This window comes from Microbacterium sp. H37-C3 (assembly GCF_027157935.1).
GTDB classification, from domain to species: Bacteria; Actinomycetota; Actinomycetes; order Actinomycetales; family Microbacteriaceae; genus Microbacterium; species Microbacterium plantarum.
Map to the genome: position 1 here is coordinate 282,949 of NZ_JAPVLR010000003.1, position 56,093 is coordinate 339,041.

The following is a 56,093-nucleotide window of genomic DNA, read 5'->3' on the forward strand; positions in this document are numbered from 1 at the left end:
CAGCGACGCATTGCCACTCATCCGGCGGGACGCGGGAGCGGCGGCACGGGGTACCGGCCCGCGATCGTCAGGCGATTGAACGCGTTGATCGAGATGAAGAGCCAGCTCAGCGCGACGTACTCCGCCTCGGAGAAGACCCCGCCCACTCGGTCGTACAGCTCGTCCGAGACGCCCTCGTCGGCGATGTGCACATACGCCTCGGCGAGCTCGAGAGCCGTACGCTCGCGTTCGTCGAAGACCCCCGACTCGCGCCAGGTGGCGAGCTGGGCGATCTCGTCGGCCGTCACACCGGCGGCCACCGCCCGACCCACATGCACACGCACGCAGTAGGCGCAGCCGTTGAGCTGCGAGCTGTGGACGAGCGCGAGCTCTTTCAGACGCTCATCGATGCCGGCATCCTGCGCGATGGTCCCGACCGTGCGGGCGAACGCGTCGAGCGCGTCGTAGGCCGGACGAGCCGCCTTGGCGAGATGGATGCGCCGCTCCGGATTCATGCGTCAACCCTATCCACGGCCCTCCCCCGTCGCGCGAGAATGGTCCCTCCCCGATGCGAAGGATCACCGTGCACGACGACACGTTCGACGAGTTCTCGTTCCTGCCCGTCCAGGCCGCTGAGGCCGGCGTTCCGACACCCGCGGCCGAGCGGCTGTTCACCTTCGCCCCTGACGGGCGACCGGTCAGCGCGCTCCGACTCGGCGACGGCGAGCCCGAGGTCACCCTTCTCCACGGGGCCGGCCTCAACGCCCATACGTGGGATCGCACCGTCCTCGCGCTCGGGCGGCCGGCGCTGGCGATCGACCTGCCGGGACACGGTGACTCCGCGTGGCGCGACGACGCAGACTACACGGGACGGACGCTCGCGGCCGACATCGCTCCGGCGCTCGCGCAGTGGACGACGACTCCGCAGGTCGTGGTCGGGCAGTCGCTCGGCGGCCTCACGGCCGCGGCCCTCGCCGCAGCGCACCCCGAGCTCGTGCGTGCCCTCGTGATCGTCGACATCGCGCCCGGGCTCGACCCCGCCGGAGCCGCGTCGCAGATCCGGCGATTCTTCGCCGGACCGACGAGCTGGGCCTCTCGCGCGGAGATGGTCGAGCGTGCACTGTCGTTCGGACTCGGCGGAGACCGCACCGCGGCCGAGCGCGGCGTCTTCCTCAACTCGCGCGTGCGCGACGACGGCCGCGTGGAGTGGAAGCACCACTTCGCACGCATCGCCAACGGGCTCGCCGCCGACCCCGGCGCCGCGGCCGCGGCATCCGAGCGCCAGGATGCGCTGGCGCCCGCCCTCGCGGCATCCGGCTGGGATGACTTCGACGCCGTCGCGGCGCCCGTCACGCTCGTGCGCGGCACACGGGGCTATCTGACCGACGCCGACGTCGATCGGTTCGGCGAGCGCCTTCCCGCAGCGCGCATCGTCACGGTGGAATCGGGCCACAACGTGCAGGAGGAGCTCCCGACCGAGCTCGCTCGCATCATCCGCGACGCCGCCACCGCCTGACCCCGCCGAGCCTGCGCACGGCACGCTCCCGAGCAAATAGGGCGACGCCGTGCGACGCTGGACGTCGGTGAATGCGTCTCGCGGTCGTGGCGGACCCTAGGCTGTATGCCGCACTGAGTTCGCGGACGCGCATCGGACAGCAACGATGCCACCGCCCTTGCGAAAGGAACCCTCCTCCACATGCTCCGCCGCACCACCGTGACCGCCACCGCGCTGCTGGCCGCAAGCACGCTCCTCCTCGCCGGCTGCACCGGGACCACCGATCCCGCACCGTCCGTCACCATGGGCGCCCCTGACCCGGAGGCCAGCGTCAACATCCGCCTGGTGCTCGAGCCCTCGAACCTCGACATCCGGCAGACCGCGGGCATCTCGCTCGATCAGACGCTCATCGACAACGTCTATCAGGGCCTCGTCGCCCGTACCGCGGAGGGCGAGATCGTCGACGCGCTCGCCAGCACCCACGAGGTTTCCGCAGACGGCTTGACCTACACGTTCACGTTGCGTGAGGGAGTCACCTTCCACGACGGCCAACCCCTCACGCCTCAGGATGTCGTGTCGTCGCTGACCACCCGGCAGGCCACCGCCGAATGGGCGGACAGCGAACGACTCGCCAACGTCACGTCGGTCACCGCCGACGGGCAGAAGATCGTGCTGACGCTGTCGCAGCCCGACTCGTCGCTGCTGTGGAACCTCACGGGCCGCGCGGGGATCATCCTCAAAGAGGGCGACACCGTCGACTACAACACCGCCGCCAACGGCACCGGGCCCTTCCGGCTGGCGAACTGGCGCCAGGGCGCCAGCCTGACGCTCGAGCGGAACGAGGCGTACTGGGGGGATGCGGCTCAGGTAGCCGACGTCACGTTCGACTTCATCCCCGACAACCAAGCAGCAATCAACGCCGCTCTCGCCGGCGAGATCGACGTCGTCGTCGGCTTCGACGCGAACCTTGCCGATCAGGTCGAGGGCGGCGGCGACTTCGTCGTCGAGACCGGCAGCGCGACCGATAAGAGCGTGCTCGCGATGAACTCCACGTCGGGGCCCCTGGCTGATGTCCGGGTGCGCGAGGCGATCCGAACCGCCATCGACCACGACGCCATCGTCGAGGCCGTCGGTGCAGGGCAGACGCTCTACGGTCCGATCCCCGAGGCCGACCCCGGATACGAGGACCTCTCGGATGTCGTCTCCTACGACCCCGAGGCAGCCCGGGCGCTGCTGAGTGAGGCCGGCGTCAGCGATCTCGCGCTGACCCTGACCATCCCGTCGGCCTACGGCACGACGCTCCCGCAGATCCTGGTCTCCAACTTCAACGACGTCGGGATCGACCTCAAGGTCAACCCCGTCGACTTCGGCACCTGGCTCAGCGACGTGTACACCAATAAGGACTACGAGCTCAGCGTCGTCAACCACGCCGAGCCGCGCGACTTCGAGAACTGGGCGAATCCCGACTACTACTTCACCTACGACAACGCCGAGGTGCAGGATCTCTACGCTCAGTCGCTGCTCGCAACGGACGAGCAGTCCGCCGATGACCTCCTGAAGAAGGCCGCGCGGATCGTGTCCGAGGACCACGCCGCCGATTGGCTCTACAACTGGGCTTCAGTGGTCGCGGTCGCCACGAACGTCTCGGGTATGCCCGTCGACAACGTGAACGCGCGCATCAACCTCGCCGAGATCGCCAAGAGCGACGGGTGATCCGTTACGCGCTGACGCGACTGGCCCTGCTATTGCTGGGTCTGGTCGTCGCCAGCGTGCTGATCTTCGTGACGCTGCGGGTTCTGCCCGGCGATGTCGCGCAGCAGATCGCCGGAACCAACTCCACGCCGGAGCAGGTCGCGGCGCTGCGTGAGCGCCTCGGCCTCGACGTGCCGTTGCCGGCGCAGTATCTCGAGTGGATGTCGGGGCTGCTGCGCGGCGACCTCGGCACGTCGCTGGTGACGGGCTCGTCCGTCGCGGCGGAGCTCGCCGCCAAGGCTCAGGTCACCGTCCCCCTCGGGCTGATGTCGATGGTGGTGGCGCTGATCATCGCACTCCCGTTCGGTGTGATGGCAGCCATCCGTCGCGGCCGCGCCGACGGCACGGCGCTCTCGTTCGGCGCGCAGGCGATCGCCGCCGTACCCGTGGTCTGGGCGGGCATGATGCTGGTCGTCGTGTTCGCGATCTGGCTCGGCTGGCTGCCCGCGCAGGGCTTCCCGCGCGGCGGGTGGGGCGACCCGGCGCGGGCCTTCGCCGCGCTGATCCTTCCCGCGGTCACCATCGGCGTCGTCGAGGGCGCGATGCTGATGCGGTTCGTCCGCAGCGCCACGCTCTCGGCGATGGGGCAGGATTTCGTCCGCACCGCAGCTGCCAAGGGACTCACGCGCCGTGCCGCGCTGCTTCGCCACGGCCTGCCGACGGTCGGCCTGTCGATCATCAGCGTCCTGGGCCTGCAGGTCGCGGGCATCGTCGTGGGAGCGGTCGTGATCGAGCAGCTGTTCACCCTGCCGGGTATCGGCCGGATGCTGGTCTCGGATGTCGGCCTGCGCGATCTGCCGAAGGTCCAGGGCGAGCTCCTCGCGCTCACGGCGGTCGTTCTCGTCGTCGGTTTCATCGTCGACCTCGTGCATCGCGGTCTGGATCCGAGACAGCGGGAGGCCTCATGAACGACCGGATGCCGTGGCTGCGGCGACTGTGGTCGCTTCCTGCCGGCCGTTTCGGGCTCATCGTGGCCGTCACCATCGGGGTCGTGGCCGCGGTCTCGCTCGTCTGGACCCCGTTCGACCCGCAGCGGGTGGACATCCCGGCTCGGTGGAGCCCGCCGGGCTGGCCGCATCTGCTGGGCACCGACGCGTCGGGTCGCGACATCCTCTCGCTGCTGATCGCGGGGGCGCGCACGACGGTCCTCGTCGCCGCAGGCGCGGGCGTCGTCGCCACGCTGATCGGCATCGCGCTCGCCTGCCTCGGCGCGCTCACCCGCCGCTGGACCCGCGAGATCGTCGCCGTGCTCGTCGACATCCTGATCGCTTTTCCCGTGCTGCTGATCGCGATGATGATCTCGGCGGTGTGGGGCGGCTCGCTGTGGGTGGTCGTCATCTCCGTCGGCATCGGATTCGGCGTCAACATCGCGCGCGTCACCCGGCCGGAGCTGCGCCGCACGCTGCACAGCGATTTCGTGCTCGCGGCGCGCGCCAACGGCCTGACACCGCCGCAGATCGCCCTGCGCCACCTGCTCCCGAACGTCGCGCCCGTCTTCATCGTGCAGCTGTCGTGGGGCATGGCGGTCGCGGTCCTCGCCGAGGCGGGCCTGAGCTACCTCGGCTTCGGCGCTCCCCCCACGCAGCCCTCGTGGGGGCTGCTGCTGAGCGAGCTGCAGACGTACCTGACGGCGCATCCGCTGAGCGTCGTGTGGCCGGGGCTCGCGATCACGATCACCGTGCTGGGACTCAACCTCCTCGGCGACGGTCTGCGCGAGGCGACCGACCCGACGCTCGCCCGGCGCCGCTCCCCCGCCGCATCGCACACGCCGGCGGTGGTCGCATGAGTCTCGAGGTCGAGGGCCTGTCTATCGTGCTCGACGGCCGCCGCGTGGTCGACGACGTGTCGTTCGGCGTCGCCGACGGCGCGCGGGTCGGGCTCATCGGAGAGTCGGGGTCGGGCAAGTCGCTGACCGCCCTGGCTATGCTCGGGCTGCTTCCCGACGGCGCCGAGGTCGAGGGCAGCATCCGGTGGAACGGGCGGGAGCTGATCGGCCTGCCGGACCGCGAGCTGGCCGCTCTCCGCGGCGAGCAGATCGGCATCGTCTTCCAGGAGCCTCAGACCGCCCTGAACCCGCTGCGGACGGTGGGCCGGCAGGTCGCGGAGCCCCTGCGCATCCACGGCCGCGCCGGCCGGCGTGAGGCTCTCGCACGGGCTCAGGCCGATGCTGATCGGGTGAGGCTCCCCGAGGGCGCGCTGCGCCGCTACCCGCATCAGCTCTCGGGAGGCCAGCGCCAGCGCGTGGCGATCGCCATGGCGCTGGCCGCTCGGCCGCGCCTGCTCATCGCCGACGAGCCGACGACCGCGCTCGACGTGACGATCCAGGCCGAGATCCTGTCGCTTCTGGGAGAGCTGGTCGAGAACGACGGAATGTCGCTGCTGTTCATCACCCACGACCTCGCCGTGCTGTCTCAGGTCGCGTCGGAGGCGGTCGTGCTCGAGCATGGTCGCGTCGTCGAGGCCGGCACGGTCGCCGACCTGCTCACCGCTCCGCAGTCGGAGGTCACCCGTGGCCTGCTCCGCGACGCGACGGCCACGGTCTGGCGGCCGGAGGGAGACGCATGACAGGCGAGGTGCTCATCTCGGCGCGGGGTCTGAGCAAGCGCTATCGGGTGCGCGCCGGCGGTGCGGGTGCGCCACGACGCGAGACCGTCGCGCTCGACGACGTGGACGTCGATGTCCGCTCGGGCTCGGCGCTGGGGATCATCGGCGAATCGGGGTCGGGCAAGTCGACGCTCGTGCGGCTCCTCCTGGGCCTCGACACGCCCTCGACGGGAACGGTGACGATCGACGGGCGTCCCGTGGATGCCCGCGCGTCGGCTCGCAGCCTGCACTGGCTCCGCCGACGCACCGGCATCGTCTTCCAGGACCCGTACGCCTCGCTCGATCCCCGCATGAGCGTCGGCCGCATCATCGCTGAGCCTCTGTGGGCGCTCGACATTCCCGGCGACCGCCGCGCGCGCGTCCACGAGGTGCTGTCGGACGTCGGATTGGATGCCGACGCGGCGGAGCGCTACCCGCACGAGTTCTCGGGGGGTCAGCGCCAGCGCATCGCGCTCGCCCGCGCGATCGCGCACCGCCCGGCGATCCTCGTCGGCGACGAGCCGCTGTCGGCGCTCGATGTGACGGTGCGGGCGCAGATCCTCGAGGTCTTGCGCCGTCTGCGTGCGGAACAGGGGATGACGCTGCTGCTGGTCTCGCATGACATCGGCGTGGTCCAGAACCTCTGCGACGAGGTCATCGTGATGACCGAGGGGCGCATCGTCGAGGAGGGCCCCACCGAGAAGGTGCTGCTCCAGCCGCAGGCGGCCTACACGCGTCGCCTCCTCGCCTCGGTGCCCGTGATCGACCCGCATCGCACGCAGGACTAGACGTCCCCTTCCGCACTCGATGTCGGTGACCGCCGCTACCGTAAGGCCATGCGCGCGATCATCCCCCCGTACCTCCTCGCCCGCGTCGCCTCCGCTCGCGAGCCCCACCTCGCGCGGGCCGCGGTCGCCGCGCGGACCACCCTCGCCGCGCGTCCGTCCGATCTGGCCGGACGTTCGCAGCTGCGTCTCTCCGTCGAACCGGGCGGCACTCTCGTCGCCGAGCGCATCGCCGCAGCCGACCGGGCCGTATCCGACGCGCAGGGCCGCGAAGAGCTTCCGGGCGTCCTCGTCCGCCGCGAAGACGACCCGCGCACCGGCGATCGCGCGGTCGACGAGGCCTTCGACGGGCTCGGCGCGACGTTCTCGTTCTTCCGCGACGCCTACGGCCGCGATTCGCTCGACGGGCGAGGCGGCGTGCTCGCCGCCACCGTCCACTACGGCGAGGCGTACGACAACGCGTTCTGGAACGGCGAGCGCATGGTCTTCGGCGACGGCGACGGCGAGGTGTTCACCGGGTTCACCGGGTCGCTGACCGTCATCGCGCACGAGCTGGCCCACGGCATCACCGAGTTCTCGGGAGGCCTGACGTACGCGGGTCAGTCCGGCGCTCTCAACGAGTCGCTGTCCGATGTGTTCGGCGCGCTCACCGAGCAGCACCGACTCGGCCAGAGCGCCGAGCAGGCGTCGTGGCTCATCGGCGCGGGCATATTCACGGATGCCGTCCAGGGGCGCGCCCTCCGGTCGCTGGCCGAACCCGGGTCGGCCTACGACGACGATGTTCTCGGACGCGACCCGCAGCCCGGGCACATGCGCGACTACGTCGTGACGACCAGCGACAACGGCGGGGTTCACATCAACTCGGGCATTCCCAACAGAGCGTTCCACCTCGTCGCAGCGCGGCTGGGCGGCTACGCCTGGGAACGCGCGGGACTCATCTGGTATCGCACACTCACCTCGGGAGCGCTCTCCCCCGATTCCGACTTCGCTGCCTTCGCCGCGGCCACCATCGCCCAGGCCGTCGACGAGTACGGTGAGGAGACGGAGGAGGTCGCCGCCGTGCGTGCCGGATGGCAGGGCGTCGGCGTGCTGGAGGATGCCTGACACCCGTGACGACGGTTCCGCGGCGCAGCTGCGGATCGTCGTGGAGCGCACCGGCGGTTTCGCCGGCCTGACCAGGACGTGGCGCGTCGAGCCGGCGCCGGCTGACCGCGACGGGTGGCGCGAGCTGGTAGGGCGGTGCCCCTGGGACCGAGTGACCGAGACAGCCCCGCCGACCGGCGCCGACCGCTTCCGCTGGCGAGTCGAAGTCATCGACAGCGAGAGAACGCGACGCGCCGAGCTGGGCGACGACCTCGATGCCCCGTGGCGATCGCTCGTCGAGGCGGTGCGAACCGGTCACCCGGCCGAACCCGACCCGAATGCCGACGACGCGGGGTGAGGCCTCAGCCGGACTTCTGAGTGAAAAGCCCGCGCAGCCCCTTCTTCGGCTGCTCCAGCGACTTCTGCAGGTAGATCGTGCCCAGCCACCGGCCGAACTTGTGACCCACGCGCCCCATCCGGCCGACCTCGACGAACCCGAAACGCTCGTGCAGGGCGATCGACGCCTCGGCGCCCTTGTCGCTCACGACCGCGACGATCTCGCGCAGTCCCAGCTGCTGGCATGCGTCGATGAGTGCCTCGAGCAGCGCACGCCCGAGGCCCTTCCCGGTGGCCGCCTGACCGAGGTAGATGGACGTTTCGGCGGTGTAGCGGAATCCGGTCTTGCCGTTCCACGGCGACGCGAGGGCGTATCCCAGGATCTGCCCCGTCGGCGATACCGCGACGAGGAACGGCAGCTTGAGCTTCGTCAGATAGTCGTACTTCTCGCGCCACTGCGCGAGCGACCACTTCTTCTCGTCGAAGGTCACGACCGAGTTGGTGACGTAGTAGTTGTAGATCTCACGGATGTCGGGAAGGTCGCCGGGCTGCGCCGGTCGGATCTCGTACGAGAAGGGCCGTTCGGCTTCGGCCGGACGGCGCAGGTGCCGCGGCAGGCGTCGGCGGTCGCGGTTGGAGTCCTCCTCGAGCATGCAGCAACTCTACGGCGCAGACGTTTCGCGCCGATGACGACGGCGGTTCAGGCCTCCGGAATGCGCCAGTCGATCGGCTCGCCACCCCGCTCGGCGAGCAGTTCGTTGGTGCGCGAGAAGGGGCGCGACCCGAAGAAGCCACGGTTCGCCGAGAGCGGTGAGGGATGCGGCGACGCCACGATCGCCGTGTCGCCGAGCAGCGGCCGCAGGGTCGCGGCATCCTTCCCCCAGAGAACCGCCACGAGGGGGCGCTCCCGCGCTACCAGCGCGCGGATGGCGTGCTCCGTCACGCGTTCCCAGCCCCACCCCCGGTGGGATGCCGCTGCCCCGGGGGCGACCGTCAGCACTCGGTTCAGCAGCAGCACGCCCTGATCACTCCAGGCGGAGAGGTCGCCGTGCGGCGCGGGGGCGATGCCGAGGTCCGATTCGAGCTCCCGATAGATGTTCCCGAGGCTCCGGGGCAATGGCCGCACGTGGGCGTCGACCGCGAAGGAGAGTCCGATCGGATGCCCCGGGGTCGGGTAGGGATCCTGACCAACGATCAGGACGCGGACGTCGGCCATCGGCCGTTGGAAGGCGCGCAGCACGCGGTCGCCCGCCGGCAGGTACCCGCGACCGGCGGCGGTCTCGGCGCGCAGCCGGTCACCCAGCGACGCGATGTCACCGGCGACGGGTTGCAGCGCCTCGGCCCAATCGGGGGCCATCAGACCGGCGGCGGCGAGGTCGGTGAGGGAGCGCGGCGTCACTCTCCCAGGGTAGGCCGGTCGTGCCGGTATGCTCGCCCCGTGTCGACGACGCTGCGCACCTCCGCTCTGGGCGTCACCGCGGGTCTGATCGGGTGGTTCATCCTGGTCGAGATCGTCAGCGGCATCCTGCAGGGCTATTACGTTCCACTCTTCAGCGACATCGTCGCCGAGCTCGGGATCCACGACTCGGACGTGAACTGGTTCGAGGCCGCGCAACTGCTGCTGTCGGCGCTCGTCGTACCGGTGCTGGCCAAGCTCGGCGACATGTACGGGCACAAGAAGATCCTGCTGGTCGCAGCCGTCCTGACCGCCGCGGCGACCTGGTGGCTCGCGTTCGCGGCATCCTTCTGGACCTTCCTCATCGCCTGGGCGCTGCAGGGCTTCTACGTCGTCTGGCTCCCCCTCGAGATCGCGCTCATCTTCGAACGGGGCAGGCGGCAGAGCCGGGGCGTCTCGCTCACCCGGCGCGCAGCGGGGCTCCTGGTTGTCGGGCTTCAGGCCGGCGCAATCATGGGCGCCTTGGCCGCGGGCCGGATCTACGCCGCCACAGCCGGCGACATGACGTTGACGCTGATCGTGCCGGCGGTGGCGGTGACCCTCGTCGCGATCGTCATCTGGCTCTGGGTGCCCGAGTCGAAGCCGGAGCCGGGCCGGCGGCAGCTGGACTCGCGTGGCTTCGTGCTCCTCGCGGTCTCGTTGCTGTTCGTCACCAGCGCCCTGACGTTCCTCCGCTTGAACGGCCCCGCGGCCTTCTGGGTGTGGGCGCTGCTCCTCGCGGGAATCGTGGGTTTCGTCGTCTTCGGACGCTTCGAACTGCGCCAGCCCGACCCCGCGGTCGATATTCGGATGCTCGCCCGCCCGGAGATGTGGCCGGTGCAGGCCACCGCGTTCCTCGTCGGCATCAGTCTGCTCGGAGCCCAGGGCCCGTTGTCGACCTACGCGGGCACGGACCCCGCGCTCGGTTATGGTCTCGGGCTCGACGCCACCGACCGCTCGAACATCATCGGGGTCTACCTCGTGTCGCTCATCGTCGGCGCCGTGCTGTTCGCCGTCACGTCTCGCCGCGCGAGCCCCCGGGTCGTCCTCATCGGCGCGGCGCTGCTCGTCGGCATCGGGTACGCGCTCTTCCTGCCGTTCCACCAGGAACTCTGGCAGGTTCTGCTCAACCTCTGCATCGCGGGCCTGGGCTGTGGCGCGCTCGTCGGCGCGATGCCGGCTGCGGCGGCAGCGGCCGCCCCGCGCGGGCAGACCGGTGTGGCATCGGCCATGACCAACACGACCAAGACCATCGGCGGAACGTTCTCATCGGCGATCTTCGGCGTCGTGCTGGCCGCCGGTGCGGGTGTCGTGGCGAGCGAGACCGCCGCCTCCCTCGGCGGCTACTTCACCGTGTGGGCCATCTGCGCCGCCGGCGGTTTCGTCGCGGCGGTCCTGCTGTTCGTCGTGCCTCGCGTGGCGTTCGCCGACGCCGAGGATGCCGCTCCGCAGCCCGCGAGCGGCACGGATGGGACCATCGCCCAGCCCCGCGGCTGAGGAGGCTGATCGCCCGACTGTCAGGCTCCGGTCGACCGCGGACGCAGCGGACCGCGCGCCAGCAGGTGCTGCGCGGACTGCGCGACGGGACGCATCGTCACGAGGTCGAGGTTGACGTGCCCCGGCGCGTTCAGCGCGTACGCGACGACATCCGCCACGTCTTCGGCGACGAGAGGCTGCTCGACGCCCTCGTACAGGCGGTCCGCCGCTTCCTGGTCGCCGCCGAGACGGTTCAGCGTGAACTCCTCGGTGCGCACCATGCCGGGCGCGATCTCGACCACGCGGATCGGCTCGCCGTTCAGCTCCAGCCGCAGCGCGTGGACGAGCATCGACTCCCCCGCCTTCGCCGCGTTGTAGCCGGCGCCTCCCGGGTAGGCCGTCTGAGCGGCGGTCGAGGTGACGTAGACGGTGTCGGCATGGCCGGAGCCCGCCGCGACGGCGCGTCGCAGCAGCGGGAGGAGAGCCGCGGTCAGCCGCTGCGCCGACAGGACGTTCGCCTCGAACATCCACTGCCAGTCCTCGGCCACGCCGTCTTCGACGCGGTCGGTGCCACGGGCACCGCCGGCGACGTGGACCAGGGCGTGGACATCGCCGGAGACGGCGAGGTGCTCGGTGAGGGCGGCGACATCCCCCTCGCGGGTCAGATCCGCGGCGAATGAGGCGGAGCCGACCTCGACGTCGAGCGCCTCGAGGCGCTCCGCCCGCCGGGCGACGCCGACGACCTCCCACCCCGACGCCCGCAGCGCGCGGACGACCGCCTCGCCGATTCCCGAACTCGCACCGGTGACCACTGCACGTCGCGTCATGCTCCCACCGTAGCCGTCAGGTTACGCAGCGTGTCCCGCGCGTTGTCGGGCATACGCGGTTTCCGTACGCTCGACCCAGGCCGGCGACCGTCGCCGCTTTCCGACCCGATGGAGCCACGCATGTCCGCATCCGAGAACTGGCGCTTCGAGACGAAGCAGATCCACACCGGAGCCGCACCGGACCCGGTCACCAAGGCACGGGCGACGCCGATCTACCAGACGACCTCGTACGTGTTCGACAACTCCGACCACGCCGCGAACCTGTTCTCGCTGGCGGAGTTCGGCAACATCTACACGCGCATCCAGAACCCCACGCAGGATGTCGTCGAGCAGCGCCTCGCCGCACTCGAGGGTGGCACCGGCGCCCTCCTCGTCGCGTCGGGTCAGGCCGCCGAGACGTTCGCGATCCTCAACATCGCCGAAGCCGGAGACCACTTCGTCGCCTCGAGCTCGATCTACGGCGGCACCTACAACCTGTTCAAGTACACGCTCGCCAAGCTCGGCATCGAGGTCACCTTCGTGGAGAACCAGGACGATCTCGAGGAGTGGCGCCGCGCAGTGCGGCCCAACACCAAGCTCTTCTTCGCCGAGACGATCGGCAACCCGCAGATCAACGTGCTCGACATCCGCGGTGTCTCCGACGTCGCCCACGAGGCCGGCGTGCCGCTCATCGTCGACAACACGATCGCCACGCCCTACCTCATCCGCCCCTTCGAGCACGGCGCCGACATCGTCGTGCACTCCGCCACGAAGTTCCTCGGCGGCCACGGCACGGTCATCGGTGGCGTCATCGTCGACGGCGGCAGCTTCCCCTGGACGGAGCACTCCGAGCGTTTCCCGGGGCTCACGACGCCCGACCCCTCGTACCACGGCGCCGTCTACACGCAGGCTGTCGGCGACGGCCTCGCCTACGTCATCAAGGCCCGCGTCCAGCTGCTGCGCGACCTCGGCGCGGCGATCTCACCCCAGAGCGCGTGGCTGCTCATCCAGGGCATCGAGACGCTCTCCCTGCGCATCGAGCGCCACGTGCAGAACGCACAGGAGATCGCCGAGTGGCTCGAGAACCACGACGACATCGCCTCGGTCAACTACTCGGGCCTGCCGACCTCGCCCTGGTACGCCGCCGCCAACCGCTACGCGCCGAAGGGCGTCGGGGCGGTGCTGTCGTTCGAGCTGAAGGGCGGCGTCGCCGCCGGCCGCGCGTTCGTGGACTCGCTGCAGCTGTTCAGCCACCTCGCGAACATCGGTGACGTGCGGTCGCTCGTCATCCACCCCGCGTCGACGACGCACTCGCAGCTGACCCCGGAGCAGCAGCTCACGACGGGCGTCACCCCCGGCCTCGTCCGCCTGTCGGTGGGGCTGGAGAACATCGACGACCTCAAGGCCGACCTCGAGCAGGCCCTCGCGGCCGCGCGCAACGTCGCCGAAGCGGCGCGCGCCTGATCGTTCCTCCTCAGAACGACCGGATGCCCCGGACCACCGTGAGCGGTGGGGCCGGGGCATCCGTCGTTCGCGGCGCCGTCAGTCGGCGTCGGTGGCCGTCGTGATCTGCTCGCCCTGAACCTGCTCGCGGTCGTTCTTTGCCTTGTCCCCGCGCGTCTTGGCGAGGCTCGCGACGGTGGCGACCGCGACGGTAGCGGCGATGAACAGCAGCGAGAACCAGATCGGGATCTCGGGAACCCACAGCAGCGGCTCGCCGCCGTTGATGAAGGGCAGCTCGTTGACGTGGAGCGCGTGGAACACGAGCTTCACGCCGATGAAGGCGAGGATGACCGCCAGGCCCTGCGCGAGGTAGACCAGACGCTCCAGCAGACCGCCGATGAGGAAGAACAGCTGCCGCAGGCCCATCAGGGCGAAGGCGTTCGCCGTGAAGACGATGTAGGCCTCGTTGGTCAGACCGTAGATCGCCGGGATCGAGTCGACCGCGAAGACGAGGTCGATGAAGCCGATCGCGATGATGACGAGGAGCATCGGCGTGACGAAGCGCTTGCCGTCCTTCTGCACCGTCAGCTTGTCGCTGTTGTACTCGTCGGTCACGGGAAGGTGGCGGCGGACGAACGTCATGAACTTGCCGTTGGCCGGGTCGGAGTCACCGTGCGAGAAGGCCTGACGGTAGGCGAGGAAGAGCAGCAGCGCACCGAAGATGTAGAAGATCCATGAGAAGTTGTCGATGAGCGCCGCGCCGATGGCGATGAACGCGCCGCGCATGATGAGCGCGATCACGATGCCGATCATCAGCACCTTCTGCTGGTACTTCTTCGGCACCGCGAAGCCGGTCATGATGATCAGGAAGACGAAGAGGTTGTCGATCGACAGGGCCTTCTCGGTCAGGTAACCGGCGAAGTACTCGCCCGCGAACACCCAGCCCCAGCCCGGCACGAAGCCGATGACCACGCCGAAGATGAGCGCGAGGCCGATGTAGAACGCCGACCAGCGCGCCGATTCGGCGATCGTCGGCTCGTGCGGAGTGCGCACGTGCGCGAAGAACTCGTACACGAAGAAGGCGATGGTCACCGCGATGGTGATGATCCACACGAGCGGAGTGATGTCCACGAAGGCTCCAAGGGGTCGACAGTAGCGAACGGCCAGGTCTCCTTCATCCCCGGAGGGACCGGCGTCCCGGAATCCGACGTCGGATCCGTAATGACGAGAGCGCCGCAGGCGGAAGTACTCCCCTTGCTTCGCGGTATCTTACGCGACGATCGTGACGCTCAGCGCATCTACCCTGAAGCGATGGACGCCGACACCTCCCGCCGCTACCATGCGTTCGCCGACTGGGCCCGGGGCAGCTCGCCGCTCTACGCCGAATGGGCCGAGGGCATCGCCGGCGACGACGATCTCACCGAGCGGATCGCGCTCCTGGGCGAGCGGCGCGGCCAGCCGAATCTCGTCTTCGCCGCGGCGCGATGGGCCGGCTGCGGACTCGGGCCGTTCGCCGCGTGGCGCGAGCGGCTGATCTCGGAGTGGGACCGGGTCGCCGCCATCACCGCGGAGCGCCGCACGCAGACCAACGAGGTCGGACGCTGCGCCACCCTCCTACCTCCCCTTTCGCGCATCGACGGCCCGATCGCCCTGCTCGAGACCGGCACCGCCGCCGGCCTCTGCCTCTATCCCGATCGGTACGCGTACGAGTACTCGTCTCCCGGCTGCGAGCACCCCCGGACCATCGTGCCCGCGGGACCCGATGCCGCTCCGCGCCCGCTCCTGCGCTGCCGCATCGACGAACCCGGCGCCGTGCCCGACTCCCTCCCCGACGTCGTCTGGCGCGCCGGCATCGACCTCGCCCCGATCGACGTGCGCGATACGGACGCGGTCTCCTGGCTCGAGACGCTCGTCTGGCCGGGCTCCGTTCACGACGAGCGCGTCGGTCGGCTGCGGGCAGCGGTCGAGGTGGCCCGGGCCGACCCGCCGCGCATCGTCGCCGGCGACATCCTCGACCGCCTCCCCGCGGTCGCGGCCGAAAGCCCTCCCGACGCGACGCTCGTCGTGTTCCACAGCGCGGTGCTCCTGTACCTCGACGCCGACGAACGGCGCCGCTTCGCCGACCTCGTGAGCACCCTCGGGAAACGGGTGAACCGCCGCGTCGTCTGGATCTCGAACGAGACGGTAGGCACCCTGCCGGAGATCGACGGACGGATGCCGCACGGCGTCGACCCCACCGGCAGCTTCGTCCAGACGATCGACGGGATTCCCGTCGCACTCGCGGGCCAGCACGGCGCGACCTACGAGGTGTCTCCGTTCCGGTCGTGACGTAACACGCGAGCAGCGCGCGCCCGCACCCGGGAGAATGGCGACATGGACTGGCAGACCTCCGAGGACACGGTGCCGAGCGCGCCGATCACGGAGGCCGATGCGCGCCTGCTGCGCGGACGCCCGCCCGCCACGGGCGCCTGGCGCGACGGCGACCCCGTCGGCCACCGGAGCTTCGGCGCGTTCGGTCCGCTCATCACCGAGAGCGGCGAGCAGCTGCCGAGCTTCCGCCTCGCCTACGAGACGTGGGGCGAGCTCTCACCCGAACGCGACAACGCGGTGCTCGTGCTGCACGCCCTCACCGGCGACAGCCACCTGCGCGGCGAGGCAGGCCCGGGGCACCCGACGGCCGGCTGGTGGGAGGACATCGTCGGTCCCGGCCTGGCGATCGACACCGACCGCTGGTTCGTGGTCGCCCCGAACATGCTGGGCGGCTGCCAGGGGTCGACGGGCCCCTCGTCGATCTCGTCCGACGGCTACGAATGGGCGGCTCGGTTCCCGTACCTCACGATCCGCGATCAGGTCGCCGCGCAGGTCCGGCTGGCCGACGCCCTCGGGATCGAGGTGTGGGCCGCGGTCGTGGGCGGATCGATGGGCGGCATGCACGCGCTCGAGTGGGGTATCGGGCACCCCGACCGCCTGGAGCGGCTCGCGATCCTCGCCGCCCCGCCCGTCAACACCGCCGACCAGATCGCGCTGAACTCGGTCCAGCTCGAAGCCATCCGCATCGACCCCAGGTTCCAGGACGGCGAGTACTACGACGCGGCAGACGGCGACGGCCCGCACCGCGGCCTCGCGCTCGCGCGCCGCATGGCTCTGCTCAACTACCGCAGCCCGACCGAGCTGAACCTGCGCTTCCAGCGCACGTGGCAGTCAGGCAAGAGCCCGCTCGGTCTCGGCGGACGCTTCGCGGTGGAGAGCTACCTCGACTTCCACGGCAACAAGTTCACGCGACGCTTCGACGCGAACAGCTACATCACGCTCGTCGAGGCGATGAACTCGCACGACGTCGGCCGCGACCGCGGCGGGATCGACGACGCCCTGGCACGCGTCACCGCGCGCACCCTCGTGCTGGGCATCGACTCCGACCGGCTGTTCCCGGTCGAGGGGCAGCACCGCATCGCCCGCGGCATCCGATCGACGATCGACGAGGCGGCGGTGGTGATCTCAAGCGATTTCGGGCACGACGCCTTCTTGATCGAGACGCCCATCGTCGGCGCTCACCTGCGACGGCTGCTCGAAAGCTGACGTCTCAGCGCGTCCGTGCCGGCGCGTCGAAGGGCTGTGCGCGGGACGACGTCCGTCGCCGCGCACGAGCCTCGACGGCGAAGCTCGCACACGCGACCCCGAACCCAGCGAGGGCGAGGACGACCCCCACCCAGACCGGCGCGACGAACCCGAGTCCGGCGGCGATGACGACTCCGCCGAGTGCCGCACCCAACGCGTTGCCCATGTTGAGCGCCGAGTGGTTCAGCGCCGCCGCGATCGACTGGTTGTCGCCCGCGACATCCATCAGCCTCGTCTGGATGGTCGGGCTCAACGCCGACGAGAAGAACCCGACCAGGAAGACGAACAGGCCGACCGCCACGATCCAGCCGGCCGTCAGTGCGAGCAGCGCTTGAACCGCCGCAAGAGCGAGCAGGCCGCCCAGAAGGCTGCGCCGCAGATCGTGGTCGGCGAGCCTGCCTCCGACGAGGTTCCCGACGGTCATGCCGAGACCGGCGACGACGAGCACGATCGGCACCGCCCACTGCGGTGAGCCGGCCGCCTCGGTGACGAGGGTCGCGACGTAGCTGTAGACCGCGAAGAAGCCGCCGAAGCCGATCGCCCCGATGCCGAGCGCGAACCACACCTGGCCGATGCCGAAGACCCGCAGTTCGGCGCGCAGGGTGCGCGACGGCTCCCCTGCGTGATGCGGGACGGTCAGTGCGATCGCCACGGTGGCCAGCGCGAAGATCGCCGCGACGACGAGGAACGCGGCCCGCCAACCGAACTGCTGGCCGAGGAAGGTGCCGAGCGGAACACCCACGACGTTGGCGATCGTGAGGCCGGTCAGCACGAACGCGACGCCCTGCGCACGCTTGCCCGGACCCAGGACGTCGGCGGCGACGAGAGCACCGATGCCGAAGTAGGCACCGTGTGGCAGGGCCGCGAGGAACCGGGATGCCGCGACGAGCTCGAACGTCGGCAGCACGAGCGTCAGCGCGTTGCCGAGGGTCAGGGCGAGGGCGAGGAAGACCATGACCCGGTGCCGCGGGTACTTCGCCACGACTCCTGCGATGGTCGGCGCCCCCACGACGACGCCGGCGGCGTAGAGCGTGATGAGCCACCCCGCCTGGGCGATCGCGGCTTCCGGATCGCTCGCGTAGACGGAGGGCAGCAGCTCGCCGGCGATCTCCGGCAGAAGGCCCATGACGACGAACTCCGTCATCCCGATGCCGAAGCTGCCGATCGCGAGCGAGAGCAGGGCCCGGCGGGCGGTCGGGCGAGGAATGGCGGGCGTCGTCACTCCGGGAGCGTAGCGCCGCGCTCCCCCTCGTGTCGAATCGATTCGAGCGCGCCCTCGAGGCGCTCGATCTTGCCGTCGAGCTCGCCGCTGTAGCCCGGCCGGATGTCGGCCTTGAGCACGAGCGATACGCGCGACCCGAACGGCATGACCGCCTCGGTCGCGTGCTTGACGACGGCCATCACCTCGTCCCACTCCCCCTCGACCTCGGTGAACATCGACGTAGTGCGGTGCGGCAGGCCGGATGCCCGCACGACGGCCACGGCTGCGGCGACGGCATCGTGCACTGAGCCGTCGGGATTGCTGCCGGTGCCGCTGGGAGCGACGGAGAAGGCGATGAGCATGATGGACCTCCGGATCAGGCGGGGATGGATGACGGCGTCCGGACCGGCACCCGGACGAGGCGCGCCACCATCCAGACACCGAGGACGATGAGCAGGGCGTTGCGCACGGTGAGGATGCCGACGCCGAGGGGATGCGCCGCGAGCACCTCTCCGTAGAACACCGGGTAGACGAGCTGCGTGAGCGCGCTGAGGACGAGCACCAGGATCGCCGGTCGCGCCCAATCGCGGCGCGCGACGACCAGTCCGAGCACGACGGGCGGGACGAGCCAGCACAGGTACTGCGGCGAGCCGACCTTGTTCAGCACGATGAACACGGTGACGATCGCGAGCGCCGCGACGGGAAGGAGGTCGCGCACCGCAGCGCCGCGGCGCACCTTGAGGGCGGCGACGACCGCTACGGCGCCCACCCCGATCATGAGGATCGGAGTCATCGACGCGATGACCGGATCGATCTCGGTGCCGGTCACCTGGAACGTCAGGATCTCGGTCGAGTAGTAGACGAAGAACCCCGGGACGCCGAGCATCTGCCCCCACAGGTAGAACATGCTCACGGGCGCCTCGACCTGAAGACCGCGCCCCGTCTGATCTCCGATGAACCCGAGCGCATGGTCGAGGCCACCGGCGGCGACGACGGCCGCGAGCGTCGCGACCGAGACGACGAGCCCGGCACCGACGAGCGCCCACCGCCGCCGGAGCGCGATGACCGCGGCGGCGATGATCGCGGCGGGCCAGACCTTGATCCATGTCGCCACGGCCAGCAGGATGCCGGCCATCCAGGGCCGTCCGCGAAGCCACAGGCCACCCATGACGGCGAGCGCGACGGTGACGGCGTCGAGCCGGTAGAGGCCGACCGGGCCGAGGAGCAGGATCGCCGCGAGCCAGAACCACGCCGCCGTCACGCGTCCGCGCGACCGCGCGCGGCCCACGAGGACCGCGAAGGCGACGGCGTCCAGAGCCGTGACGAAGATGGCCCAGCCCACCGTGTATCCGGCGATCCACGCGAACCCGTGGGCGAGCACGAGCGGGACGAGGGCGAGCTGCGGGTACACCCAGTCTTCGTCGATCCCCACGATGCCCTCACCGGCGAGCGCTCGCTGCGACCAGGGTTCGTAGACGAGGTAGACATCCCCCATCGGCTGATTCGGGAGCACGAATCCGAGCACCGAGACCACGACGTGGACGAGCGCGAACGCGACCCACAGCGTTCCCGGTCTCGACACCGTCACATCCTACGGTGAGGCCATTGGGGCCCACAGGTGGTGTCAGCGGGCGGCCGGGTCGCCGCCGGCGAGCAGCACGTGGATCACGGCGGGTACGGCCTCGGCGACGTCCAGCGCCGTGATCGGGCCGGGACCGGCACCGCGACCGGCATGTCCGTGGATGTACGCCGCCGCGGCGGCCAGCGGTGCCAGGGCCGCCGCATCCAGATCGTGCTGCGCGCCCCGGGCCGCCACGACCGCACCCAGGATGCCGCCGAGCACGTCTCCGGTGCCCGCGGTGGCGAGCCACCCGGTGCCGGCCCGCACGACGGCGGTCCATCCGTCGGGGGCCGCGACGACGGTCTCGGCCCCCTTGAGCAGCACGGCGATGCCCGCCGCGGCCGCAGTCTCGCGGGCGGCCTCGATGCGGTCGGTCAGTGACGTCGGCGTCACGTCGTCGAGGCCGAGCAGCCCGCGCAGGCGCGCGTGCTCGCTCTGGTGCGGCGTGACGACGAGCGGGGCGGTCGCGCCCGGGACCAGGTCGAGGGCCCCGGCGTCGACGACGACGGGGAGGTCGCCCTGCAGCAGCTCCCCCAGCCGTGCGGTCTCGGCGGCGGGCCGGGTCGCGGCATCCGTCCCCGATCCGATCAGCCACGCCTGCACGCGTCCGGGCGCGGTCACGGTCTCGGGTCGGCGCTGCAGCACGAGGTCGGCGGGACGCTCCGGGCCGAGGTAGCGGACCATCCCGATGCCGGTCCGCCACGCGGCCTCGACACCGAGCACGGCGGCTCCCGGATACTCCTGCGATCCGGTTCGCACACCGAGCACCCCGCGGGAATACTTGTGGTCGTCGGCAGTTGGCTTGCGCAGGAGCGCGACCGTGTCGCGCGCATCCCATTCGTGGATCTCGACCATGGCGCCACCCTATCGGCGCCCCGAAGGAGCCCGGCGTGAGCCAGTTGTTCAGCCCCCTGACCATCCGAACCGTCGAGGTGCGCAACCGCCTCTGGGTCGCCCCCATGTGCCAGTACTCGGCCCGGGACGGCATGCCGAACGACTGGCATCACGTCCACCTCGCGCAGTTCGCCTCGGGCGGCGCCGGACTCGTGATGGCCGAGGCGACCGCGGTCGTGCCCGAGGGACGCATCACCCCCGAAGACACCGGCATCTGGAACGACGAGCAGCGCGACGCCTGGCGCCCCATCGTGACGGCGATCCACGACCGCGGTGCCGTGGCCGCGATCCAGCTCGCGCACGCGGGCCGCAAGGCGTCGACCTACTCGCCGTTCGCCGCCGAGCGCGGGACCGTGCCGGAGGCGGAGGGCGGCTGGCAGGCACTCGCCCCCTCGGCCGTCGCCTTCGACGGCTACGCCCGGCCCGACGAGCTCGAGCGCGCTGAGATCGACGCCCTCGTGACCGCGTTCGCCGATGGGGCGCGTCGTTCGCTCGAGGCCGGCTTCGACGTGCTCGAGATCCACGCGGCCCACGGCTATCTGCTGCACGAGTTCCTGTCGCCGTTGTCGAACCAGCGCACCGACGAGTACGGCGGCTCGCTCGAGAACCGCGGCCGGCTCCTGCTGCTCATCGTCGAGGCGGTTCGTGCCGTCGCTCCCGACGCCCCACTGTTCGTGCGTTTCTCGGCGACCGACTGGGCCGAGGGCGGCTGGGATGTCACTGAGACGGCGACGGTCTCGGCCTGGGCGCACGAGCGCGGCGCCGACCTCATCGACGTCTCGAGCGGCGGCCTCGTCGCACACCAGCGCATCACCACGGGACCGGGTTACCAGGTGCCGTTCGCTCGCGAGATCCGCGAGACGGCCGGCCTGCCCGTCAGCGCGGTCGGCGAGATCACGACCGGCACGCAGGCCGAGGAGATCCTCGCCGCCGGAGACGCCGACGCGATCATGGCCGGCCGCGAGTGGCTGCGCGACCCCCACTTCGGGCTCCGTGCGGCCGTCGAGCTGGGCGAGGACGCCTCGGTCTGGCCGCCGCAGTACGTCCGCGCGCGGCGCCGCTGAGCGAGCGTCGTCACCCGGCCAGGCTCAGGCCCAGCGAGGTGCGCGGCGCGTGGCGTCGTGCACCTCGCCGATGAGCTCCTCGATGATGTCCTCGAGGAAGAGCACCGCGGTGGTCCGCCCCTCAGCATCCCGAACCTGAGCGAGGTGACGGCTCGATCGGCGCATCAGAGCAAGCGCGTCCTCGAGGTCGGTCGTCTCGGCGACCGGCACCATGAGATGGATGCGCTTGGACTTGATCGGCCGCGATGCCGCGCCGTCGGCATCCTCCGCCTCTCGCAGTACGTCCTTGAGGTGCACGTACCCGACCGGCTGCTCGGTGTCATCGACGATGACGTAGCGCGAGAAGCCGTGCCGCGCGACGGCGCGCTCGACGTCTTCGGGCGTCGCGGTCTCGGGCAGGGTCACCAACTCGCCGAACGGCACGGCGACATCCGCCGCCTTCTTATCGGTGAACTCCACGACGGCCGCGACCGTTCCGGACGCATCGTCGAGCACGCCCTCGATACGGGATGTCGCGACGATGGTCGCGACCTCGTCGAGCGTGTAGGTCGAGGTCGCCTCGTCCTTCGGTTCGACCCGGAACAGACGCACCGCGTGGTTGGCGATCCAGTTCAGGGCCACGATGATCGGGTAGAAGAGCCGCGAGACCCACCGCAGCGGCGTCGCCAGCAGCAGCACGGCGCGGTCGGGCAGCGAGAAGGCCAGGTTCTTCGGAACCATCTCGCCGAACACGACGTGCAGGTACGACACGACGATGAGCGCCACGGCGAAGGCGACGACATCGACCACCGCCTCGCCCCACCCGGTGAGCCCGAGCGGCACGGCCAGCAGGTGGTGAATCGCCGGCTCGGAGACGTTCAGGATCACCAGCGAGCAGATCGTGATGCCTAGCTGGCACGTCGCGAGCATGAGGGTCGCGTGCTCCATCGCCCACAGCGCGGTCTTCGCCGAGCGCGACCCCTTGTCGGCGAGGGGCTCGATCTGCGATCGGCGCGCGGAGATGACGGCGAACTCGCTCGCGACGAAGAACGCGTTGAAGGCCAGCAGCACGACGAGCCAGGCCAGTCCCGCCCAGTCGTTCATCGATGATCACCGTCCTCGCGGCGCGGCGCCGGTCGCATCGGCTCGACCGGGGACGCGGTCGGTGCCTCCTCGGGCACCGGGGTGGGCTCGAAACGCACGCGGTCGACCCGCCTGCCGTCCATCCGCTGCACGGTGAGCGTGCCGTCCTCGATCTCGACGGTGTCGCCGACGACCGGGATGCGCTCGAGCACACTCATCACGAACCCTCCGACGGTGTCGTAGACGTCGCCCTCGGGAACCCGGATGCCGGTGCGGTCGAGCACCTCGTCGGGACGCAGCTCCGCGGGGAAGACGATGCCGCCGGCGACCCTCAGCACCCCGGCGCGGTTGCGATCGTGCTCGTCGAGCACCTCGCCGACGATCTCCTCCACGAGATCCTCGAGCGTCACGACACCGGCCGTGCCGCCGTACTCATCCACGACGATGGCCATCTGATACCCCCGGGCGCGCAGTTCGCTGAGCACGGCGTCGAGATGCACGGCCTCGGGCACCCGCAGCGGCTCCTCCGCGATGGCGGCGGCGGGGACGTCTGCGCGGCGCTCGCGCGGGACGCTGACCGCCTGCTTGACGTGGACGATTCCGGTGATGTCGTCCATCGAGTCACCGAAGACCGGGAACCGGCTGTGGCCCGTGCGCCGCGCGAGCTGGATGACGTCCTCGACGCTGTCGCCCGCAGCGACCGCGTGCAGGCTCGGGCGCGGCGTCATGACGTCGGCCGTGGTCAGCCGAGCGAAGGTGAGCGAACGGTCCAGCAGCGATGCGGTGTCCTTCTCGAGCACGCCCGCGCTCGCGGACCGGCGCACGAGGCTCGACAGCTCCTCCGCCGAACGGGCCCCCGACAGCTCCTCCTTGGGCTCGACGCCCATCGAGCGGAGCACTCCGTTCGCGCTGCCGTTGAGCACCGTGACGGCCGGCCGGAACACGGTCGTGAAGAGGGTCTGGAACGGGATGACGAGCTTCGCCGTCTGACGAGGGATCGCCAGAGCGAAGTTCTTCGGGACGAGCTCGCCGAGGATCATCGAGAAGATCGTCGCGATCGACACGCCCACGACGGCGGCGACGGGCCGCGACACGGTCTCGGCCCAGCCCCACGCCTCGAAGACCGGCGACAGCAGGTTCGAGATCGCCGGCTCCATCGTGTAACCGGTGAGCAGCGTCGTCAGCGTGATGCCGAGCTGCGCGCTCGACAGATGCGTCGAGGTGATCCGCAGCGCCGCGATCGTCATCGAGAGGCGCGATTCGCCCGCCGCCTGGCGGGCCTCGAGGTCCGCGCGATCGAGATTGACGAGCGCGAACTCACTCGCGACGAACAGACCGGTGCCGACGGTCAGCAGGAGCCCCACGCCCAGCATGATGAAATCCATCAGGCGTCACCCCCGATCGGTCGGGGTCGGCGGGGCGAGGGTCGGCAACTAGGAGGGTCGTCCATCGTGCGCCCGATCTTACGCCTGTCCTCCGCTCGCTTGGCTCGCACTTCCGAGCGTCAGGCGCGGTTCGAGCCGCGCTTGACCTCGAGAACTGCGCTTCACATCGGTTCCTCCCCCGGTCGCCTCGGGATGCCGGAGTGCACGGGGACGGAGGCCGCGGGCTCGGCGCGCGACCTGCCGGGGCACGCTTTCCGCATGAGCTGGGTGATCCGACCACCGCTGGACGTCGTCGTCCGCCGACGCGAGGCGGATGAGGCCACCGCGCGGCTCCTCGATCGAGCCCGCCGAACCGGGGCCGCGTCTCCCATCGCACGGGGGTCGTATGCCGCGTCCGAGGCTTGGGCGACGCTGAACCCGAGCGACGCCCACGCGCAACGCGTGTGGGAGGCTGCGGCTCGCCTGCGACCCGGCACGGTCTTCTCGCATCACGCGGCCGCTGCCGTGCTCGGAATCGATCTGATCGGCTCGTGGCCCCGGGCGATCGATGTCACCACTCCCACGTCTGCGGGCTCCTCCGGCGTCATCCGCCGCCATCGTCGTCCCCTGGACGCCGACGATGTGATGCCGTGGGGCGATCATTTCCTCACGACGCCCGCGCGCACCGTCGTCGACCTCGCCTCGGTTCTGGCCTTCGTCGGCGGCGTGGTCGCCGCTGATCAGGCACTGTGGCAGCGGCGTGCCGGCGGCGCGCTGTGCACGCGGCAGGAACTCGAGGCTGCGGCATCCCGATACCGCGGTCGGGCGCACGCCCGCGTCGCCGCCGTGAGCACGTTCGCCACCGGCCTCTCCGACAGTGTTCGCGAATCGGAGAGCCGCGTTCTGATCGACCGGCTGGGTTTCCCGGCGCCGACGCTGCAGCAGCGCTTCGTCCTGCCCGACGGACGCGACGCATTCGCCGACTTCTGGTGGCCCGACCACGACCACATCGGCGAGTTCGACGGCACCGGCAAGTACCTCGACGCGGCGATGCGGCGGGGCCGCACGCCCGAGCAAGCACTGATCGCGGAGAAGGATCGGGGCGACGCGCTGCGGCGCCAGGTTCGGGCGCTCTCACGGTGGCGCACCCCGCACCTCCGCAGCCCCCGGCTGTTGTACGACATCCTGCGCACCGACGGGCTCCCCTCCACCCGTCCTCGCCCCGGGCGGTGACCCACAGGCCGCGGCGGCCTTGCCATCGGGCGCACCTTCGGTCGTCGGTCGCAGTATGAACCGCGTGCTATCTGGCGAACTGCGCCCAAAGCACAGTCGACGCGCGGGCGGCGAGCCCTACCAGCTGACGGGAAGCGCCTTGCCCTCTTCGTAGCCGGCGGCCGACTGGAGGCCGACCGTCGCGCGCTCATGGAACTCTGCCACCGTCGCGGCTCCCGCGTAGGTGAACGACGAGCGCACACCCGAGGTGATCATGTCGAGCAGATCCTCGACGCCCGGGCGCAGCGGGTCGAGGTAGATCCGCGACGACGAGATGCCCTCGGCGAACAGCTCCTTGCGGGCTCGCTCGTAGGCGTCGAGGCGCCCGAACCGGCCGACGACGGCCTTCGTCGAGGCCATGCCCCACGACTCCTTGAACGCACGCCCCTCGTCGTCAAGCTGGACCTCGCCGGGCGACTCGATCGTGCCGGCGAACCAGGAGCCGATCATGACGGATGCCGCGCCCGCGGCGAGCGCCAGCGCCACGTCCCGGGGATAGCGGACTCCCCCGTCGGCCCAGACATGGGCTCCGCGCTCCGCTGCGGCCTGCGCGGTCTCGAGCACGGCGGAGAACTGCGGCCGCCCGACGGCCGTCATCATGCGGGTCGTGCACATCGCTCCGGGGCCGACGCCGACCTTGAGGATCGTGGCTCCCGCTTCCACGAGGTCTGCGACGCCGTCGGCCGTGACGATGTTGCCTGCGACGATCGGCAGACCGAGATCGAGCGCCGCGACCTCGCGCAGCGCGCGCAGCATCCCCTCCTGGTGCCCGTGGGCGGTGTCGACGACGAGCACATCGACGCCCGCGGCGGCGAGCGCCCGCGCCTTGGCTGCGGCGTCGCCGTTGATCCCGATCGCCGCCGCGACGATGAGACGTCCGTCGCCGTCGACGGCGGGGCGGTAGATCGCGGTGCGCAGCGCACTGCGACGCGACAGCGTGCCGACGAGCGCACCCTGATGGAGCATCGCGACGACCGGTACATCGGCCGCGTCGATGAGGTCGAAGGCGGCGCGAGGACCGGAGACGTCATCGGCGTCGATCGCGGTCGCACGGTCGCGTACCAGGTCGCCCAGGCGGGCGTCCGGCAGGGCGGTGGCCAGGCGGGCCGCGGGAACGATCCCGGTGATGTCGTCGATACGCAGCGTCGGCGCCGACGGGTCCGCGACCACGATGCCGTGCCCATCCAGCGCGGGAAGGATGCGGGATGCCTCGGCGACCGTGGCATCCGGTGAGAGCACGATAGGGGTGTCCCATGCGACCGGCTGAGCCTTGACCCACCGGATGGCGGCGTCGAGGTCCTGCAGCGGCATGTCCTGCGGCAGCACGCCGAGTCCGCCGCGGCGGGCGAGCGTGGCGGCCAGACGCGGGCCGGTGACGGAGTTCATGTTCGCCGAGACGATCGGCAGCGTGGCCGCCGTGCCGTCGCCGGGGGCGAGGTCGACATCGAGCCGACTCGTGATCGCAGACCGGCGGGGCACGAGGAAGACGTCGGAGTACGTCAGGTCGACCGTGGGCTCAGCACCGGAGAAACGCATGCTCCATACGCTACGCCGCGGACCCGACAGACAGCCGGGCGTGCGGCGAGAGGGCCGGGCGGGCTCCATCACGATGCGATACCACGGGTGTCGCCGCGGCATCCGGCCCGTTGATCTGGGCTACCCTAGGAGACTGTGCGCGGCGGCGGACGACCGCCGTGAGAACCGATCTTCACCGATGAAAGCAGGCGATCTGCCGTGTCCAGCCAGGCGACCGGAATCGGAACCTCGAACGACGGCGAGTTCGGGGCGAACGAATGGCTCGTCGCGGAACTGTACGAACAGTTCCGCGAAGACAAGAACTCGGTGGACAAGGAGTGGTGGCCGACGCTCGAGGCCTACGCCGCTCACGTGAACGGCGGCGCTTCCCAGCCCGCCGGGTCCGCCCCGGCGCAGCCCGCCGCCACCGCTCCCGCGCAACCCGCCCCCGCGCAGCCCGCGGCGGCGTCGCACCCCGTGACGGCCCCGGTGCCGACGGTCGGCTCGCAGCCGGTCGCTCGCACGACGGCTCGGCCCGCCGCCGCGCAGCCGGTGCCCGCGCAGGCCCCGACGACCCCCGCCGCTGAGGTCGAGCAGCGCGAGGATGTCGTCACCCCGCTGCGCGGCATGCCGAAGACCCTCGCGGCGAACATGGACGACTCGCTCACGGTGCCGACCGCGACGAGTGTGCGCACCATCCCCGCCAAGCTGATGATCGACAACCGCATCGTCATCAACAACCACATGTCGCGCACGCGCGGCGGCAAGATCAGCTTCACCCACCTCATCGGCTGGGCGCTCATCCAGGCGCTCAAGGCCTTCCCGAGCCAGAACGTCTCGTACGCAGAGGTCGACGGCAAGCCGTCGGTGATCGCGCACGCGCACGTCGGCCTCGGCATCGCGATCGACCTCCCCAAGCCCGACGGCACTCGCGCGCTCATGGTGCCGAGCATCAAGCGCGCCGAGTCGCTCAGCTTCGGCGAGTACCTGGCCGCCTACGAAGACCTGGTCAGCCGTGCTCGCAAGAACAAGCTCACCGCTGCCGACTTCCAGGGCACGACGATCTCGCTGACCAACCCCGGCGGCATCGGCACGGTGCACTCGGTTCCGCGGCTCATGCGCGGCCAGGGCAGCATCATCGGCGCCGGCGCGCTCGACTACCCGGCCGAGTTCCAGGGCTCGAGCGAGAAGACGCTCGTCAACCTCGGCATCGGCAAGACCATCACTCTCACCAGCACCTACGACCACCGCGTCATCCAGGGTGCCGGCTCGGGCGAGTTCCTCAAGACCGTCCACGAGCTGCTGATCGGCAAGAACGGCTTCTACGACGAGATCTTCGCCGCCCTGCGCATTCCCTATGCGCCCATCCAGTGGTCGACCGACATCAACGTCGACCTCGCCGAGCGCGTCGACAAGACGGCCCGCGTGCAGGAGCTCATCAACTCCTACCGGGTGCGCGGCCACCTCATGGCCGACATCGACCCGCTCGAGTACCGCCAGCGCACGCACCCCGACCTCGAGATCGAGCAGCACGGTCTGACCTTCTGGGACCTCGACCGCGAGTTCGTCACCGGCGGGTTCGGCAGCAAGCGCGTCATGAAGCTCCGCGAGATCCTCGGCGTTCTGCGCGACTCGTACTGCCGCACGATCGGCATCGAGTACATGCACATCCAGGATCCCGAGCAGCGCAAGTGGTTCCAGGACAACGTCGAGGTCAAGTACCAGAAGCCCGGTCACGACGAGCAGCTGCGCATCCTCGGCAAGCTCAACCAGGCCGAGGCGTTCGAGACCTTCCTGCAGACCAAGTACGTCGGCCAGAAGCGCTTCAGCCTCGAGGGCGGCGAGTCGCTGATCCCGCTGCTCGACGAGGTCCTCCAGGGCGCGGCGCGCACGGGCCTCGAGGGCGCCGCGATCGGCATGGCCCACCGCGGCCGTCTCAACGTCCTGACGAACATCGCCGGCAAGACCTACGGCCAGGTCTTCCGCGAGTTCGAGGGCTCCGTCGCGATCGGTTCGAAGAGCGGCTCGGGCGACGTGAAGTACCACCTCGGCACCGAGGGCACCTTCGTCGGCGATGAGGGCGACGAACTGCCGGTGTACCTCGCCGCGAACCCGTCGCACCTCGAGACCGTCGACGGCGTTCTCGAGGGCATCGTGCGCGCCAAGCAGGACCGCGGCCCGATCGGCTCGTTCTCGTGGCTGCCGATCCTCGTCCACGGCGACGCCGCGTTCGCCGGTCAGGGCGTCGTCGTCGAGACGCTGCAGATGTCGCAGCTGCGCGGGTACCGGACCGGCGGCACGGTCCACGTCGTGGTCAACAACCAGGTCGGCTTCACGACGCTCCCCCTCGACGCCCGCAGCTCGGTCTACGCGACGGACGTCGCCAAGACCATCCAGGCGCCGATCTTCCACGTCAACGGCGACGACCCCGAGGCCGTCGTGCACGTCGCGCAGCTCGCGTTCCGCTACCGCCAGGAGTTCAAGCGCGACGTCGTGATCGACCTCGTTTGCTACCGCCGTCGCGGTCACAACGAGGGCGACGACCCGTCGATGACCCAGCCCCTCATGACGAACCTCATCGAGGCCAAGCGCTCGGTCCGCCGGCTCTACACCGAGTCGCTGGTCGGACGCGGCGACATCACCGAGGAAGAGTACGAGCAGGCCAAGCGCGACTTCCAGGACCGCCTCGAGGTCGCGTTCGCCGAGACGCACGCCGCCGAGACCGGCGCGTCCGGCCCGGTGGGCCTGTCGGGACCGATCGATCAGGCCGTCGGCGCCCCCGAGACGACGGGTGTCGGTGAAGACGTCATCCATCAGATCGGCGACGCGTTCGTCAACGCCCCCGAGAACTTCACGGTGCACGGCAAGCTCAAGCAGCTGCTCGACAAGCGTCACGACATGAGCCGCAACGGCAACATCGACTGGGCGATGGGCGAGCTCTTCGCGTTCGGCTCGCTGCTCATGGAGGGCACGAACGTCCGCCTCGCCGGTCAGGATGCGCGTCGCGGAACGTTCGTACAGCGTCACGCCGTCCTCCACGACCGCTCGAACGGCCAGGAGTGGCTGCCGCTCGCGAACCTGTCCGAGAACCAGGGCCGCTTCTACGTCTACGACTCGCTGCTGAGCGAGTACGCGGCCATGGCGTTCGAGTACGGCTATTCGGTAGAGCGCGCGGACTCGCTCGTGCTCTGGGAGGCCCAGTTCGGCGACTTCGCCAACGGCGCGCAGTCGGTCATCGACGAGTTCATCTCGTCGGCCGAGCAGAAGTGGGCCCAGCAGTCGGGCGTCGTCCTGCTGCTCCCCCACGGCTACGAGGGCCAGGGGCCGGATCACTCGTCGGCTCGCATCGAGCGCTACCTGCAGATGTGCGCTCAGGACAACATGACGGTCGCGCGGCCCTCCACCCCCGCGTCGTACTTCCACCTGCTGCGCCGCCAGGCTTACGCACGTCCGCGCCGTCCGCTGGTCGTGTTCACGCCGAAGGCGATGCTGCGCCTGCGCGGCGCGACGAGCCCGGTCGAGGACTTCCAAAACGGCAAGTTCGAGCCCGTGATCGACGACACCGCGATCACCGACAAGAGCGCCGTCAAGCGGGTACTGCTGCACTCGGGCAAGATCCACTGGGACCTGAAGTCGGAGCTCGACAAGAAGCCGAACCCGGCGATCGCGCTCGTGCGGCTCGAGCAGTTCTACCCGGCGCCCATCGATGAGCTGAAGGCGGTCCTCGCGGGCTACCCGAATGCCGAGGTCGTCTGGGTCCAGGACGAGCCCGAGAACCAGGGCGCGTGGCCCTTCATCGCGCTCGAAGCCGCCGCAAAGCTCGACGGCCGCTCGGTGCGCGGCATCACCCGGCCCGCTGCGGCGTCGACGGCGACCGGTTCGCCGAAGGTGCACGCGGTCGAGCAGGCGAAGCTGATCGAGCAGGCGCTCACTCTTTGAGCCAGAGGTAGCGAAAAAGGGGCGGACGTGCGAACGTCCGCCCCCTTTTCACTCTCGTGGTCGAGCGCTCAGGCCATCACACCACGCCGGAGCGTAGAGCGCGCTCAGGCGTGTGCGGCCTCCTGGGCCTCCCGCAGACGCGCCAGGACCTGGTCGCGCAGCTCCTCGGGCGCCGATTCCCGGCACGCTCGGGCGACGACCTCGGTGAGCGTGCGCGACACCAGGGCCTCGTCGCGACAAGCCGGGCATGACGCGAGGTGCTCCCGGATGTCGGCGTGCTCGGTCTTGCAGACCTCGTTGCGCAGGTACTCTTCCAGATCGCGTCGCGCCTTCTCGCAGCCGCAGTCACTCATTTCTTGCTCCTCGTGGGGGGCATCTCGATGCCCCGCTCCTTCGCATAGTCGGCCAGCAGGTCACGCAACAGGCGTCTGCCACGGTGCAGACGGCTCATGACCGTGCCGATCGGGGTTTTCATGATGTCGGCGATCTCCTGGTAGGCGAAGCCCTCGACGTCGGCGAGGTACACCGCCAACCGGAAATCCTCGGGGATCGACTGCAGCGCGTCCTTGACCGCGGACGCCGGCATGTGGTCGATCGCTTCAGCCTCGGCGGAGCGGCTCCGGGATGCGGTGGTGGATTCCGCTCCTCCCAGCTGCCAGTCCTCGAGGTCGTCGATGGTGCCCTGGTAGGGCTCCCGCTGCTTCTTGCGGTAGGTGTTGATGTAGGTGTTGGTCAGGATCCGGTACAGCCACGCCTTGAGGTTGGTCCCCTGCGTGAAGGACGACCACGAGGCGAACGCTTTGACGAACGTCTCTTGCACGAGGTCCGCTGCGTCAGCGGGATTGCGGGTCATCCGCATGGCGGCGGCGTAAAGCTGGTCCATGAACGGGAGCGCCTGCTCCTCGAACTGGGCGCTCGGATCGGTGACCGCTTGCTCTTCCATCAGCGGCCAGTCTACGTGGGCGTCCCACGGCGCGACCGCAGGATCGGCGAGTGCGATCATGGGCTCCTCTCACTCGGTAGGACCAACGACCTCGACAGCACGAGGGCGTTCGATACTGTGGAAACCCATGAGCACAGCCGCGTATTCCCCCCGTCCCGCCGACGTCGGCGCGCCGTGGCGCGCGCCCGTCGCCGATGCCCCCGTCCGAGCCGAGGTCGCCGTGCCCGGATCGAAGTCGCTCACCAATCGCGAGCTGGTGCTCTCGGCCCTCGCCGAGACCCCCTCCCGCCTGATCGCGCCGCTGCATTCCGACGATTCCGCGCGCATGATCGACGCGCTGCGAGCTCTCGGCGCCCAGATCGAAGCCGTGCCCGGCGAGGGCCGTTTCGGCCCCGACCTCGTCGTGACGCCGCTCGGGGCGGAACCGGCCGATGCCGTGGTCGACTGCGGGCAAGCCGGCACCGTCATGCGCTTCGTCACTCCCCTCGCCGGACTCGCGCGCGGCGAGGTCACCGTCACGGCCCACGAGAGCGCCCTGCACCGACCCATGGCGGAGATGATCCGGAGCCTCCGCGAGCTCGGCGTCGACATCGACGACGGCGGCCGGTGGACGCTGCCGTTCCTCGTGCACGGGCACGGCCACGTTCGCGGCGGCGAGGTCACGATCGACGCCAGCGCCTCGAGCCAGTTCGTCTCGGGGCTCCTGCTGGCGGCGCCCCGGTTCGATGTCGGGCTCCGCCTCGTGCACGACGGTCACCGCCTGCCGAGCCTGCCGCACATCGACATGACGGTCGAGGCCCTCGGCCACCGTGGCGTGAACGTCGAGCGTCCGAGCGACAGCGAGTGGCTCGTCCCCGCCGGTCCGCTCCGCGGCAAAGAGCTCACGATCGAGCCCGACCTGTCCAACGCGGCCCCCTTCCTGGCCGCGGCCGCGCTGACCGGCGGACGGGTGACCATCCCGCACTGGCCCGTGCACTCGACCCAGCCGGGTGCGCTGCTCGTCGACATCCTGACCGAGATGGGCGCCCGCGTGACGCGACGCAGCGGTGTTCTCGCGGTCTCCGGAACCGGCGAGCTGCGCGGCGTCGACCTCGACCTGTCGGCGGCGAGCGAGCTGACCCCGTCGCTCTTCGCGCTCGCGGCGTTCGCCGACTCGCCGAGCACACTGCACGGCATCGGCCACATCCGCGGCCATGAGACCGACCGCATCGCCGCTCTCGTGGGCAACCTCCGAGCGCTCGGCGGCTCGGCCGAAGAGCTCGAGGACGGCATCCGCATCACGCCCACGCCGCTGCGCGGCGGGCTCTGGCGGGCGCACCACGACCACCGGATGGCGACGGCGGGGGCGATCATCGGCCTGCGCGTCCCGGGCGTCGAGGTCGATGACATTGGCACGACCGCGAAGACGATGCCCGAGTTCCCCCGGCTGTGGGCAGAGATGCTCGGATCCGACGCGCAGGTCGCCGGGTGAGCTGGCTCGGCGGCGACGACGACCTCGACGAGGAGTACGACGAGTCCGACATCCGGATGCGTCCGAATCCGAAGGCGAATCGGCCGCGCACCAAGCGGCGACCCGCCCACAGCGACGCCCAGGTGGCGCGCGTGGTGGGTGTCGACCGCGGCCGCTACACCGTGCTCATCGACGAGGACGGCGACGACGAGCACACTACGCTCGCGGTGCGCGCTCGCGAGCTGCGGAAGCAGCCCATCGTCAGCGGCGACCGGGCACGCGTGGTCGGCGACGTGTCGGGAGACGAAGGCACTCTCGGACGCATCGTCGGCATCGAACCACGCACGACGCTGCTCCGCCGCAGCGCGGACGACACCGACCAGGTGGAGCGGATCGTCGTGGCTAACGCCGATCAGATGGTCATCGTGGTGGCCGCAGCCGACCCTGAGCCCCGCCCGCGCCTGGTCGACCGCTACCTCATCGCGGCGCTCGACGCCGGCATCCATCCCCTGCTCGTGGTGACCAAGACCGATCTCGCCGACCCGGCCGCGTTCCTCGCGCATTTCGAGGGGGTGGACGACCTCGAAGTGCTCACGAGCGGGCGGGGACGGATGCCGGTCGACGAGCTCGGGGCGAAGCTCGTGGGCCACGCCACGGTGTTCGTCGGTCACTCCGGCGTCGGCAAGTCCACCCTCGTGAACGCCCTGGTGCCGACAGCCGCACGGGCGACCGGACACGTCAACGAAGTCACCGGCCGAGGTCGCCACACGTCGAGCTCGACGGTATCGCTTCGTTATCTCGGGCCCGACGGGCGCGGTTGGGTCATCGACACGCCCGGGGTCCGCTCGTTCGGCCTCGGGCACGTCGACCCCGCCAACATCCTCGCCGCGTTCACCGACCTCGCCGCTGTCGCCGAGGAGTGCCCGCGGGGCTGCACGCATCTTCCCGATGCGCCCGACTGTGCGATCGTCGAGGCCGTCGCGCAGGGCCGGCTGGGAGAACGTGGCCCGGCGCGACTCGACTCGCTTCAGCGCCTGCTCGGCACCTTCTCGGCCGGGGTCGACCCGGCGGTTCGCCGTTCTAGGCTGGAATCATGACGCGTCTGCAACCGGGCGACCTCGCCCCCGAATTCTCCCTCGACGACCAGGACGGCTCGACGCTCTCGCTGTCGGACCTGCGCGGACGGCGCACGGTCGTGTTCTTCTACCCGGCGGCCATGACTCCCGGCTGCACGCGGGAAGCCTGCGATTTCCGCGACAGCGTCGAGTCGCTGCGCGCAGCGGGCATCGAGGTCATCGGAATCTCGCGCGATGACGAGGCGAAGCTGCGCCGTTTCCGCGAGCAGGAGCAGCTCACCTATCCGCTTCTCAGCGATCCCGACCACGCCGTGCACGAGGCGTACGGCGCATGGGGCGAGAAGATGAACTACGGCAAGACCGTCGAAGGCGTCATCCGATCGACCTTCGTCATCGACGCCGACGGCCGGATCGAGCACGCGCTCTACAACGTCAAGGCGACGGGTCACGTCGCGCGAGTCCGCGCGCTGCTCGGTCTCGACTGAGAGCCTCGACGACTCAGGCGTCGCCGCGGCCGCGTGCTGCACGCCGGGTCGCGGCCACCAGCAGCACGAAGCCGACCACGCCCGGCACCGCGATGAGCACAGCGGTGCCGGCGTCGGCGTATTGACCCGTGGCAGCGCCGAGGGCGACCGCCAGGATCAGGAGCTGCGCGACGATGCCGCCCGAACGGCCCCACGACACCCGGCGCCAGACCGACACGGCGAATGCTGCGAGGGCTACGGCACCGATGGCGGTCAACACGATGAGGGCGACGGAGCTGGGAACGTCGATGGTGTCGCCGCCGACCAGCGCCACGATCTCCCAGCCGACGACCGCGAGCAACGCGACGGCTTCTGCGGCGAGCACGGCTCCCGCGAGACGTTCGATAGCAGTGGGGGCCATGGCATCCGACCTTCGATCAGAGCCGCGCGATACCGGTATTCACGGCCCGGCGGCGAGCAAATCCGCAGTTCACCCTTGATTCATCTGTCCGGGCTATGGGACGATAGATCAAGCCGTGTGCTCCCACAGCGAAGTGGGGCGAGCATCCGCTCGCACACTTAACCAGGGTACCGGACTACCCGAGTCCGGCCCGACAGAATCACCACCCCAAGGAGCACCACATGGATTGGCGCGACAAGTCTGCCTGCCTGACCGTCGACCCCGAACTCTTCTTCCCCGTGGGCAACACGGGCCCCGCCGTCGACCAGATCGAGAAGGCGAAGGCCGTCTGCGCCCGCTGCACCGTGACGGAGATCTGCCTGCAGTACGCCCTCGAGACCGGCCAGGACTCGGGCGTCTGGGGCGGCCTGTCCGAGGACGAGCGTCGCGCACTGAAGCGCCGCGCTGCACGCGCTCGCCGCGCGTCCTGACCCACTCCCCGACCCCGCTGCCGACACGTCGGCGCGGGGTCCGCGCGTTGACGGGGACCCCGCGACGCGCTCAGCCCGCGTCGCGCTCGATGTAGCGCAGCGGGATCTCGATGGTCACCTCGGTTCCGCTGCCGACGAGCGTGTGCCAGTCGATCGTGCCGCTGAGCTCGCCCTGGATCAGAGTGCGGACGATCTGCGTGCCGAGGCCGCGCCCGACCTGCCCCTCCGGCAGGCCGCTGCCGGAATCGCGCACCTTCACCTCGAGGCGCTCCGCGGAACGCTCGGCGACGATCTCGACATCGCCCTCCGTGCCCGCGAGCCCATGCTCGACGGCATTCGTGACGAGTTCGGTGAGCGCGAGCGCGAGCGGCGTCGCGTACTCGCTCGGCAGGGTGCCGAAGCGCCCCGACGACCGCGTCCGAGCGCGGGTGTTCGGCGCGGCCGCCACCTCGGCGACGAGCTTGAGGACGCGCGCGAACACCTCGTCGAAGTCGACGTTCTGTGCCAGCCCCTCCGACAGGGTGTCGTGCACCACCGCGATCGCCGACACCCGGCGCATCGCCTGCGTGAGAGCGTCACGCGCCTCCTCGGAGTGCGTCCGGCGCGCCTGGATGCGCAGGAGCGAGGCGACGGTCTGCAGGTTGTTCTTCACGCGATGGTGGATCTCGCGGATCGTCGCGTCCTTCGTGATGAGCTCCTGCTCCTGGTGCCGGATCTCGCTCACGTCGCGGCAGAGGACGATCGCGCCGATGCGGGTGCCGTGGTCGCGCAGCGGGATGGTGCGCAGCGACACCGTGACGCCGCGGGCCTCGATGTCGGCGCGCCAGGGGGCACGGCCGGCCATCACGATCGGCAACGACTCGTCGAACTCGCGCTTGCTCGGAAGGATCGCCGTTGCCACCTGGATCAGAGGCTCGCCCTCGAGCTCGTCCTCGAAGCCCAACCGGTTGAAGGCCGAGAGAGCGTTCGGGCTGGCGAAGGTGGTCATGCCGTCGACGTCGAGCCGGATGAGCCCGTCGGATGCGCGCGGAGCGCCGCGACGCGGAGCCGTCGGGGCGTTCAGATCGGGGAAGTCGGACGAGGCGACCATCCCGAACAGATCGTCGGCGCAGTCGTTGAACGTGATCTGCTGACGCGAGGGCGTCCGCGCCTCACCGAGGTTCGTGTGTCGTGTGAGGACACCGACCACGTGGGCGGCGCGCCCCTCGGTCGCCCGTTCCCGGACGATCGGCACCGCGCGTACGCGGGTGGGCGTCTCCTCGAACCAGTCGGGCGAGGCCGAGTCGACGATGCGCGCCTGGGTGAAGGCATCCTTCACCTGCGTGCGCCACTGCGGGCGCACGCGATCGCCGACGATGTCGCGGTAGAAGAGGGTCGCCGCTCCCCCGGGCCGGGTGTGCGCGACGGCGATGAACGAGTCGTCCGCGGTGGGCACCCAGATGACGATGTCGGCGAAGGCGAGATCGGCCAGCAGCTGACCGTCACCGGCGAGGCGGTGCAGCCACTCGACGTCGGCGTCGGTGGACAGTCCTTGAGCATGGACGAGATCGCTGAGGGTCGACACCATCCCAGACTAGGGGGCCGATCCCGACGACGCGGCGTGCGCCGTCACACGATGGCGGCGCGACGCCGCGACCGCGCGCATCGGGGGCGAGATCGCCTCGCCGACGAGTCGGCGGACGGCTGCCGGGATGGGGCCCCGGCCGTTCCCCTCGCCGACGGGCCGGGCCGCCAGCAGAGCCGCATCGGTGGCGCGCGGGTCCCACGGGACGAACCAGCATCGCTCGATCCCGGCGTACCGCTCGAAGCTGCGGCGGATCTGGCCTCGTGGATCGATCCCGAGCGGGCCGCCCCGGAGCTTGTTGACGACGACGTGGACGGGGACGGCTCCGACGGTCGCGCGCAGCTCGGGGTAAGCCCGCAGAAACCGCGAGAGCCCTACGGGGTCGGCGGCAGCGACCGCGACGACCAGGTCGGCCGACTCGAGCGCGGCGAGGGTCGCGGCATTGCGCCGGGGCCCGTCGAGATCGCTGACGATCGCCTCGTCCCGTTCGAGCGATGCCGAGACGTCGACGACGACATCGTCGACCCAGTCACGACAGGTCTCGAGGACGCGCGTGACACGCTCGAACCCGAGTTCCGGCCAGCGCGCCGGCCGGTTGATGCCGACGAGGACATCGACGGCGCCCGCAGGCTCCGCGATGCGAGCCAGTTCCGCCGGTGTCAGTTCGCCGCGCGACGCACGTCGGCACGCGCCGGCCAGGCCCGGCCCCTCGTCGGGAACGCCCAGCGCGACGGCGACGGCGGGCGCGTGTGCGTCCGCGTCCGCGAGCGCGACCCTGCGGCCATCGCGCGCCGTCTCACGAGCGATCTCGATCGACATCGTCGTGCGACCGGGCGCGCCGGCGGGACCCCACACGACGATCACCCTCCCCCGCGATCGAACGGCCGGACTCGATGCGGGAACGGCGGTGACGGCGTCCAAGGCATCAGTGGTCGAATCGACGACGGCGACCCCGAGGATCTCGGCCGCCCGATGCTCGGCCGCGCCCCGGCTCCACGCGACGATCCTGGTCGCGGTGCGGTCGCACAACTCGACGACGTCGCGCGTGAGCCACGAACGGGATGCTGCGAGAAGGAGCACGTCCGCGCCTGCGATTACGGCAGCAGTACCGGATAGCTCGCGCGCCTGTGGAACGGACCACGCGGAGGTCGCGTCGTGCGCCGCGGCGGCCACATCCTCGGGCGCGAGCGCGGTGACCTCGGTGAAACCTCCGGCGCGCAGTCGCTCGGTGAACGGCGCGGCATCGGGAATCGCCACGACGATACGCATCAGCGCGTCCCGCCCGCGGCCGGGATCACCGACACCGCGTCACCGGCCGCGACAGCGGCGAGCGCGGCCGAGACGTCCGTGCGCGCCACCACCAGCTCCACAGCGGCGGAACGTTGCTGTGCCATGAGCCCGTCGCCGGCCTGCACGGCGCGCACCGTGGCTTCTCGGACGAGGATGCGCGGCTCGCCGAAGACCCCTCGCTCGCGCTGCGGCGCACTCCACACCTCGACGCGGGTCCCCGGCGACACGGAGCCGGGCACGGCACCGGCTGTCTGCACGACGACGGTCGTCACCTCGACGTCGTCCGGTGATGCGACTGCGGCGCGCGGCACGAACTCGCCGGCGGGGATCGTCCGCGTCGCGACACCGCCCGGCTCGAGCGCACCAGGTGCGGCATAGATGTCGTCAGCCGATCCGAGCGCCACCTCCACGACGCGCAGATCGGCAGCCTCGACGGTCTCGCCGACGACGATGGTCCGCGCCGAGGTCAGGACCGCGGACGTCTGCCGCGCCGCTGACACCACGGCCCAGACCCCCGCGACGGAGATCGACACGAGGACGACACCGATGATGACGCGCGCGTCGGCGCGACGGATGCGGTTACGGAACGAGGTACGTGCGACCATGCCACCATCGTGGGCGAGGCGGCGCCACGGGCGTGCTGGTTGTCCACAGGGCTGTCAAGAGCCGAGCGGGCGAACATCCGCCCGCGGATAATGGGACCATGCCCGCCACGCCCGACAGCGCGCGCTTCCTGACGCCTTCCCAGGTCGCGGAGATGCTGCAGATCGAGGTCGACGAAGTGGTCGCGCTCGCCGTCGAGGGGCGTCTCGTCGGAGCGAAGGTCGGAACGCCGCCCCGCTGGCGGATCGAGTCGTCCAGCGTCGAGGATTACCTCGACGCGCAAGTCGAAGACGCCCGCCGCGCCGCCCTGTGGCAGCAGTCGCAGGTCGCCAGCTTCCCCGAGCTGTGGGGGCGGCGGAACCGCAGCGACTGACTTCTCAGCCGTGGCCGCTCTGCAGGTGCAGGACCCGCAGAGCCGAGTAGGCGATCATCCGGTGCCCCGTGACAGCGCTCGGTCGCCGCGGCTCAGCTGCGTCGTGCAGCGCGAGATCGAGGTGGTCGGCGCCCGCGCGATCGATCGTCCCCGCCCAGGTCTTTCCGCCCGCGACCACGATGTGCACGGGGACGCGACGGCGCGCCAGGTCACGCAGCACGAACCCGAGCGTCATCCGTTCCGACAGCGCCGAGCCGCGTCCCGCGGGACGCGCGCTGCGGAGCAGATCAGGTTCCGCGAGGACGACCGACGACGCAGCGGCGAAGGGCACGACGGCGGCACCGGGGCCGTCCGCGCGGTCCAGGCCCACCCAGTCGGCTCCCACCCCCGTCAGGCGGCCGCGGATCGGATCACCGGCGGCCACATCGACGGTCACCTCTGCGCCGATCGATTCCTGAAGCCGCTCGCGCAGAGTCAGCCGCGAGAGTCGCAACCGCTCGGCCTCGGTGTCGAGCGCCGCTCGCTCGGCCTCCCACTCGGAGTCGAGCTGGTGTTCGAGATCCTCGAAGAACCGCTGCCATCGCACCCCGTGAGGCTAGCGGTGACGCGGCGCACCCCGAGGGCGCTTTCCACAGGTTGGAGGATTCTCATCCGGCCAGATTCGGCGGTGTGCTGTACTCGTCGGCGTTGACACAGCCGATGGAAGGAGGAGCGTGCGATGACGTCGATGAGCGCGAACCAACCCCGCCGGTACCCCCGCATCGGGTCCTCGCTCGACGTCGCCGAGTACTTCGCAGCGCAGCCGACGTCGACGGCAGATCTGCCCGATCCCGAGCCACTGATCCGCAACCTGACCCGCGGGGTCCTCGAGGTGCTGGCGGGAGTGCGCGAGGTCGAGCAGCTCGCTCGGTGGCTGAGCGAGGACGCTTTCCGCGTTCTCGTCACGCGCGCGAATCTCGCGGCGCGTGCACGCAGTGCCCGACAGGTGGCGCCGGCGCGGCCCGTCCACTCGATCGTCTCGGTCCGCACGTGCGAGCCGGCGGACGGCGTCGTCGAGGGCACGGTGGTCGTCACCACTCCGCATCGGACGCGGGCCGTCGCGCTCCGGCTCGAAGGCCTCGACGGGCGGTGGCGCGCGACGTCGCTCGCCCTGCTGTGACGGGCTACTGCTTGTACGACGAGAGGAAGTTGCCCAGCCGCTCGATCGCCTCGGTCAGCACGCGCGCCTCGGGCAGCGTGACGATGCGCAGGTGATCCGGATCGGGCCAGTTGAAGCCGGTTCCCTGCACCAGCAGCACGTGTTCCGCGACGAGGAAGTCGTAGACGAGCTTGCCGTCGTCATGGATGTCGTAGACCTCGGGGTCGAGGCGCGGGAAGGCGTACAGCGCGCCCTCGGGCTTGTGACAGGTCACGCCGGGGATGCTCTCGAGACCCTGCCATGCGGCATCCCGCTGCTCGTGCAACCGCCCCGACGGGGCGATGAGCGCCTCGATCGACTGCACGCCCGACAGCGCCGCCTGAACCGCGAACTGCGCCGGCACGTTCGGGCACAGCCGCGTGGATGCGAGCAGCTGGATGCCCTCGAGGAAGCCCTTCGCGTGCGCCTTGGGCCCGGTGATGACGAGCCAGCCCGACCGATATCCGGCGACGCGGTACGTCTTGGAGAGGCCGTTGAAGGTCAGGCAGAGGAGATCGGGAGCGAGCGTCGCCAGCGGGATGTGGGTCGCCTCGTCGTAGAGGATCCGGTCGTAGATCTCGTCCGAGAGCAGAAGGAGCGAGTTCTCACGGGCGATCTGCACGATGCCTTCGAGTACCTCGCGGCTGTAGACCGCACCCGTGGGGTTGTTCGGGTTGATGACGACGATCGCCTTCGTCTGCGGGGTCACCTTCGAGCGGATGTCGTCGAGGTCGGGCTCCCAGCCCTGTGTCGCGTCGCACAGGTAGTGCACGGGCTTGCCGCCGCCGAGGCTCGTCATGGCGGTCCACAGCGGATAGTCGGGCGCTGGGATCAGCACCTCGTCACCCTCGTCGAGGAGAGCCTGCATCGTCATCGTGATGAGCTCGGAGACACCGTTCCCGAGGTAGACATCGTCGGGATCGACGTGCGGGAACCCGGGAACCTCCTCGTACCTCGAGACGACGGCGCGCCGCGCAGAGAGGATGCCGCGGCTGTCGCTGTAGCCGTGCGCGTTGGGCACCGACTCGATCATGTCGCGGACGATCTGGAAGGGGGCCTCGAACCCGAAGATGGCGGGGTTGCCGGTGTTGAGCTTGAGCACCCTGTGGCCGTCGGCCTCCAGTCGGTCGGCCTCGGCCAGGGCGCTGCCGCGAATCTCGTACAGGACGTCCTTGAGCTTCGATGACTGATCGAGGATTCGGCGGTTCATCCGATCAGGATATCCGGGGGTCGAGCGGGCCGATCGACGATGCGTGGCCCGCTCGCCGGATCACTTCTTCTTGCCCGCAGCCCGCCTCGCCGCGCGGTTGCCCGCGTCGGCGGCATCCTCGTCGGCACCCGTCTTCTGGCCGAACGCGCCGCGGGGGCCGTCGGCGGGAGCCTCCTGCTCCGCCGCGTGCTGACGGGCCTTAGCCGTGGCGCTCTTCTGCACCTGACCGCGGTCGTTGCGCACCTCGACCTCGCCCGATCCGGTGTCGCTCGGGGCGGAGTATTCGAGCTTCTGCGTCTCGACGGGCGTCGGGGTGAGCCCCTTGGCGTCGACCTCGCCGCTCTCGGCGGAGCGCACCTCGACCTCGAGGTTGTAGAGGAAGCCGACCGACTCCTCCTTGATCTGGCTCATCATCGACTGGAACATCTCGTAGCCTTCGCGCTGATACTCGATGAGCGGGTCGCGCTGAGCCATGGCCCGCAGGCCGATGCCGTCCTTGAGGTAGTCCATCTCGTAGAGGTGGTCGCGCCAGCGGCGGTCGAGCACCTGCAGCACGACGCGCCGCTCGAGCTCACGCATAGCGGGTTCGCCGAGCGCCTCCTCGCGGTTCTGGTAGGCGATCTTCGCGTCGGAGAGCAGCTCGCGCTTGAGCACCTCGGCGGTGATCCGCCCCTTGTTCCCCGCTTCGGCGACGACCTCGTCGATCGTGACACCCACGGGGTAGAGGGTCTTCAGCTCGGTCCACAGAGCGTCGAAGTCCCAGCTCTCGGTGTGGCCCGACGACGTGTGGTCGTCGATGACGGCACTGATGGCGTCTTCGATGAAGTGCTGCACGCGCTCCGACAGGTCGTCGCCGTGGAGCACCTGGCGGCGGTCGGCGTAGATCGCCTCACGCTGACGATTGAGCACGTCGTCGTACTTGAGGACGTTCTTGCGGATCTCGGCGTTGCGCGCCTCGACCTGCGCCTGCGCGCTCTTGATCGCCCGCGAGACCATCGACGACTCGATCGCGACGTCCTCGGGGAAATTCGTCCGCGCAAGGATCGCCTCGGCCGCGCCCGACTGGAACAGACGCATCAGGTCGTCCGTCAGCGACAGGTAGAACCGGCTCTCACCGGGGTCGCCCTGACGGCCCGAACGACCGCGCAGCTGGTTGTCGATGCGGCGCGACTCGTGACGCTCCGTGCCGAGGACGTACAGACCACCGGCTGCGACGACCTTCTCGGCCTCTTCGGCGACGGTCTCGCGGACCGACGCGAAGACCTCGTCCCACGCGGCCTCGTACTCCTCCGGGGTCTCGACGGGGTCGAGCCCGCGCGACTTCATCTCCTGGACGGCGAGGAACTCCGCGTTGCCGCCCAGCATGACGTCGGTACCGCGACCGGCCATGTTGGTCGCGACCGTGACGGCGCCCAGGCGGCCGGCGCGGGCGACGACCTCGGCCTCACGGGCGTGGTTCTTGGCGTTGAGGACCTCGTGCTTGACGCCCTTCTTCGCGAGCAGGCGCGAGAGGTACTCGCTCTTCTCGACGCTCGTCGTGCCCACGAGCACCGGCTGACCCGTCGCGTGACGCTCGACGATGTCCTCGACCACCTGCGCGAACTTCGCGGTCTCGTTCTTATAGACGAGATCGGGCTGGTCCTTGCGGATCATCGGCTTGTTCGTCGGGATCGGGACGACGCCGAGCTTGTAGGTCGACATGAACTCGGCCGCCTCGGTCTCGGCGGTACCGGTCATGCCCGAGAGCTTGTCGTAGAGGCGGAAGTAGTTCTGCAGCGTGACTGTGGCCAGCGTCTGGTTCTCGGCCTTGACCGGAACGCCTTCCTTCGCCTCGATGGCCTGGTGGATGCCCTCGTTGTAGCGGCGGCCGACGAGGATACGACCCGTGTGCTCGTCGACGATCATGACCTCGCCGTTCATCACGACGTAATCGGTGTCGCGCTTGAACAGGGCACGCGCCTTGATCGAGTTGTTCAGGAACGAGATGAGCGGGGTGTTCGCCGACTCGTAGAGGTTGTCGATGCCGAGGTAGTCCTCGACCTTCTCGATACCGGGCTCGAGCACTCCGACGGTGCGCTTCTTCTCGTCGACCTCGTAGTCGACACCCGGTTCGAGGGTGAGGGCGACGCGCGCGAACTCCACGAACCAGCGGTTCGCCTCCCCCGACGACGGCCCCGAGATGATGAGCGGGGTCCGGGCCTCGTCGATGAGGATGGAGTCGACCTCGTCGACCACCGCGAAGAAGTGGCCGCGCTGCACGAGGTCTTCGCGGCGCCACGCCATGTTGTCGCGCAGGTAGTCGAACCCGAACTCGTTGTTGGTGCCGTACGTGATGTCGGCCGCGTACTGCTCACGTCGGACCTCGGGGGTCTGCCCCGAGACGATCGTCCCCGTCGTCATGCCGAGCGCGCGATAGACGCGACCCATGAGTTCGGACTGGTACGAGGCGAGGAAGTCGTTGACGGTGATGACGTGGACGCCCTTGCCCGCGATGGCGTTCAGGTAGGCCGCGAAGGTGGCCGTCAGCGTCTTGCCCTCACCGGTCTTCATCTCGGCGATGTTCCCGAGGTGGAGGGCCGCACCGCCCATGACCTGCACGTCGTAGGGGCGCTGACCCAGCGTGCGCTTGGCGGCCTCGCGGACCGCGGCGAACGCCTCCGGCATCAGCCGGTCGAGCGTCTCGCCGGCCTCGTGACGCGCGCGGAGCTCGGCGGTCTCGTTCCGCAGCTCGTCGTCGGTGAGGCGGGCGTAGTCCTCTTCGAGCGCGCCCACGGCCTTGACGATCTGCTGCAGGCGGCGCAGCACACGGCCCTCACCGGCGCGGAGCAGTTTCTCGAGAGGGTTGGCCACAGCGGATCTCCATCTGTCGGGTGCGCCGACGCCACGTCGGCCGCGCCCGCGCGTACGCACGGGCATATGGAGCCATGTTATCGGCCCGTGACCTTGGCGTCGCCTGCGAGAGACGACGACATCCCCTCCTCCGCCGACCGCCGAGACCTAGGATCGGAACATGGCTGGATTCTGGGGCAGACGCAAGCGGGAACAGCAGGACGTCGCGGACGCGGACGCGAACCTGGCACGCGAGGCCGACATCGCCCTCGTCGGGGCGGACGAGCGCCTGCGCGTCACGAGCGACGAGATGGTCTTCGCCGAGGCCGAGCTCGGCGAGGAGGCCACGGCACCTCTGCGCGAGGCCATCGCCGCCGTGCGCCACCACCTCGGCGAGGCGTTCCACCTCAAGCAGCTCAACCACGACGAGATCCCCGACACGCCGGAAGAGGTGCGCACGCGCAACGCGCGCATCGTCCAGCTGTGCGAGTGGGCTCAGGATCTGCTCGACGACCGTGTATCGGCCCTGTCGGAGGCGATCGAGCGCGCGCGGCGGGCGCCCGAGATCCTCGCCGGCATCCGCGCCGACGTCGACACTCTGCGCGAGCGCATCGACCCCGCACGCGCCGTCATCGACCGGGTCTCGAGCCGCTATCACCCCGACGCGCTCAACCGGGTCAGCGGGAACGCGGACGAGGCCGCCGGACTCCTCGAGTTCGCCGAGCACGGGGCGGATGTCGCCGAGCGCCGGCGTGCTGCCGGCGAGCGCGGGCCGGCGAACATCGCGCTGGAGACGGCGACCGAAGCGGTGCGCCGCGCGCGCACGCTGCTCGACGCGGTCGACGACTTCGAGGTCGAAGCGCTGCGAGCGCAGTCGACGCTCGCCGATGTCGTGGCCGACTCGCGTGACGACCTCGTCGCCGCGCGGACGGCACCGCAGACCCCGGCGGTCACCACCGCGATGGCGGAGCTCCAGCAGGCGCTGACCCGCGTCAGCCCCGCCGGGTCGAAGGGCGATCCGTTCGCCGAGCTGTCGATGCTCCGCGAGAAGAACGCCGCTCTGGACGTCGCCGTCGACACCGCCCGCGAGCGGGCGGCCCGCCCGATCCCGCCCGAGAGCCACGTGCGACACGCCATCGACGACGCCGACCGACAGTTGTCCGTCGCGCGCAGCGTCATCGCCGGACACCGCGGCTGGATCGGTGCGGACGCGCGCACGCGACTGGCCGAGGCCGAGAGCCTGCGACTCGGGCTCGCCCCGGTCGGTCCGATCCCCGAGGACGATCGCGAGAAGGCGCTGGCCGACGCGCGGCGCTGCGCCGCTCTCGCCGGCGAAGCCCTGCAGCTCGCCCAGCGCGACATCGACGGCTCGCGCCCGAACGACGGCTGGGGCGGCCCCGGAGGATACGGCGGCGGCTGGGGCGGTCGCGGCAGCGGCGGCAACATGGTCGGCGGCATCCTGGGCGGTCTCGTGATCGGCAGCATGCTCGACGGCATGTTCGACTGACGGCCCGGTTTCGACCGGCACACGACGGGGGCGGATGCCGTGATGGCACCCGCCCCCGTCGTCGTCCTCAGGTCAGGACGCCAGCTCGGCCTCCGGCGGGGCGGCTGCGGTCAGCGAGATGACACCGTAGTCCCAGCCCTTGCGGCGATACACGACGCTCGGGTGGTCGGTGCGCGCGTTGATGAACAGGAAGAAGTCGTGGCCCACGAGCTCCATCCGGTCGACGGCTTCCTCGACGGTCATCCATTCAGCACCGAACTCCTTCGTGCGGATGACGACGGGCGTGTAGTCCTCTTCCTCCGCCGAGTCGCCGATGACGGGCACCTCGCCCGTCGCCACGGCACGCAGGACGTCGACCGACGCCGGTTCGACGTCGATGCCTTCCAGGGCTCCGGTTCCCTTGTCGAGCTTGGCCCCGCGGGGGTGGTTCCGCGCGTCGACCCGCTTGTCCTTGGCGCGACGCACCTGCTCGACGAGCTTGTCGACCGCGAGGTCGAGGGCGACGAACTTGTCGCCGTCCGTGGCCTCGGCCCGAACGATCGGTCCCTTTCCGGTGAGGGTCAGTTCGACGGTCTCATCATCCATGCGCCCGTTGCGGTAGGCGTGATGCGTGACCTTGATGTCGAGGCGCTGCGCACGGGGTGCGAGCGTCTCGATGCGACTGGACTTCTCTTCAGCCACCGTGCGGAAGCGATCCGTGATCCCGACTCCCACGCCGACGATGCTGGTTTCCATCCTGACCTCCTTGCTCCGGTCCGCCCGGTTCAAGGGCGGACCTTCGTTCGCCTTGGTCTCCCCCACGCTAGTGCGGCGAGCGAGCAATGTCACTCATGAACCGCCAGGAATATCTCCGACCGTCATCCGCAAGGGCGTGTCGGCGAGCACGACGGCCCCGACGACGCGTGAGCCGGCCTCGTGGAGCGCACGCCGAGCCTCGCGCAGCGTCGCCCCGGTGGTCATGACGTCGTCGACGATGACAGCGGCCGTCGTGCCGGGCCGTGCCACGAACGAGCCCGCGACATTCCGCTGCCGCTCGGCGCGGTCGAGCCGACGCTGATCGAGGACGCGGCCGCGCACGCGGAGCCGACGTGCCGTGCGGACGTCGCCGTGCCGTGCGATCATCTCGGGCACGGCGTACCCCCGTCGTCGCAGGGCCGCCCGAGACGGCGGAACGGGAACGAGCACGGCGTCCTCCCACCCCGCATCGCGGACGAGGCCTGCCACCAGACGGCCGAGGGGGCGGCACAATCCGGTGCGGCCGTCTTCCTTGAGCGCGCGGATGATGCGTGCCGCAGCGCCCTCGTACCGCGCGAGGCTCCGGACGTCGAGACCGTCGGCATCGCGCCGGCGCGGCCGCGGCAGCTCCGCGACGCACGTCGCGCAGAGCGCGCGTCCCGGTGCGTCGCATCCGGCGCACCAGACGGGCATCAGGAGGTCGAGCGCGTCCGCGAGGTGTTCTCGCCAGGACTCGGGACGGGAGGCGATCGGCTGCACGCTTCCATGCTGTCGAGGCGCTCGCGTCGCCCCTGGCACCGAACCTCCCCGTTGTGGAAGAGAGCGCCGACACGGCCGGTGGGGAGGAGTCAGCGCGGCGAACCCTGTTGGCTGGCGAGCACCCGGATGCCGCCCGCGACCGTCGGCCAGGCCTGGCCCTTCTGCGCGTAGAGCACGCCCTCGCCGTCGAGCAGCCGCACGGCGCGCAACTGATTCGTCGCTGCGATGGCGACCGGCCCCGCCGGCGCCGTGATCCGCTCGCCGAACCCGCCCACCGACTGCGAGATGACGACATCGGCGTCGCCGTCCTCGGCGAGGACCGCGATGGTCGAACCGTCGACCCAGCTCGCGTCGATGCCCGTGCCCGGCAGCTGGGTCACGGTCTCACGATCGCCGAGCCCGACGGGCGAGCCGTCGTCGTCGCGGAGGATGCCGGCGATCCACAGCGCCGGGCGCGAGCCGTCGCGAACCAGGGCGGCGATGCGCGTTCCGTCCCGTGACACCTCGATGCTCGAGATCTGCGATGCGCCCGGCCAGGCGTTCGCGATGGAGACGACCGTTCCGTCCGCCCCGGTCGCCGTGAGCCCCGACGGCGCACTGGCGGGGACGCTCCAGATGAATCCCTGCGGATCGATCGTGGGGTCGATCAGGCCCGCCCGCTCGTCGACGATCTCGAAGGTGGCGTCATCGCGCGCGCGCACGACGGCACCGGCGGCCGTGCGCACAGCGGCCGCACTCCGGTCGGTCCCCACCTGGATCGACTCGGGGTCGAGCTCGGGGATGACGGTCGACAGCCCGGGCAGCGGCTCGATCTCGGAGCCGGAGAGGAACCCGAAAGCGTCTTCGGTGAGCACGGCGGGTCGGACGTCGACGCGGATAGGACGGACGTCCACCGCCTGCGCAGCGACCGGCTCACCGTCGACCGACATCTGGGCGCCGCGGATGCCGGCGGACTGGAGGCTCGCGTCGAGCTGCGCCTGCATCCGGTTGCGGGTCTCGGGCACGATCGCGAGCGCAGACTGCGACAACGGCACCTGTGCAACGCCCCCCTCGAGCGGAACCGCGCGGGTCGCGAGCTCGAGGCTCTCGGGGAACGCCGAGTACACCGCGCCGGACAGCCACGGGCTCGGGTCGCCGTCGATGAGGGCCTCGGTGATGTGGGTGGCCGCGTTGGTCGCCGGAAACCAGCGACGATCGGGCACGAGATACGTCCACGAGCGATCGAAGTACATCACGGAGTATTCGCGGAAGACCGCTTGGAACCGGGCGCGGTCGAGCACGACGCCGTCGGGGGCGTCCGAGATGCGCCACTCGCCGTCCACCTCGACGAGAGCGAAGTCGAGCGGCATGGATCCGCCGTCGGTCACCGACAGCGCGCCGGACGCGTCGACCGCGGCCTCAGGGGTGATGGAGACCGTGACGGTCCCGTCGCCGGCGACGGTGTACACCCGTTCGCCGGGAAGGTCGATCGTGGCGCGCGCGGTCGGCTGCCACGACGATCGGAAGTCCGGTGCGAGGAACTGCCGGGCGGTCCCCCAGTCGTCCCGAGGCCCCGACCCGGCCGCGAGGAAGCCCGCGACGATCTGCTGCGGCGTTGCTCCCGGGGGCGGATCGTCGGGCAGGAACGAGAAGTCGACCGAGCCGGCTTCCTGATCGATCGGGGCGCCCGCGACGACCGGACCGGAGGTCGGCAGCCCCGTGCAGCCCGCGAGCAGCAGCACGAACAGCATCCCCAGGACGGCGGCGACCGGGCGCAGACGCATCACGACGAGCCTTTCGCGGAACGAGGAAGGGAGATCGGCTGGGTCAGGCCCAGGTCGTCGAAGGGTACGCCATCCTCACCGGGATCGACCGAGAGCGGGGAGTGCCCGTCGAGCGGCTCGCGGCGTCGAGGGATGGTGAGCACGAAATTCGTTCCGCGCCCCAGCTCGGACCACACCGCCAGGGTGCCGCCGTGGAGCCGCGCGTCGCCGAGGGCGATCGAGAGCCCCAGGCCGGTGCCCCCGATGGTGCGCTTGCGTGACGGATCGGCGCGCCAGAAACGGTCGAAGACGCGCTCGGCGTCGGCCGGGCGCATCCCGAGGCCGTAGTCGCGCACGCCGATCGCGACCGCTCGGGCATCGCTGTCGACGCTGACGACGATCGGTCGGCCTTCGCCGTGCTCGATCGCGTTGCCCAGCAGGTTGCGGACGATCCTGCGCACGCGTCGCGGGTCCATCTCCACGGGCGAGTAGCCCCCGGGTGCCACGAGGCGCACGTCGCTGCCGTGCTGCTCCGCGAGCTGCGCCATCGATGCGATGACATCCTCCGCGAGCTGCGTCATGCTCGTCGGCTCGCTCTCGAGCTGCACCGAGCCCGCGTCGTAACGGCTGATCTCGAGCAGATCGGTCAGCAGCACCTCGAACCGGTGCACCTGGTCGTGCAGCAGCTCCGCGGCGCGCGCCGCCACCGGATCGAACTCCTCGCGCCGATCGTTCAGCATGTCGGAGGCCAGCCGGATCGTCGTCAGCGGCGTGCGCAACTCGTGCGAGACATCCGATACGAAGCGCTGCTGAACCTGCGAGAGCTCCGCCAGCTCCTTGATCTGGGACTCGATGCTGTCGGCCATCGCGTTGAAGGACCGTCCGAGGGTCGCGAACTCGTCCTCGCCGCGCACCTGCAGCCGCACCGCGAGGTCTCCCGCCGCCAGTCGCGAGCTGCTCTCGGCGGCCTGGGCGATCGGCTCGGTGACCGAGCGCAGCACGATCCACGAGATCGCGCCGATGAGGACGACCAGCCCCACGCCGACGATCCACAGCGTGATCTGGACGAAGCCGAGCGTCTGGGCCTCGCTGGCGAGGTCGTACCCGAGATACAGCTCGTAGGCGCCTACCTCCGGCAGCACGATCTGCTGCCCGACGACGATGCCGGGCACCTGCCCGCCGCCGGAGACGGCGAAGCCGACGGGCTGCCACCACTGCAGCTCGTCGTCGCTCTGCACCTGTGCGCGAAGCGCGTCGCTGATGCGGTCGGCCGGGAGACCCGCCGAGTCGAAGTCCTGCGGCGCGATGGCGGACGGTTCCGAGGAGATCCGGAAGGCGGCGATGCGATCGGTCGAGGACTGCCGCTGGATGGACGTCCGCACGCTCTCCATCAGATTGTCGACGGCGACGACGTCGCCCCCGACCTCGGCGGCATCCAGGGTCGCCTGCGCCGACTGGGTCGCGCGCTGCGCCTCTCCGAGCAGCTGCGAGGTGCGCGACTCGAAGAGGTCGTTCTGGATCGCCAGCGACATCCACACCAGCGCCACGGTGATCGTCAGCGCCGTGGCGCCCAGCGTGATCGCGACGGTGCGGAACCGCAGCGATCGTCGCCAGGTCCGGGCGAGCCGGCGCCCCCAGGATCGCCAGCCGTGCGTCGCGACCGTCGCCGTCGTGACGGTGCGGATGGGCATCGGCGCGTCAGATGACGGCGCCGGCGCGATAGCCGACGCCGCGGACGGTCGTCACGATGCGCGGGTTGTCTGGGTCGATCTCGACCTTCGCCCGCAGCCGCTGCACGTGCACGTTCACGAGCCGCGTGTCGGCCTTGTAGTGGTAGCCCCACACCTGCTCGAGGAGCATCTCGCGCGAGAAGACCTGCTGCGGCTTCGAGGCGAGCGCGACGAGCAGCTCGAACTCCAGCGGCGTCAGCGCGATGGCGTCGCTGCCGCGCCGCACCTCGTGGCCCTCGACGTCGACGACGAGGTCGCCGATGCGCAGCGACTCGGAGGCCGACGCGACGGCGGGGCGCAGGCGCGTGCGGATGCGGGCGACGAGTTCCTTGGGATTGAACGGCTTGACGATGTAGTCGTCGGCGCCCGACTCGAGCCCGCGCACGACGTCGGCCGTGTCGGTGCGCGCGGTCAGCATGATGATCGGCACGCCCGACTCCGCACGCACCTGCGTGCAGATCTCGATGCCGTCCACGCCGGGGAGCATGAGGTCGAGGAGGATGAGGTCGGGTTTCTCGGTGCGCCAGGTCTCGACAGCCGCCGCGCCGTCGGCGCAGAAGACGGTGTCGAACCCCTCGGTGCGCAGCACGATGCCGATCATCTCCGCCAGTGCGGTGTCGTCATCGACCACCAGGATGCGAGAAGTCATGGGCGGCGTTCGTCTTTCGGCTCGGGCTCGCGCGCGACGTGCGCGTATTCACCGTACCCGACCCACGGACCCGCGACTCCGGATGCCGCGCCCTCGTGTGACACGATGGGTTCGACCGAGCCGACTGTTCCAGGAGTGCATCGTGACGTCATACCCCGCGTGGACGCCGGCGCCGCGTCCCGGCATCATCCCGCTTCATCCGCTCTCGTTCGGGGTGATCCTGGGCCGTTCGTTCTCCGCCCTGCGGCAGAACCCCAAGGTGCTGCTGGGCTTCGCGCTGGTCGTGCAGACGGTCGCGATCCTCGTCGCCACCGCGGGCATCGTCGCGGTGGGCTTCGCGACGTTCGGCCGACTCGCGTCGCTGCGCCCCGGCACCGACGAGTTCGAGACGGTCCTGGCCGGGTCCATCGCGATCAGCGGGGCGACGGCGCTGGTGCTGTCGCTGGCCTCCGGCGCGCTCGGCGTGCTCGTGCAAGGCGTCGTGGTCAGCGAGGTGGCCCATGCCGTCGTCGCCGAGAAGCACACGCTCGGCGCGCTGTGGCAGCGGGTGAAGCCGGTGGCGTGGCGACTGATCGGATACTCGGCTCTGGTCTTCCTCATCGTGGCCGTCGTCATCGGCGTCCTCGCCGCGGGCGTCATCGGGCTCGCCGTGAGCGTGGGGCCGGCGGCGATCGTCCTCGCCATCCTCCTGGCCTTGTCGGCGATACCGCTCAGCCTGTGGCTGAGCACGAAGCTGCTGCTGGTGCCCTCGGTCATCGTCCTCGAGCAGGCGAGCGTCTTCGGGGCGATCGGGCGATCCTGGCGGCTCACCCGCGGCCGGTTCTGGCCGACCCTCGGGATCATCGTCATCATCTCGATGAGCTTCGGCATCCTCGCACAGGTCATCAGCGTGCCCTTCTCGTTCGTCACGATGGGGCTGACATCGGTCATCACTCCCACCGGCGACCCCGAACCCGGCCAGATCATCGCCCTGCTCGTCGGCACGCTGTTCGCCCAGGCGTTCGTCACCCTCATCCAGACCATCGCGGTCATCGTCCAGTCGACCGCCGGCGCGCTCGTCTACGTCGACTGCCGGATGCGCCGCGAGGGACTCGACCTCGATCTGTCGGCGTACATCGATCAGCGCGATGCCGGCACGCCCGCGCCCGATCCGTATCGGCGAAACGTGGGACGCGCGATGGACGGACGCTGGCAGCCGCCCGCGGCCTATGCCGGCACGCAGCCGGGCTACCCGCCGCCGGCCGCGCAGTACCCCGGCTATCAGCCCGTTCAGTCCCCGCCCGCCGGATCGCCCGCGCCGCAACAGCCCGCCGCGGCCGCCGAGCCCCCCGTCGCACCGGCGGACCGCCCGTCGTCGACCGACTGGACCGCTCCGGGCGCTGACCGCGCATGAGGCTCTTCGCCACCCCGATCGCACCCGACCCGGACGAAGCCCGTCGATGGGCGGAACAGGAATTGTCGAAGACCGCGTACCAGGAGGCCGAGCCCACCCCGATCGACCGCTTCGCGCGCGGCGTCGTCGACTTCCTCGCGGCTCTCTTCAGCGGGCAGGTCCCCGCGACGCTCGGCCCGTGGCTCGCGGTCGGCGCGATCGTGGTGCTGCTGGTGCTGGTCGCCGTGGCGATCCTCATCTGGGGGCGTCCCCGCGCGGTCGTCCGCTCGCGCGCGAGCGTGCCGCTCTTCGGTGAGGACGAGACGAGAAGCGCCGCTCAGCTGCGCTCGGACGCCGAGGATGCCGCGCGCCGCAGCGCGTGGGACGAAGCCATCGTGCTGCGCATGCGTGCGCTCGCCCGTGGACTCGCCGAGCGGACGATCGTCGACCCGGCCCCGGGCACGACCGTGCATCGCTTCGCTGCTGAGGCGGGGCGCGCCTTCCCGGCAGAGAGCGTCGAGCTCGAAGCGGTGGCGCGGACCTTCGACGACGTTCGCTACCTTCGACGCCCGGGAACAGCCGAGGGCTACGCCGCCGTGCGCACCCTCGATGAGCGACTGGCCGGCGCGCGGGTCGAGGTGCCCGCATGAGCGCGGGGGTCGCGACGCCGCCCGTCGGCCGTCGATCGCGCTCGGTGCTCGGCTGGGCGGCGGTGACCGCCGGCCTTCTCGTCGCCGGCCTCGCCGTCGCCGCCGTCGCCGGCATCAACACCATGCCGGCGCAGGGCCTCCTCGATCCGGAGGCCGCCGGGCCGGAGGGCTCGCGCGCACTGGCCGAACTGCTGCGCGATCGCGGCGTCGAGGTCGAGATCGCCCGCGACCGCACGGCCGCCCTCCAGGCGCTCGAGGGCGGCGACGCGACGCTCGCGATAGCCGACACCGCACCCCTCGATGACGACGACCTCCGGGAGCTGCGGGATGCCGCCTCCGTCGTCGTCCTGCTCGAGCCGCGCACGCGCGATCTGCGTGTGCTCTTCGGAGAACCGCGCAGCGCCGGCTTCGGCGACGGCTCAGCCGTCGCACCCGCATGCGACCTGCCCGCCGCAGCCGTCAGCGGGCCGGTCCGGCCGGGCGAGGTGTTCACCGGAGACGGCGCAGACCGCACCTGTTACGCGGCCGGCGACGGCTACGGCCTCATCGTCTCGGGCCGCGGCGCCGACACTGTCGTCGCCCTGGACGCGACCGCGCTGCTGGTCAACCAACGGCTCGCCGAAGCGGGCAACGCCGCGCTCGGCCTGAATCTGCTGGGCGGCACCGGCATCGTCGTGTGGTACCTGCCGTCGATCGGCGACGGTTCTCTCACCGCCGCGCCGTCGCTGGGTGAGCTCACGCCGCCCTGGGTGACACCGTCGATTCTCCTGCTCGTCGCCTCGGCCGTCGCGGCCGCCATCTGGCGGGGCCGGCGCTTCGGCCCGCTCGTGGTGGAGAATCTGCCCGTCACCGCCCGCGCGTCCGAGACCACCGAGGGTCGGGCACGCCTGTACGCCGCGTCAGCCGACCCCGTGCACGCGCTCGACCAGCTCCGCCGCGAGACGTTGCGCCGCATCGCGCGCCTGCTGGGACTCGGCGCCGCCGACGCCGGCGCGATCGCCGATGCCGCGGCGAGCCGCATCGGAGACGATCGCGCGCGCGTCCGCGGCATCCTGCTCGATGACCTCCCCCGTATCGATCGCGACTTCGTCGACGCCGCCGACCGTCTGCGCGAGGTGGAAGCAGCAGTCCTCCGATCCGTCCGTCCCGAAAGGAACACCCCATGAGCGAGACCGCACCCGGCGACCTGCGCGAGGCGATGAACCGCGTCCGGCTCGAGGTCGGCAAGGCCGTCGTCGGACAGGACGGGGCCGTCACGGGCCTCCTGATCGCGCTTCTCGGCCGCGGACACGTGCTGCTCGAGGGCGTGCCCGGCGTCGCCAAGACGCTGCTCGTGCGCACCTTCAGCCGAGCGGTCGGCCTCGACACCGCCCGCATCCAGTTCACCCCCGACCTCATGCCGGGCGATGTCACCGGATCGCTCGTCTACGACGCCCGCGCCGGGGAGTTCGAGTTCCGTTCCGGGCCCGTCTTCACCAATGTGCTCCTCGCCGACGAGATCAACCGCACGCCGCCGAAGACGCAGGCCGCGTTGCTCGAGGCCATGGAGGAGCGCCAGGTCTCGGCCGACGGCGTCTCGCGTCCGCTGCCCGATCCGTTCCTCGTCGCCGCGACGCAGAACCCGGTCGAGCACGAAGGCACCTACACCCTGCCCGAGGCCCAGCTCGACCGCTTCCTGCTCAAGCTCGTGATCGACCTGCCCGCGCGCGACGACGAGATCGCCGTGCTGCGCCGCCACGCCGACGGTTTCCGACCCGGATCCCTCGAGAGCGCGGGTGTGTCGGCGGTCGTGACAGCGGCCGAGATCCGCGCCGCCCAGCAGGCCGCGGCCGCCGTGGCGGTCTCGGACGACGTCCTCGGATACGTCGTGGATCTGGCCCGGGCGACCCGGCAGTCCCCGTCCGTCCAGCTGGGCGCGAGCCCGCGTGCCGCGACCGCGCTGCTCGCCGCCGCCAAGGCGTGGGCTTGGCTGGGCGGCTACCCGGCGATCACGCCCGACCACGTGCAGACGATGCTCGTTCCCGCGTGGCGCCACCGGCTGCAGCTGCGCCCGGATGCCGAGATCGAGGGCGTCTCCGCAGACACGATCCTCAGCTCCGTGCTGCAGCAGACCCGCGTCCCGATCTGAGGCGTCGTGTACCTCTCCGGCCTGTTCGTGCTGCTCGTCGCCGCCGGCGTCGTGCCCGTCGTGCTCGCCCCCGCGGCGGGGCTCGATGCGGCGTGGGCGGCGCTCGCGTGGATCGGGCTGTGCCTCGTCCTCGCCACCGTCGACGTCATAGCCGCCGGACCGCTGCGCACCGTTGAGATCGAGCGTCGCATCCCCTCACGCGCGCGGGCGGGCGAGCCCGTCGAGACGAGC

Annotated in this window: 54 protein-coding genes (2 of these 54 only partly in view); 27 read left to right on the forward strand and 27 right to left on the reverse strand. The window is 70.6% G+C overall.

Translation table 11 applies throughout. The annotated features are described in order from the left end of the window. Both O1W71_RS10420 and O1W71_RS10425 read right to left on the reverse strand, forming a co-directional pair. On the reverse strand, positions 1-21 hold the start of the coding sequence (locus tag O1W71_RS10420; protein WP_269267774.1) for a tyrosine-protein phosphatase. Its footprint begins 702 nt before the window's first position; 21 of the gene's 723 nt are visible here — the first part of the coding sequence; the start codon lies at positions 19-21; the stop codon falls past the left edge of the window. After that, on the reverse strand, positions 18-494 hold the full coding sequence (locus O1W71_RS10425) for a carboxymuconolactone decarboxylase family protein (RefSeq protein WP_023955292.1): 477 nt from the start codon (positions 492-494) through the stop codon (positions 18-20). Before O1W71_RS10425 ends, O1W71_RS10420 begins: the two co-directional genes overlap by 4 nt. Positions 495-547: 53 nt before the next feature. Between O1W71_RS10425 and O1W71_RS10430 the strand changes: the two genes are divergently transcribed. The 8 genes from O1W71_RS10430 (at position 548) to O1W71_RS10465 (ending at position 8,035) form a co-directional block, all read left to right on the forward strand. Then, the gene (locus O1W71_RS10430; RefSeq protein WP_442924220.1) at positions 548-1,495 is read left to right on the forward strand and encodes an alpha/beta fold hydrolase; all 948 of its coding nucleotides are present in this window, start codon (positions 548-550) and stop codon (positions 1,493-1,495) included. Positions 1,496-1,675: 180 nt separating this feature from the next. After that, a complete protein-coding gene (locus tag O1W71_RS10435; RefSeq protein ID WP_269267776.1) occupies positions 1,676-3,187 on the forward strand; it encodes an ABC transporter substrate-binding protein in 1,512 nt (503 codons plus the stop codon). Beyond that, complete coding sequence (locus tag O1W71_RS10440) at positions 3,184-4,134, forward strand: ABC transporter permease (protein WP_269267777.1); 951 nt, start codon at positions 3,184-3,186, stop codon at positions 4,132-4,134. The genes O1W71_RS10435 and O1W71_RS10440 overlap by 4 nt, the downstream gene beginning before the upstream one ends. Further along, on the forward strand, positions 4,131-5,012 hold the full coding sequence (locus O1W71_RS10445; RefSeq protein ID WP_269267778.1) for an ABC transporter permease: 882 nt from the start codon (positions 4,131-4,133) through the stop codon (positions 5,010-5,012). The genes O1W71_RS10440 and O1W71_RS10445 overlap by 4 nt, the downstream gene beginning before the upstream one ends. Continuing rightward, on the forward strand, positions 5,009-5,791 hold the full coding sequence (locus O1W71_RS10450; protein ID WP_269267779.1) for an ATP-binding cassette domain-containing protein: 783 nt from the start codon (positions 5,009-5,011) through the stop codon (positions 5,789-5,791). The genes O1W71_RS10445 and O1W71_RS10450 overlap by 4 nt, the downstream gene beginning before the upstream one ends. Further along, on the forward strand, positions 5,788-6,597 hold the full coding sequence (locus O1W71_RS10455; protein ID WP_269267780.1) for an ABC transporter ATP-binding protein: 810 nt from the start codon (positions 5,788-5,790) through the stop codon (positions 6,595-6,597). The genes O1W71_RS10450 and O1W71_RS10455 overlap by 4 nt, the downstream gene beginning before the upstream one ends. Before the next feature lie 48 nt (positions 6,598-6,645). Then, a complete protein-coding gene (locus O1W71_RS10460; protein ID WP_269267781.1) occupies positions 6,646-7,698 on the forward strand; it encodes a M4 family metallopeptidase in 1,053 nt (350 codons plus the stop codon). Continuing rightward, positions 7,691-8,035, forward strand: coding sequence for a protealysin inhibitor emfourin (locus tag O1W71_RS10465; RefSeq protein ID WP_269267782.1), 345 nt, complete (start codon positions 7,691-7,693; stop codon positions 8,033-8,035). Before O1W71_RS10460 ends, O1W71_RS10465 begins: the two co-directional genes overlap by 8 nt. Before the next feature lie 4 nt (positions 8,036-8,039). Here O1W71_RS10465 and O1W71_RS10470 read toward each other — a convergent pair whose 3' ends face one another. Together O1W71_RS10470 and O1W71_RS10475 are read right to left on the reverse strand one after the other, a co-directional pair. Further along, entirely contained in the window at positions 8,040-8,666 is a 627-nt protein-coding gene (locus tag O1W71_RS10470) for a GNAT family N-acetyltransferase (protein ID WP_112617314.1), read from the reverse strand. 47 nt (positions 8,667-8,713) lie between these two features. Beyond that, positions 8,714-9,370, reverse strand: coding sequence for a uracil-DNA glycosylase (locus O1W71_RS10475; RefSeq protein ID WP_269268038.1), 657 nt, complete (start codon positions 9,368-9,370; stop codon positions 8,714-8,716). Positions 9,371-9,451: 81 nt separating this feature from the next. Between O1W71_RS10475 and O1W71_RS10480 the strand changes: the two genes are divergently transcribed. Further along, a complete protein-coding gene (locus O1W71_RS10480; protein ID WP_269267785.1) occupies positions 9,452-10,945 on the forward strand; it encodes an MFS transporter in 1,494 nt (497 codons plus the stop codon). 20 nt (positions 10,946-10,965) lie between these two features. On the opposite strand, the gene O1W71_RS10485 is transcribed toward O1W71_RS10480, so the two are convergent. Continuing rightward, complete coding sequence (locus tag O1W71_RS10485) at positions 10,966-11,751, reverse strand: SDR family oxidoreductase (RefSeq protein WP_269267786.1); 786 nt, start codon at positions 11,749-11,751, stop codon at positions 10,966-10,968. Positions 11,752-11,871: 120 nt separating this feature from the next. Between O1W71_RS10485 and O1W71_RS10490 the strand changes: the two genes are divergently transcribed. Then, positions 11,872-13,194 (forward strand): bifunctional o-acetylhomoserine/o-acetylserine sulfhydrylase, encoded by a 1,323-nt coding sequence (locus O1W71_RS10490; protein ID WP_269267787.1) that lies wholly within the window; start codon positions 11,872-11,874, stop codon positions 13,192-13,194. 78 nt (positions 13,195-13,272) lie between these two features. Here the strand turns inward: O1W71_RS10490 and O1W71_RS10495 are convergent, their stop codons facing one another. Next, entirely contained in the window at positions 13,273-14,304 is a 1,032-nt protein-coding gene (locus tag O1W71_RS10495; RefSeq protein ID WP_112617318.1) for a TerC family protein, read from the reverse strand. A gap of 180 nt (positions 14,305-14,484) precedes the next feature. Here O1W71_RS10495 and O1W71_RS10500 point away from each other — a divergent pair, with 180 nt between their 5' ends. Further along, complete coding sequence (locus O1W71_RS10500; RefSeq protein WP_269267788.1) at positions 14,485-15,501, forward strand: DUF2332 domain-containing protein; 1,017 nt, start codon at positions 14,485-14,487, stop codon at positions 15,499-15,501. Between the two features lie 45 nt (positions 15,502-15,546). Beyond that, on the forward strand, positions 15,547-16,749 hold the full coding sequence (gene metX / locus O1W71_RS10505; RefSeq protein WP_269267789.1) for a homoserine O-acetyltransferase MetX: 1,203 nt from the start codon (positions 15,547-15,549) through the stop codon (positions 16,747-16,749). Positions 16,750-16,753: 4 nt separating this feature from the next. Here the strand turns inward: metX and O1W71_RS10510 are convergent, their stop codons facing one another. Genes O1W71_RS10510 through O1W71_RS10525 form a run of 4 tightly spaced genes read right to left on the reverse strand, consistent with a single transcriptional unit; the run spans position 16,754 to position 20,465 of the window. Beyond that, entirely contained in the window at positions 16,754-18,010 is a 1,257-nt protein-coding gene (locus O1W71_RS10510; protein ID WP_269267790.1) for an MFS transporter, read from the reverse strand. After that, positions 18,007-18,351 carry a thiamine-binding protein gene (locus O1W71_RS10515; RefSeq protein ID WP_112617321.1) on the reverse strand — a complete coding sequence of 115 codons (345 nt, stop codon included), beginning with the start codon at positions 18,349-18,351 and terminating at the stop codon, positions 18,007-18,009. The genes O1W71_RS10510 and O1W71_RS10515 overlap by 4 nt, the downstream gene beginning before the upstream one ends. Before the next feature lie 14 nt (positions 18,352-18,365). After that, positions 18,366-19,571, reverse strand: coding sequence for a glycosyltransferase family 87 protein (locus tag O1W71_RS10520; protein ID WP_269267791.1), 1,206 nt, complete (start codon positions 19,569-19,571; stop codon positions 18,366-18,368). Positions 19,572-19,613: 42 nt separating this feature from the next. Next, the gene (locus O1W71_RS10525) at positions 19,614-20,465 is read right to left on the reverse strand and encodes an ADP-dependent NAD(P)H-hydrate dehydratase (protein WP_269267793.1); all 852 of its coding nucleotides are present in this window, start codon (positions 20,463-20,465) and stop codon (positions 19,614-19,616) included. Positions 20,466-20,500: 35 nt separating this feature from the next. Here O1W71_RS10525 and O1W71_RS10530 point away from each other — a divergent pair, with 35 nt between their 5' ends. Beyond that, a complete protein-coding gene (locus O1W71_RS10530; protein ID WP_269267794.1) occupies positions 20,501-21,568 on the forward strand; it encodes an NADH:flavin oxidoreductase/NADH oxidase in 1,068 nt (355 codons plus the stop codon). A 24-nt stretch (positions 21,569-21,592) separates the two neighbouring features. Here the strand turns inward: O1W71_RS10530 and O1W71_RS10535 are convergent, their stop codons facing one another. After that, the gene (locus O1W71_RS10535; protein WP_114588501.1) at positions 21,593-22,651 is read right to left on the reverse strand and encodes a hemolysin family protein; all 1,059 of its coding nucleotides are present in this window, start codon (positions 22,649-22,651) and stop codon (positions 21,593-21,595) included. Next, on the reverse strand, positions 22,648-24,015 hold the full coding sequence (locus tag O1W71_RS10540; protein WP_269267795.1) for a hemolysin family protein: 1,368 nt from the start codon (positions 24,013-24,015) through the stop codon (positions 22,648-22,650). The genes O1W71_RS10535 and O1W71_RS10540 overlap by 4 nt, the downstream gene beginning before the upstream one ends. A gap of 258 nt (positions 24,016-24,273) precedes the next feature. On the opposite strand from O1W71_RS10540, the gene O1W71_RS10545 reads away from it, so the two are divergent. After that, positions 24,274-25,227 (forward strand): type IV toxin-antitoxin system AbiEi family antitoxin domain-containing protein, encoded by a 954-nt coding sequence (locus tag O1W71_RS10545; RefSeq protein ID WP_269267796.1) that lies wholly within the window; start codon positions 24,274-24,276, stop codon positions 25,225-25,227. Positions 25,228-25,344: 117 nt separating this feature from the next. Here O1W71_RS10545 and O1W71_RS10550 read toward each other — a convergent pair whose 3' ends face one another. Next, positions 25,345-26,802: a GuaB1 family IMP dehydrogenase-related protein gene (locus O1W71_RS10550; protein WP_269267798.1), complete on the reverse strand. Its 1,458-nt coding sequence runs from the start codon at positions 26,800-26,802 to the stop codon at positions 25,345-25,347. A gap of 198 nt (positions 26,803-27,000) precedes the next feature. On the opposite strand from O1W71_RS10550, the gene O1W71_RS10555 reads away from it, so the two are divergent. Continuing rightward, a complete protein-coding gene (locus tag O1W71_RS10555; RefSeq protein ID WP_269267799.1) occupies positions 27,001-30,720 on the forward strand; it encodes a multifunctional oxoglutarate decarboxylase/oxoglutarate dehydrogenase thiamine pyrophosphate-binding subunit/dihydrolipoyllysine-residue succinyltransferase subunit in 3,720 nt (1,239 codons plus the stop codon). Positions 30,721-30,824: 104 nt separating this feature from the next. Here O1W71_RS10555 and O1W71_RS10560 read toward each other — a convergent pair whose 3' ends face one another. Beyond that, positions 30,825-31,073: a zf-HC2 domain-containing protein gene (locus O1W71_RS10560; protein WP_269267800.1), complete on the reverse strand. Its 249-nt coding sequence runs from the start codon at positions 31,071-31,073 to the stop codon at positions 30,825-30,827. Further along, a complete protein-coding gene (locus O1W71_RS10565; RefSeq protein ID WP_378719613.1) occupies positions 31,070-31,723 on the reverse strand; it encodes a sigma-70 family RNA polymerase sigma factor in 654 nt (217 codons plus the stop codon). Before O1W71_RS10565 ends, O1W71_RS10560 begins: the two co-directional genes overlap by 4 nt. A 67-nt stretch (positions 31,724-31,790) precedes the next feature. Here O1W71_RS10565 and aroA point away from each other — a divergent pair, with 67 nt between their 5' ends. Genes aroA through bcp form a run of 3 tightly spaced genes read left to right on the forward strand, consistent with a single transcriptional unit; the run spans position 31,791 to position 34,674 of the window. Then, positions 31,791-33,134 carry a 3-phosphoshikimate 1-carboxyvinyltransferase gene (aroA, locus tag O1W71_RS10570; protein ID WP_269267801.1) on the forward strand — a complete coding sequence of 448 codons (1,344 nt, stop codon included), beginning with the start codon at positions 31,791-31,793 and terminating at the stop codon, positions 33,132-33,134. Beyond that, positions 33,131-34,210 carry a ribosome small subunit-dependent GTPase A gene (gene rsgA, locus O1W71_RS10575; RefSeq protein WP_269267802.1) on the forward strand — a complete coding sequence of 360 codons (1,080 nt, stop codon included), beginning with the start codon at positions 33,131-33,133 and terminating at the stop codon, positions 34,208-34,210. Before aroA ends, rsgA begins: the two co-directional genes overlap by 4 nt. Beyond that, positions 34,207-34,674 carry a thioredoxin-dependent thiol peroxidase gene (gene bcp, locus O1W71_RS10580; RefSeq protein WP_112617330.1) on the forward strand — a complete coding sequence of 156 codons (468 nt, stop codon included), beginning with the start codon at positions 34,207-34,209 and terminating at the stop codon, positions 34,672-34,674. Before rsgA ends, bcp begins: the two co-directional genes overlap by 4 nt. A gap of 13 nt (positions 34,675-34,687) precedes the next feature. Here bcp and O1W71_RS10585 read toward each other — a convergent pair whose 3' ends face one another. Continuing rightward, the gene (locus O1W71_RS10585; RefSeq protein ID WP_269267803.1) at positions 34,688-35,074 is read right to left on the reverse strand and encodes a histidine kinase; all 387 of its coding nucleotides are present in this window, start codon (positions 35,072-35,074) and stop codon (positions 34,688-34,690) included. Between the two features lie 221 nt (positions 35,075-35,295). Between O1W71_RS10585 and O1W71_RS10590 the strand changes: the two genes are divergently transcribed. Then, entirely contained in the window at positions 35,296-35,544 is a 249-nt protein-coding gene (locus tag O1W71_RS10590; RefSeq protein ID WP_023955350.1) for a WhiB family transcriptional regulator, read from the forward strand. 70 nt (positions 35,545-35,614) lie between these two features. Here the strand turns inward: O1W71_RS10590 and O1W71_RS10595 are convergent, their stop codons facing one another. The 3 genes from O1W71_RS10595 to O1W71_RS10605 are packed head-to-tail and all read right to left on the reverse strand — an operon-like array spanning position 35,615 to position 39,003. Then, positions 35,615-37,108 (reverse strand): sensor histidine kinase, encoded by a 1,494-nt coding sequence (locus O1W71_RS10595; protein WP_269268039.1) that lies wholly within the window; start codon positions 37,106-37,108, stop codon positions 35,615-35,617. Between the two features lie 9 nt (positions 37,109-37,117). Continuing rightward, positions 37,118-38,377 (reverse strand): AAA family ATPase, encoded by a 1,260-nt coding sequence (locus O1W71_RS10600; protein WP_269267804.1) that lies wholly within the window; start codon positions 38,375-38,377, stop codon positions 37,118-37,120. Next, positions 38,377-39,003: an SAF domain-containing protein gene (locus tag O1W71_RS10605; RefSeq protein ID WP_269267805.1), complete on the reverse strand. Its 627-nt coding sequence runs from the start codon at positions 39,001-39,003 to the stop codon at positions 38,377-38,379. The genes O1W71_RS10600 and O1W71_RS10605 overlap by 1 nt, the downstream gene beginning before the upstream one ends. 98 nt (positions 39,004-39,101) lie before the next feature. On the opposite strand from O1W71_RS10605, the gene O1W71_RS10610 reads away from it, so the two are divergent. Further along, the gene (locus O1W71_RS10610; protein WP_112617334.1) at positions 39,102-39,374 is read left to right on the forward strand and encodes a helix-turn-helix domain-containing protein; all 273 of its coding nucleotides are present in this window, start codon (positions 39,102-39,104) and stop codon (positions 39,372-39,374) included. 4 nt (positions 39,375-39,378) lie between these two features. Here the strand turns inward: O1W71_RS10610 and O1W71_RS10615 are convergent, their stop codons facing one another. Then, positions 39,379-39,960 carry a hypothetical protein gene (locus tag O1W71_RS10615; RefSeq protein ID WP_269267807.1) on the reverse strand — a complete coding sequence of 194 codons (582 nt, stop codon included), beginning with the start codon at positions 39,958-39,960 and terminating at the stop codon, positions 39,379-39,381. A gap of 141 nt (positions 39,961-40,101) precedes the next feature. On the opposite strand from O1W71_RS10615, the gene O1W71_RS10620 reads away from it, so the two are divergent. Further along, a complete protein-coding gene (locus O1W71_RS10620; RefSeq protein ID WP_269268040.1) occupies positions 40,102-40,533 on the forward strand; it encodes an Rv3235 family protein in 432 nt (143 codons plus the stop codon). 4 nt (positions 40,534-40,537) lie between these two features. Here the strand turns inward: O1W71_RS10620 and O1W71_RS10625 are convergent, their stop codons facing one another. Then, positions 40,538-41,761, reverse strand: a complete 1,224-nt coding sequence (locus O1W71_RS10625) for a pyridoxal phosphate-dependent aminotransferase (RefSeq protein ID WP_269267808.1) — start codon at positions 41,759-41,761, stop codon at positions 40,538-40,540. 60 nt (positions 41,762-41,821) lie between these two features. Next, entirely contained in the window at positions 41,822-44,611 is a 2,790-nt protein-coding gene (gene secA, locus O1W71_RS10630; RefSeq protein ID WP_269267809.1) for a preprotein translocase subunit SecA, read from the reverse strand. 160 nt (positions 44,612-44,771) lie between these two features. Between secA and O1W71_RS10635 the strand changes: the two genes are divergently transcribed. Further along, on the forward strand, positions 44,772-46,097 hold the full coding sequence (locus tag O1W71_RS10635; protein ID WP_269267811.1) for a hypothetical protein: 1,326 nt from the start codon (positions 44,772-44,774) through the stop codon (positions 46,095-46,097). Between the two features lie 72 nt (positions 46,098-46,169). On the opposite strand, the gene hpf is transcribed toward O1W71_RS10635, so the two are convergent. The 5 genes from hpf to mtrA form a co-directional block, all read right to left on the reverse strand. Then, positions 46,170-46,832 carry a ribosome hibernation-promoting factor, HPF/YfiA family gene (hpf, locus tag O1W71_RS10640; RefSeq protein ID WP_112617340.1) on the reverse strand — a complete coding sequence of 221 codons (663 nt, stop codon included), beginning with the start codon at positions 46,830-46,832 and terminating at the stop codon, positions 46,170-46,172. 93 nt (positions 46,833-46,925) lie between these two features. Further along, on the reverse strand, positions 46,926-47,591 hold the full coding sequence (locus O1W71_RS10645) for a ComF family protein (protein ID WP_269267812.1): 666 nt from the start codon (positions 47,589-47,591) through the stop codon (positions 46,926-46,928). A gap of 89 nt (positions 47,592-47,680) precedes the next feature. Continuing rightward, positions 47,681-49,354 carry an LpqB family beta-propeller domain-containing protein gene (locus O1W71_RS10650; protein WP_114588516.1) on the reverse strand — a complete coding sequence of 558 codons (1,674 nt, stop codon included), beginning with the start codon at positions 49,352-49,354 and terminating at the stop codon, positions 47,681-47,683. Beyond that, positions 49,354-51,024, reverse strand: coding sequence for an MtrAB system histidine kinase MtrB (gene mtrB, locus O1W71_RS10655; protein WP_269267813.1), 1,671 nt, complete (start codon positions 51,022-51,024; stop codon positions 49,354-49,356). Before mtrB ends, O1W71_RS10650 begins: the two co-directional genes overlap by 1 nt. Positions 51,025-51,031: 7 nt before the next feature. After that, positions 51,032-51,712: an MtrAB system response regulator MtrA gene (mtrA, locus tag O1W71_RS10660; RefSeq protein WP_112617343.1), complete on the reverse strand. Its 681-nt coding sequence runs from the start codon at positions 51,710-51,712 to the stop codon at positions 51,032-51,034. A gap of 142 nt (positions 51,713-51,854) precedes the next feature. Between mtrA and O1W71_RS10665 the strand changes: the two genes are divergently transcribed. The 5 genes in view from O1W71_RS10665 to O1W71_RS10685 are tightly spaced (at most 6 nt apart) and all read left to right on the forward strand, a layout consistent with a single transcriptional unit that may run on beyond the window. After that, positions 51,855-53,105 carry a hypothetical protein gene (locus O1W71_RS10665; RefSeq protein ID WP_269267814.1) on the forward strand — a complete coding sequence of 417 codons (1,251 nt, stop codon included), beginning with the start codon at positions 51,855-51,857 and terminating at the stop codon, positions 53,103-53,105. Continuing rightward, positions 53,102-53,734, forward strand: a complete 633-nt coding sequence (locus O1W71_RS10670) for a DUF4129 domain-containing protein (protein WP_269267815.1) — start codon at positions 53,102-53,104, stop codon at positions 53,732-53,734. The genes O1W71_RS10665 and O1W71_RS10670 overlap by 4 nt, the downstream gene beginning before the upstream one ends. Then, the gene (locus tag O1W71_RS10675) at positions 53,731-54,900 is read left to right on the forward strand and encodes a DUF4350 domain-containing protein (protein WP_269267816.1); all 1,170 of its coding nucleotides are present in this window, start codon (positions 53,731-53,733) and stop codon (positions 54,898-54,900) included. Before O1W71_RS10670 ends, O1W71_RS10675 begins: the two co-directional genes overlap by 4 nt. After that, positions 54,897-55,862, forward strand: coding sequence for an AAA family ATPase (locus tag O1W71_RS10680; RefSeq protein ID WP_269267817.1), 966 nt, complete (start codon positions 54,897-54,899; stop codon positions 55,860-55,862). Before O1W71_RS10675 ends, O1W71_RS10680 begins: the two co-directional genes overlap by 4 nt. Before the next feature lie 6 nt (positions 55,863-55,868). Next, positions 55,869-56,093, forward strand: the 5' end (the start) of a protein-coding gene (locus O1W71_RS10685; RefSeq protein WP_269267818.1) for a DUF58 domain-containing protein. The gene runs 1,077 nt beyond the window's last position; only the first 225 of its 1,302 coding nucleotides appear in the window; its start codon is at positions 55,869-55,871; the stop codon falls past the right edge of the window.

Bases quoted from the DNA above. Each gene is read 5' to 3' on its own strand.
- O1W71_RS10680 (WP_269267817.1), top strand. From the start codon at position 54,897: ATGAGCGAGACCGCACCCGGCGACCTGCGCGAGGCGATGAACCGCGTC.
- O1W71_RS10545 (WP_269267796.1), top strand. From the start codon at position 24,274: ATGAGCTGGGTGATCCGACCACCGCTGGACGTCGTCGTCCGCCGACGC.
- O1W71_RS10465 (WP_269267782.1), top strand. From the start codon at position 7,691: ATGCCTGACACCCGTGACGACGGTTCCGCGGCGCAGCTGCGGATCGTC.
- O1W71_RS10540 (WP_269267795.1), bottom strand. From the start codon at position 24,015: ATGGATTTCATCATGCTGGGCGTGGGGCTCCTGCTGACCGTCGGCACC.
- O1W71_RS10625 (WP_269267808.1), bottom strand. From the start codon at position 41,761: ATGAACCGCCGAATCCTCGATCAGTCATCGAAGCTCAAGGACGTCCTG.
- O1W71_RS10450 (WP_269267779.1), top strand. From the start codon at position 5,009: ATGAGTCTCGAGGTCGAGGGCCTGTCTATCGTGCTCGACGGCCGCCGC.
- O1W71_RS10535 (WP_114588501.1), bottom strand. From the start codon at position 22,651: ATGAACGACTGGGCGGGACTGGCCTGGCTCGTCGTGCTGCTGGCCTTC.
- aroA (WP_269267801.1), top strand. From the start codon at position 31,791: ATGAGCACAGCCGCGTATTCCCCCCGTCCCGCCGACGTCGGCGCGCCG.
- O1W71_RS10500 (WP_269267788.1), top strand. From the start codon at position 14,485: ATGGACGCCGACACCTCCCGCCGCTACCATGCGTTCGCCGACTGGGCC.
- O1W71_RS10550 (WP_269267798.1), bottom strand. From the start codon at position 26,802: ATGCGTTTCTCCGGTGCTGAGCCCACGGTCGACCTGACGTACTCCGAC.
- O1W71_RS10585 (WP_269267803.1), bottom strand. From the start codon at position 35,074: ATGGCCCCCACTGCTATCGAACGTCTCGCGGGAGCCGTGCTCGCCGCA.
- O1W71_RS10430 (WP_442924220.1), top strand. From the start codon at position 548: ATGCGAAGGATCACCGTGCACGACGACACGTTCGACGAGTTCTCGTTC.
- O1W71_RS10560 (WP_269267800.1), bottom strand. From the start codon at position 31,073: ATGAGTGACTGCGGCTGCGAGAAGGCGCGACGCGATCTGGAAGAGTAC.
- O1W71_RS10455 (WP_269267780.1), top strand. From the start codon at position 5,788: ATGACAGGCGAGGTGCTCATCTCGGCGCGGGGTCTGAGCAAGCGCTAT.
- O1W71_RS10485 (WP_269267786.1), bottom strand. From the start codon at position 11,751: ATGACGCGACGTGCAGTGGTCACCGGTGCGAGTTCGGGAATCGGCGAG.
- O1W71_RS10435 (WP_269267776.1), top strand. From the start codon at position 1,676: ATGCTCCGCCGCACCACCGTGACCGCCACCGCGCTGCTGGCCGCAAGC.
- O1W71_RS10515 (WP_112617321.1), bottom strand. From the start codon at position 18,351: ATGCTCATCGCCTTCTCCGTCGCTCCCAGCGGCACCGGCAGCAATCCC.
- hpf (WP_112617340.1), bottom strand. From the start codon at position 46,832: ATGGAAACCAGCATCGTCGGCGTGGGAGTCGGGATCACGGATCGCTTC.
- O1W71_RS10445 (WP_269267778.1), top strand. From the start codon at position 4,131: ATGAACGACCGGATGCCGTGGCTGCGGCGACTGTGGTCGCTTCCTGCC.
- O1W71_RS10490 (WP_269267787.1), top strand. From the start codon at position 11,872: ATGTCCGCATCCGAGAACTGGCGCTTCGAGACGAAGCAGATCCACACC.
- O1W71_RS10460 (WP_269267781.1), top strand. From the start codon at position 6,646: ATGCGCGCGATCATCCCCCCGTACCTCCTCGCCCGCGTCGCCTCCGCT.
- O1W71_RS10425 (WP_023955292.1), bottom strand. From the start codon at position 494: ATGAATCCGGAGCGGCGCATCCATCTCGCCAAGGCGGCTCGTCCGGCC.
- O1W71_RS10635 (WP_269267811.1), top strand. From the start codon at position 44,772: ATGGCTGGATTCTGGGGCAGACGCAAGCGGGAACAGCAGGACGTCGCG.
- O1W71_RS10565 (WP_378719613.1), bottom strand. From the start codon at position 31,723: ATGATCGCACTCGCCGATCCTGCGGTCGCGCCGTGGGACGCCCACGTA.
- O1W71_RS10650 (WP_114588516.1), bottom strand. From the start codon at position 49,354: ATGCGTCTGCGCCCGGTCGCCGCCGTCCTGGGGATGCTGTTCGTGCTG.
- O1W71_RS10525 (WP_269267793.1), bottom strand. From the start codon at position 20,465: ATGGTCGAGATCCACGAATGGGATGCGCGCGACACGGTCGCGCTCCTG.
- O1W71_RS10600 (WP_269267804.1), bottom strand. From the start codon at position 38,377: ATGCGTATCGTCGTGGCGATTCCCGATGCCGCGCCGTTCACCGAGCGA.
- O1W71_RS10470 (WP_112617314.1), bottom strand. From the start codon at position 8,666: ATGCTCGAGGAGGACTCCAACCGCGACCGCCGACGCCTGCCGCGGCAC.
- bcp (WP_112617330.1), top strand. From the start codon at position 34,207: ATGACGCGTCTGCAACCGGGCGACCTCGCCCCCGAATTCTCCCTCGAC.
- O1W71_RS10675 (WP_269267816.1), top strand. From the start codon at position 53,731: ATGAGCGCGGGGGTCGCGACGCCGCCCGTCGGCCGTCGATCGCGCTCG.
- O1W71_RS10475 (WP_269268038.1), bottom strand. From the start codon at position 9,370: ATGGCCCCCGATTGGGCCGAGGCGCTGCAACCCGTCGCCGGTGACATC.
- O1W71_RS10610 (WP_112617334.1), top strand. From the start codon at position 39,102: ATGCCCGCCACGCCCGACAGCGCGCGCTTCCTGACGCCTTCCCAGGTC.
- O1W71_RS10620 (WP_269268040.1), top strand. From the start codon at position 40,102: ATGAGCGCGAACCAACCCCGCCGGTACCCCCGCATCGGGTCCTCGCTC.
- mtrB (WP_269267813.1), bottom strand. From the start codon at position 51,024: ATGCCCATCCGCACCGTCACGACGGCGACGGTCGCGACGCACGGCTGG.
- mtrA (WP_112617343.1), bottom strand. From the start codon at position 51,712: ATGACTTCTCGCATCCTGGTGGTCGATGACGACACCGCACTGGCGGAG.
- O1W71_RS10590 (WP_023955350.1), top strand. From the start codon at position 35,296: ATGGATTGGCGCGACAAGTCTGCCTGCCTGACCGTCGACCCCGAACTC.
- metX (WP_269267789.1), top strand. From the start codon at position 15,547: ATGGACTGGCAGACCTCCGAGGACACGGTGCCGAGCGCGCCGATCACG.
- O1W71_RS10670 (WP_269267815.1), top strand. From the start codon at position 53,102: ATGAGGCTCTTCGCCACCCCGATCGCACCCGACCCGGACGAAGCCCGT.
- O1W71_RS10605 (WP_269267805.1), bottom strand. From the start codon at position 39,003: ATGGTCGCACGTACCTCGTTCCGTAACCGCATCCGTCGCGCCGACGCG.